This is a genomic window from Pseudomonas sp. C7.1 (assembly GCF_056312395.1).
This window is the reverse complement of record NZ_JBWDTL010000003.1, coordinates 1-57,671: the sequence shown is the minus strand read 5'-3', so window position 1 is coordinate 57,671 and position 57,671 is coordinate 1. Positions and strand designations below refer to the sequence as shown.

Annotated in this window: 50 protein-coding genes and 1 pseudogene (1 of these 51 running past the window's edge); 22 read left to right on the top strand and 29 right to left on the bottom strand. The window is 61.3% G+C overall.

Translation table 11 applies throughout. The features are described 5' to 3' along the window. From AC0T4W_RS03575 to mreB, 6 genes are all read right to left on the bottom strand, one after another. Positions 1 to 1,265 carry the 5' end (the start) of a YhdP family protein gene (locus tag AC0T4W_RS03575; RefSeq protein ID WP_476316220.1) on the bottom strand. The gene continues 2,569 nt to the left of window position 1, outside the view, so the window shows 1,265 of its 3,834 coding nt (coding positions 1-1,265); the start codon lies at positions 1,263 to 1,265; the stop codon falls past the left edge of the window. A 31-nt stretch (positions 1,266 to 1,296) separates the two neighbouring features. Further along, positions 1,297 to 2,754 carry a ribonuclease G gene (gene rng / locus AC0T4W_RS03570; RefSeq protein WP_476316217.1) on the bottom strand — a complete coding sequence of 486 codons (1,458 nt, stop codon included), beginning with the start codon at positions 2,752 to 2,754 and terminating at the stop codon, positions 1,297 to 1,299. Between the two features lie 231 nt (positions 2,755 to 2,985). Then, positions 2,986 to 3,606 (bottom strand): Maf family protein, encoded by a 621-nt coding sequence (locus tag AC0T4W_RS03565; RefSeq protein WP_476316214.1) that lies wholly within the window; start codon positions 3,604 to 3,606, stop codon positions 2,986 to 2,988. Positions 3,607 to 3,651: 45 nt separating this feature from the next. After that, entirely contained in the window at positions 3,652 to 4,137 is a 486-nt protein-coding gene (gene mreD, locus AC0T4W_RS03560; protein WP_476316211.1) for a rod shape-determining protein MreD, read from the bottom strand. Next, the gene (gene mreC / locus AC0T4W_RS03555; protein WP_476316208.1) at positions 4,137 to 5,051 is read right to left on the bottom strand and encodes a rod shape-determining protein MreC; all 915 of its coding nucleotides are present in this window, start codon (positions 5,049 to 5,051) and stop codon (positions 4,137 to 4,139) included. The genes mreD and mreC overlap by 1 nt, the downstream gene beginning before the upstream one ends. Before the next feature lie 125 nt (positions 5,052 to 5,176). Beyond that, positions 5,177 to 6,214: a rod shape-determining protein MreB gene (gene mreB, locus AC0T4W_RS03550; protein ID WP_090255536.1), complete on the bottom strand. Its 1,038-nt coding sequence runs from the start codon at positions 6,212 to 6,214 to the stop codon at positions 5,177 to 5,179. 266 nt (positions 6,215 to 6,480) lie between these two features. On the opposite strand from mreB, the gene gatC reads away from it, so the two are divergent. The 4 genes from gatC to AC0T4W_RS03530 all read left to right on the top strand — a co-directional run bounded on the left by gatC (position 6,481) and on the right by AC0T4W_RS03530 (position 11,142). Further along, complete coding sequence (gene gatC, locus AC0T4W_RS03545; protein WP_160089142.1) at positions 6,481 to 6,768, top strand: Asp-tRNA(Asn)/Glu-tRNA(Gln) amidotransferase subunit GatC; 288 nt, start codon at positions 6,481 to 6,483, stop codon at positions 6,766 to 6,768. A 15-nt stretch (positions 6,769 to 6,783) separates the two neighbouring features. Beyond that, entirely contained in the window at positions 6,784 to 8,235 is a 1,452-nt protein-coding gene (gatA, locus tag AC0T4W_RS03540; RefSeq protein ID WP_476316203.1) for an Asp-tRNA(Asn)/Glu-tRNA(Gln) amidotransferase subunit GatA, read from the top strand. 11 nt (positions 8,236 to 8,246) lie between these two features. After that, on the top strand, positions 8,247 to 9,695 hold the full coding sequence (gene gatB, locus AC0T4W_RS03535; RefSeq protein WP_476316200.1) for an Asp-tRNA(Asn)/Glu-tRNA(Gln) amidotransferase subunit GatB: 1,449 nt from the start codon (positions 8,247 to 8,249) through the stop codon (positions 9,693 to 9,695). Positions 9,696 to 10,044: 349 nt separating this feature from the next. After that, the gene (locus AC0T4W_RS03530) at positions 10,045 to 11,142 is read left to right on the top strand and encodes a calcium/sodium antiporter (protein WP_476316197.1); all 1,098 of its coding nucleotides are present in this window, start codon (positions 10,045 to 10,047) and stop codon (positions 11,140 to 11,142) included. A gap of 162 nt (positions 11,143 to 11,304) precedes the next feature. On the opposite strand, the gene AC0T4W_RS03525 is transcribed toward AC0T4W_RS03530, so the two are convergent. From AC0T4W_RS03525 to AC0T4W_RS03515, 3 genes are all read right to left on the bottom strand, one after another. Further along, entirely contained in the window at positions 11,305 to 12,246 is a 942-nt protein-coding gene (locus AC0T4W_RS03525; RefSeq protein ID WP_476316194.1) for an AEC family transporter, read from the bottom strand. Between the two features lie 154 nt (positions 12,247 to 12,400). Further along, positions 12,401 to 12,961, bottom strand: coding sequence for a response regulator transcription factor (locus AC0T4W_RS03520; protein ID WP_476316191.1), 561 nt, complete (start codon positions 12,959 to 12,961; stop codon positions 12,401 to 12,403). A 104-nt stretch (positions 12,962 to 13,065) separates the two neighbouring features. Further along, a complete protein-coding gene (locus AC0T4W_RS03515) occupies positions 13,066 to 14,319 on the bottom strand; it encodes an ATP-binding protein (protein WP_476316188.1) in 1,254 nt (417 codons plus the stop codon). A 393-nt stretch (positions 14,320 to 14,712) separates the two neighbouring features. On the opposite strand from AC0T4W_RS03515, the gene AC0T4W_RS03510 reads away from it, so the two are divergent. Both AC0T4W_RS03510 and AC0T4W_RS03505 read left to right on the top strand, forming a co-directional pair. Next, complete coding sequence (locus tag AC0T4W_RS03510) at positions 14,713 to 15,426, top strand: SIMPL domain-containing protein (RefSeq protein WP_476316185.1); 714 nt, start codon at positions 14,713 to 14,715, stop codon at positions 15,424 to 15,426. A 222-nt stretch (positions 15,427 to 15,648) separates the two neighbouring features. Then, on the top strand, positions 15,649 to 17,247 hold the full coding sequence (locus tag AC0T4W_RS03505; RefSeq protein WP_476316182.1) for an ABC transporter substrate-binding protein: 1,599 nt from the start codon (positions 15,649 to 15,651) through the stop codon (positions 17,245 to 17,247). A gap of 231 nt (positions 17,248 to 17,478) precedes the next feature. Here the strand turns inward: AC0T4W_RS03505 and glyA are convergent, their stop codons facing one another. From glyA to AC0T4W_RS03480, 5 genes are all read right to left on the bottom strand, one after another. Further along, positions 17,479 to 18,717, bottom strand: coding sequence for a serine hydroxymethyltransferase (gene glyA, locus AC0T4W_RS03500; protein ID WP_476316179.1), 1,239 nt, complete (start codon positions 18,715 to 18,717; stop codon positions 17,479 to 17,481). A gap of 11 nt (positions 18,718 to 18,728) precedes the next feature. Further along, the gene (gene thrC, locus AC0T4W_RS03495) at positions 18,729 to 20,000 is read right to left on the bottom strand and encodes a threonine synthase (protein WP_476316176.1); all 1,272 of its coding nucleotides are present in this window, start codon (positions 19,998 to 20,000) and stop codon (positions 18,729 to 18,731) included. A gap of 108 nt (positions 20,001 to 20,108) precedes the next feature. Then, a complete protein-coding gene (locus AC0T4W_RS03490; RefSeq protein ID WP_476316173.1) occupies positions 20,109 to 20,540 on the bottom strand; it encodes a Rid family detoxifying hydrolase in 432 nt (143 codons plus the stop codon). 28 nt (positions 20,541 to 20,568) lie between these two features. Beyond that, positions 20,569 to 21,741 carry an NAD(P)/FAD-dependent oxidoreductase gene (locus tag AC0T4W_RS03485; protein ID WP_476316171.1) on the bottom strand — a complete coding sequence of 391 codons (1,173 nt, stop codon included), beginning with the start codon at positions 21,739 to 21,741 and terminating at the stop codon, positions 20,569 to 20,571. Continuing rightward, on the bottom strand, positions 21,738 to 22,943 hold the full coding sequence (locus tag AC0T4W_RS03480) for a benzoate/H(+) symporter BenE family transporter (RefSeq protein ID WP_476316168.1): 1,206 nt from the start codon (positions 22,941 to 22,943) through the stop codon (positions 21,738 to 21,740). Before AC0T4W_RS03480 ends, AC0T4W_RS03485 begins: the two co-directional genes overlap by 4 nt. Before the next feature lie 348 nt (positions 22,944 to 23,291). Between AC0T4W_RS03480 and AC0T4W_RS03475 the strand changes: the two genes are divergently transcribed. Beyond that, on the top strand, positions 23,292 to 24,683 hold the full coding sequence (locus AC0T4W_RS03475; protein ID WP_476316165.1) for an aminotransferase-like domain-containing protein: 1,392 nt from the start codon (positions 23,292 to 23,294) through the stop codon (positions 24,681 to 24,683). Between the two features lie 173 nt (positions 24,684 to 24,856). On the opposite strand, the gene AC0T4W_RS03470 is transcribed toward AC0T4W_RS03475, so the two are convergent. Beyond that, a complete protein-coding gene (locus tag AC0T4W_RS03470) occupies positions 24,857 to 26,083 on the bottom strand; it encodes a M24 family metallopeptidase (RefSeq protein WP_476316162.1) in 1,227 nt (408 codons plus the stop codon). Between the two features lie 168 nt (positions 26,084 to 26,251). Between AC0T4W_RS03470 and AC0T4W_RS03465 the strand changes: the two genes are divergently transcribed. The 7 genes from AC0T4W_RS03465 to AC0T4W_RS03435 all read left to right on the top strand — a co-directional run bounded on the left by AC0T4W_RS03465 (position 26,252) and on the right by AC0T4W_RS03435 (position 34,591). Continuing rightward, complete coding sequence (locus tag AC0T4W_RS03465; protein ID WP_476316160.1) at positions 26,252 to 26,815, top strand: helix-turn-helix domain-containing protein; 564 nt, start codon at positions 26,252 to 26,254, stop codon at positions 26,813 to 26,815. A gap of 243 nt (positions 26,816 to 27,058) precedes the next feature. Then, positions 27,059 to 28,657, top strand: coding sequence for an ABC transporter substrate-binding protein (locus tag AC0T4W_RS03460; protein WP_476316157.1), 1,599 nt, complete (start codon positions 27,059 to 27,061; stop codon positions 28,655 to 28,657). Positions 28,658 to 28,872: 215 nt separating this feature from the next. Beyond that, entirely contained in the window at positions 28,873 to 30,465 is a 1,593-nt protein-coding gene (locus AC0T4W_RS03455) for an ABC transporter substrate-binding protein (protein ID WP_476316154.1), read from the top strand. A 130-nt stretch (positions 30,466 to 30,595) separates the two neighbouring features. After that, positions 30,596 to 31,606: an ABC transporter permease subunit gene (locus AC0T4W_RS03450; protein ID WP_476316151.1), complete on the top strand. Its 1,011-nt coding sequence runs from the start codon at positions 30,596 to 30,598 to the stop codon at positions 31,604 to 31,606. Positions 31,607 to 31,616: 10 nt separating this feature from the next. Further along, a complete protein-coding gene (locus AC0T4W_RS03445; protein ID WP_476316148.1) occupies positions 31,617 to 32,519 on the top strand; it encodes an ABC transporter permease subunit in 903 nt (300 codons plus the stop codon). A gap of 126 nt (positions 32,520 to 32,645) precedes the next feature. Beyond that, positions 32,646 to 33,620: an ABC transporter ATP-binding protein gene (locus AC0T4W_RS03440; protein ID WP_476316145.1), complete on the top strand. Its 975-nt coding sequence runs from the start codon at positions 32,646 to 32,648 to the stop codon at positions 33,618 to 33,620. Next, on the top strand, positions 33,620 to 34,591 hold the full coding sequence (locus AC0T4W_RS03435) for a peptide ABC transporter ATP-binding protein (RefSeq protein WP_476316142.1): 972 nt from the start codon (positions 33,620 to 33,622) through the stop codon (positions 34,589 to 34,591). Before AC0T4W_RS03440 ends, AC0T4W_RS03435 begins: the two co-directional genes overlap by 1 nt. 27 nt (positions 34,592 to 34,618) lie before the next feature. Here AC0T4W_RS03435 and AC0T4W_RS03430 read toward each other — a convergent pair whose 3' ends face one another. Both AC0T4W_RS03430 and AC0T4W_RS03425 read right to left on the bottom strand, forming a co-directional pair. Next, positions 34,619 to 35,395 (bottom strand): YdcF family protein, encoded by a 777-nt coding sequence (locus tag AC0T4W_RS03430; protein WP_476316140.1) that lies wholly within the window; start codon positions 35,393 to 35,395, stop codon positions 34,619 to 34,621. Between the two features lie 79 nt (positions 35,396 to 35,474). After that, on the bottom strand, positions 35,475 to 35,918 hold the full coding sequence (locus tag AC0T4W_RS03425) for a hypothetical protein (RefSeq protein ID WP_476316137.1): 444 nt from the start codon (positions 35,916 to 35,918) through the stop codon (positions 35,475 to 35,477). A gap of 188 nt (positions 35,919 to 36,106) precedes the next feature. On the opposite strand from AC0T4W_RS03425, the gene leuS reads away from it, so the two are divergent. From leuS to lipA, 6 genes are all read left to right on the top strand, one after another. After that, a complete protein-coding gene (gene leuS / locus AC0T4W_RS03420; protein WP_476316134.1) occupies positions 36,107 to 38,821 on the top strand; it encodes a leucine--tRNA ligase in 2,715 nt (904 codons plus the stop codon). A gap of 87 nt (positions 38,822 to 38,908) precedes the next feature. Further along, on the top strand, positions 38,909 to 39,520 hold the full coding sequence (locus tag AC0T4W_RS03415; protein ID WP_476316131.1) for an LPS-assembly lipoprotein LptE: 612 nt from the start codon (positions 38,909 to 38,911) through the stop codon (positions 39,518 to 39,520). Between the two features lie 56 nt (positions 39,521 to 39,576). After that, complete coding sequence (holA, locus tag AC0T4W_RS03410) at positions 39,577 to 40,611, top strand: DNA polymerase III subunit delta (RefSeq protein ID WP_476316128.1); 1,035 nt, start codon at positions 39,577 to 39,579, stop codon at positions 40,609 to 40,611. An 82-nt stretch (positions 40,612 to 40,693) separates the two neighbouring features. Then, entirely contained in the window at positions 40,694 to 40,852 is a 159-nt protein-coding gene (gene arfA / locus AC0T4W_RS03405) for an alternative ribosome rescue factor ArfA (RefSeq protein WP_304868255.1), read from the top strand. Between the two features lie 82 nt (positions 40,853 to 40,934). Beyond that, positions 40,935 to 42,218, top strand: coding sequence for a lytic murein transglycosylase (locus tag AC0T4W_RS03400; RefSeq protein ID WP_476316125.1), 1,284 nt, complete (start codon positions 40,935 to 40,937; stop codon positions 42,216 to 42,218). Positions 42,219 to 42,366: 148 nt separating this feature from the next. Then, positions 42,367 to 43,419, top strand: a complete 1,053-nt coding sequence (gene lipA / locus AC0T4W_RS03395; RefSeq protein ID WP_476316122.1) for a lipoyl synthase — start codon at positions 42,367 to 42,369, stop codon at positions 43,417 to 43,419. Positions 43,420 to 43,479: 60 nt separating this feature from the next. Here lipA and lipB read toward each other — a convergent pair. From lipB to AC0T4W_RS03340, 11 genes and pseudogenes are all read right to left on the bottom strand, one after another. Then, positions 43,480 to 44,132, bottom strand: a pseudogene (gene lipB / locus AC0T4W_RS03390) (lipoyl(octanoyl) transferase LipB). Then, entirely contained in the window at positions 44,132 to 44,407 is a 276-nt protein-coding gene (locus tag AC0T4W_RS03385) for a DUF493 domain-containing protein (RefSeq protein ID WP_476316119.1), read from the bottom strand. The pseudogene lipB and the gene AC0T4W_RS03385 overlap by 1 nt, the downstream one beginning before the upstream one ends. A gap of 73 nt (positions 44,408 to 44,480) precedes the next feature. Further along, positions 44,481 to 45,656: a D-alanyl-D-alanine carboxypeptidase family protein gene (locus AC0T4W_RS03380; RefSeq protein ID WP_476316116.1), complete on the bottom strand. Its 1,176-nt coding sequence runs from the start codon at positions 45,654 to 45,656 to the stop codon at positions 44,481 to 44,483. A 121-nt stretch (positions 45,657 to 45,777) separates the two neighbouring features. Continuing rightward, a complete protein-coding gene (locus AC0T4W_RS03375; RefSeq protein ID WP_476316113.1) occupies positions 45,778 to 46,782 on the bottom strand; it encodes a septal ring lytic transglycosylase RlpA family protein in 1,005 nt (334 codons plus the stop codon). Beyond that, a complete protein-coding gene (gene mltB / locus AC0T4W_RS03370) occupies positions 46,782 to 47,807 on the bottom strand; it encodes a lytic murein transglycosylase B (RefSeq protein ID WP_476323435.1) in 1,026 nt (341 codons plus the stop codon). Before mltB ends, AC0T4W_RS03375 begins: the two co-directional genes overlap by 1 nt. A gap of 17 nt (positions 47,808 to 47,824) precedes the next feature. Further along, the gene (gene rodA / locus AC0T4W_RS03365; protein WP_476323432.1) at positions 47,825 to 48,928 is read right to left on the bottom strand and encodes a rod shape-determining protein RodA; all 1,104 of its coding nucleotides are present in this window, start codon (positions 48,926 to 48,928) and stop codon (positions 47,825 to 47,827) included. Between the two features lie 38 nt (positions 48,929 to 48,966). Next, entirely contained in the window at positions 48,967 to 50,856 is a 1,890-nt protein-coding gene (gene mrdA, locus AC0T4W_RS03360; protein WP_476316110.1) for a penicillin-binding protein 2, read from the bottom strand. Positions 50,857 to 50,883: 27 nt separating this feature from the next. Then, positions 50,884 to 51,351, bottom strand: coding sequence for a 23S rRNA (pseudouridine(1915)-N(3))-methyltransferase RlmH (gene rlmH / locus AC0T4W_RS03355; protein ID WP_476316107.1), 468 nt, complete (start codon positions 51,349 to 51,351; stop codon positions 50,884 to 50,886). Between the two features lie 12 nt (positions 51,352 to 51,363). Next, positions 51,364 to 51,735 (bottom strand): ribosome silencing factor, encoded by a 372-nt coding sequence (rsfS, locus tag AC0T4W_RS03350; protein WP_160090215.1) that lies wholly within the window; start codon positions 51,733 to 51,735, stop codon positions 51,364 to 51,366. Positions 51,736 to 51,787: 52 nt separating this feature from the next. Continuing rightward, positions 51,788 to 52,432 carry a nicotinate-nucleotide adenylyltransferase gene (nadD, locus tag AC0T4W_RS03345; protein ID WP_476316104.1) on the bottom strand — a complete coding sequence of 215 codons (645 nt, stop codon included), beginning with the start codon at positions 52,430 to 52,432 and terminating at the stop codon, positions 51,788 to 51,790. Continuing rightward, positions 52,432 to 53,691 carry a glutamate-5-semialdehyde dehydrogenase gene (locus AC0T4W_RS03340; protein ID WP_476316101.1) on the bottom strand — a complete coding sequence of 420 codons (1,260 nt, stop codon included), beginning with the start codon at positions 53,689 to 53,691 and terminating at the stop codon, positions 52,432 to 52,434. Before AC0T4W_RS03340 ends, nadD begins: the two co-directional genes overlap by 1 nt. A 264-nt stretch (positions 53,692 to 53,955) precedes the next feature. Here AC0T4W_RS03340 and AC0T4W_RS03335 point away from each other — a divergent pair, with 264 nt between their 5' ends. After that, complete coding sequence (locus tag AC0T4W_RS03335) at positions 53,956 to 55,185, top strand: alpha/beta fold hydrolase (RefSeq protein WP_476316098.1); 1,230 nt, start codon at positions 53,956 to 53,958, stop codon at positions 55,183 to 55,185. Between the two features lie 135 nt (positions 55,186 to 55,320). On the opposite strand, the gene AC0T4W_RS03330 is transcribed toward AC0T4W_RS03335, so the two are convergent. Further along, on the bottom strand, positions 55,321 to 56,175 hold the full coding sequence (locus AC0T4W_RS03330) for a class I SAM-dependent methyltransferase (protein ID WP_476316095.1): 855 nt from the start codon (positions 56,173 to 56,175) through the stop codon (positions 55,321 to 55,323). A gap of 191 nt (positions 56,176 to 56,366) precedes the next feature. Here AC0T4W_RS03330 and AC0T4W_RS03325 point away from each other — a divergent pair. After that, the coding region (locus AC0T4W_RS03325; RefSeq protein WP_476316092.1) for a bifunctional DedA family/phosphatase PAP2 family protein at positions 56,367 to 57,671 on the top strand (1,305 nt) is incomplete at its 3' end.

Sequence of the window (57,671 nt, the reverse complement as noted above, 5' to 3'; positions counted from 1 at the left end):
TTTTCCGCAGCCGGTGAGCCGAGGTACGCGGCAAAGCCGACACGCTCCAGATTGGCCGAGAACTGCAGGCGTTTGCTGTCGGTCAGTTGCGGGCGGTAATCAAGCTGAATATTGCGCAACGCGCCATGGGGTTTGAGCTGCTCAAGCAGCGCCATGCCTTTGTCCGGTAATGGCGCAAGCCCCGCCACCAGCGGCTGCAGCGGCGCCAGGTCGAGTCGGTCGCTACTCAGTAACCACTGCTCCTCGACCTCTGCGCTTTCCGCCTGCTGGGTCAGCGCCAGGCGCACTTCGCCCCAACGCTTGTCATCACGACTGAAGGCCAGGTCATCGAGCAACAGCTTGAAGCCCTGCGCAGTGCGGGTGAAATAGGCGTTCAGCGCCAGGTTGTTCAGCGCCACCGACTCGCGCTTGGCGTAACCGGCCTTGAACTGCGGCACATGCAGACGACTAACAGCGCGCTGCACGCCGCCTTTGGCCCAGCTCAGCCAGACTTCACCGCCCAGTTGCAACTGCTCAAGCCGCCACTCGGCCAACATGTTGGCTGGCACCCAGGCCGCCCAATCGCTCTGCGGCAGACTCAGGTACAGCTCGGCTTCGGCGTCTTTCCAGTGTTTGGCGTTTATGCGCGTGCGCAACTGCAGGGCCAGCGGCTGGCCATCGGGCAACAGCAGGCGGCCCTCCAGACGCTGGCGCGCACTGCCGTTGCGCAAGGTGAGGTTTACATAAGTCAGGGTGCGGGTCGGCTGATCGAAGGCCTGCACGGTGACCTGACTGTTGAACAATGACAGGCGCTTGACCATCTGCGCTTGCGTCAGCAACTGGGTCAGGTCCAGCGGCGCCGGATCGCGGCGTTGCGCCAAGCCCTTGATCGACCAGGCGCCGTCTTCCCCCTGTTGCACCATCAGGTGCACGCCATCGAGCTCAAGCCGGGCGATGCGCAGCTGACGCGCCAACAGGCTGGCCAGCACATCCGGCACCACGCGCACCTGATCCAGCTGCAAGGCCCCAGTGCCCTCACCCACTACCACGTCATGAGCGGTCAACACTGGCGAGAAGCCTTGCCAGAGACCTTCCAGCGCACCGATCTGCACCGGCATGGCCAGCGCTTCACGGGCTTTGTCTTCTGCTTCCAGGCGGTACTCAGCGACCAGCGGCACCAGCTCGCGGCCAAGGCTGACGTACAGCGCCGCCAATACCAGCGCCAAGGCGCACAGCCCCAGCGCCGTTCGCAGCAGCAGGGCGGTCCAACGCGTCAACGCCGCCATTCAGTTCACGCCCAGGTGGTAAACGCGCATATCAGAGCAGCACCACATCGTATTGCTCCTGGGAATACATGGTCTCGACCTGAAACTTGATGGTGCGACCGATAAAGGCTTCAAGATCGGCGACATTGCCCGACTCTTCATCAAGCAAGCGGTCGACGACTTTCTGATTGGCCAGCACGCGATAGCCTTCCGGCTGATAAGCCCGTGCCTCACGCAGGATCTCGCGGAAGATTTCGTAGCAGGTGGTTTCCGCCGTCTTCAGCTTGCCGCGCCCCTGGCAGCAACTGCAGGGCTCGCACAGCACCTGCTCAAGGCTTTCGCGGGTGCGTTTGCGGGTCATCTGCACCAGGCCCAGTTCGGTGATGCCGATAATGTTGGTCTTGGCGTGGTCACGCTCCAGCTGCTTCTCCAGGGTGCGCAGCACCTGACGCTGGTGTTCTTCGTCTTCCATGTCGATAAAGTCGATGATGATGATCCCGCCCAAATTGCGCAGGCGCAGCTGGCGGGCAATCGCCGTGGCCGCTTCCAGATTGGTCTTGAAGATGGTTTCTTCCAGCGTGCGGTGGCCGACGAAGGCGCCGGTATTCACATCGATGGTGCTCATCGCCTCGGCCGGATCAATGATCAGATAGCCGCCGGACTTGAGCGGGACCTTGCGCTCCAGCGCCTTCTGGATTTCATCTTCGACGCCATACAGGTCAAAGATCGGCCGCTCACCGGGATAGTGCTCCAGGCGGTCGGCGATTTCCGGCATCAGCTCATCGACGAACTGGGTGATCTTGCCGAAGGTCTCGCGCGAGTCGACGCGGATCTTCTCGATCTTCGGGTTAACCAGATCACGCAGGGTGCGCAACGCCAGGGATAGATCCTCATAGATCACCAGCGGCGTGGGGCCGACCTTCATCTGTGTGGCGATCTGCTCCCACAGGCGGCGCAGGTAACGGATGTCGGCGAGAATTTCATCGGCGCCAGCGCCATCGGCGGCGGTGCGCAGGATAAAACCACCGGCTTCTTCGATGCCTTCGGCGGCCACGCAATCGGCCACCACCTGCTTGAGGCGTTCGCGCTCGGCTTCGTCTTCGATCTTCAACGAGATGCCGACGTGAGCCGTGCGCGGCATATACACCAGGTAACGCGAGGGGATCGACAGCTGGGTGGTCAGACGCGCACCTTTGCTGCCAATCGGGTCCTTGGTGACCTGCACCACCAGGCTCTGGCCTTCATGCACCAAGGCGCTGATGCTTTCCACGGCTGGGCCTTCGCGACTGGAGATTTCTGCGGCATGAATAAACGCCGCACGCTCCAGGCCAATATCAATAAAGGCCGCCTGCATGCCGGGCAGCACGCGCACCACCTTGCCTTTGTAGATATTGCCGACGATGCCACGCTTCTGCGTGCGCTCGACGTGCACTTCCTGCAGTACGCCGTTTTCCACCACCGCCACGCGCGATTCCATCGGCGTGATATTAATCAGGATCTCTTCACTCATGCGCTTATCTCTTCTGAGAACCTGTTCATGATCTGCTGCGCGTCGGCCCTGCGGCGTTAAAAACAGGCTCGGAATGCTCATGTACAACAGTACACTCCGCTTCCTCGCCCGCTTTGACCAGCCGGAGGCTGTTACTAACGTAGCGCCTTGCAGGACTCTAGCTCGCGAAATCGTGAACTGGTTCTGCGGCAAGGCTTAAAGCCCAGGGACTGCGCCGATAAAGGCCGTCACTCACCCGCGACCCGCAACCTCTTGACTGTGAGCTGGCAGCGACTGCCAGCACGGAATAGCAAATTCTGCGAGCAACGCGGCAGTCTCACACAACGGTAACCCCACCACCGCCGAATAACTGCCGTGCAACTGGCTGACAAACACCGCCGCCAGGCCCTGGATACCGTAACACCCGGCCTTGTCCTGCGGTTCGCCGCTGGCCCAGTAGGCCTCGATTTCTGTCTGCGTTAAGGCGCGGAAGGTGACCTGACTTGTGACCACTCGCGACTCCAGCCGTTCACGGCTGACCAGCGCCACTGCCGTCAGCACTTGGTGGGTGCGCCCGGACAGAGCATTCAGGGTCGCCAACGCATCGTCACGGTCTACAGGCTTACCGAGAATCCGCCCATCGAGCACCACAGCGGTATCGGCGCCAAGCACCACGGCACCCGCAGTATCGGCTAATGCGGCCAACCCAGCCTGCGCTTTGGCGCGAGCCAGGCGCTCTACATAGGCGATTGGCGACTCGCCTGGCAATGCATTTTCATCAATTGGGGCGATTTGCGTGAGGAAAGGCACAGCAATTTGCGTCAGCAGTTCGCGGCGACGCGGCGACCCGGAGGCAAGATAGAGGGTGGCCATGCTGACTTCTCCCTGTCGGATAAACGCAAGGCCGAGCGGCCTTGCTTAATTGACGCCTAAGCGCTGATGCAGCCCGCGCAGCAGGGTGCAGACCCAAGGCCAGAGCAAGGCACTGACCAGCGCCGGCAAGACAAAGGTCAGGGTTGGCGGGCGGCTGCCGGTCAGGGCGTTCAGCCACAGCTGCACCAGCTGCGCCAAACCAAACACCACCAGCAGCACCGTGCTTTGCTGCCACATGGGAAACATGCGTAAACGCTGATGCAGGGTCAGCACCAGAAAGGTGATCAGGGTCAGGATCAGCGCATTCTGGCCGAGTAAGGTGCCATTCAGCACATCGGCCAACAAGCCGATGGCCCAGGCCGTGGTCATGCCCACGCGATGCGGCAAGGCCAGCACCCAGTAGGTCAGAAACAGCGCCAGCCATAGCGGCCGGCCCAGCTCCATAAACTTGGGCATGCTCGACACGCTGAGCAGCAACGCCAGAGCGAACGTCAGCCAAACTACCCAGATATTGTTTGAACGTGCGGCCATTATTGCGCTGCCTCCGGCGGATTGGCGGACGCTGCTGGGGCGTCGGCCGCAGGTTGCGCCTGCTGCTGAATTTCACGGTCCAGGGCTTCCTGCGCCTGCGCCGACTCGGTGGCGCGCTGCTCTGGCGTACGCGGGTCGGTAAACACCAGCAGCATATAGCGGCTGCGGTTCAGCGTGGCGGTGGGTACCGCACGGACAATCGCGAAGGGTTGACCGGAGTCATGGATCACTTCACTGACCATGGCCACTGGATAACCGGCCGGGAAACGCTGACCAAGACCGGAGCTAACCAACAAATCGCCTTCCTTGATATCCGCCGTGTCGGCGACATGGCGCAACTCCAAGCGCTCCGGGTTACCGGTGCCGCTGGCGATGGCGCGCAGGCCATTGCGATTGACCTGCACGGGAATGCTGTGGGTGGTGTCCGTCAACAGCAACACGCGCGAGGTGTAGGGCATAACCTCGACTACCTGGCCCATCAGGCCGCGCGCATCGAGCACCGGCTGACCCAGGACCACGCCATCCTTCTCACCTTTATCGATCAGAATGCGATGAGTAAAGGGATTGGGGTCGATACCAATCAGCTCGGTGGCCAGCACCTCATCGTCGACCAGGGCAGACGAGTTGAGCAACTCGCGCAGGCGCACGTTCTGCTCGGTGAGGGCGGCGAGCTTCTGCAGGCGGCGCTGCATCATTAACTGCTCAGCCTTGAGCTTTTCGTTCTCGGCGGTCAGCTCATTGCGCGAGCTCAGCTCCTGAGTCGCGCTCTCCCATACCCGCACCGGCAAACGGCCGGCCCAAAAGACTGGCTCAACAATCAGGCCCAGCTGGGCGCGCAGCGGCTTCAACAGGGTGAGGCGCGCATCGACCACCATCAACGCAGCCGACAGCACGGTGAACACCAGCAGGCGCACACCCAGCGAAGGACCTTTGGCAAATAGCGGTTTGATCGGCAGCTCCTCACAGCGTCAGGCAGCAAAAACAAAAGCTGCAAGCGGGCTTAACCCGGCTTGCAGCTCAAGACTTGGAGCGGTGGCGCTTATTCCGAGGACAGCAGGTCCATGGTGTGGCGATCCATCATCTCCAGAGCCTTGCCACCACCGCGTGCAACGCAGGTCAGCGGGTCTTCGGCGACGATCACCGGCAGGCCGGTTTCCTGCGACAGCAGTTTGTCCAGATCACGCAGCAGTGCGCCACCACCGGTGAGCACCAGGCCACGCTCGGCAATGTCGGAAGCCAGTTCTGGCGGCGATTGTTCCAGCGCGCTTTTCACCGCCTGGACGATGGTCGCCAGGGATTCCTGCAGCGCTTCGAGCACTTCATTGGAATTCAGGGTGAAGCTGCGCGGTACGCCTTCGGCCAGATTGCGGCCACGTACGTCGACTTCACGCAGTTCGCCACCGGCGTAGGCGGTGCCGATTTCCTGCTTGATGCGCTCAGCGGTGGATTCACCGATCAGCGAACCGTAGTTACGCCGCACGTAGGTAATGATCGCTTCATCAAAACGGTCGCCGCCGACGCGCACAGACTCTGCGTAAACCACACCATTAAGGGAGATCAGGGCGATTTCAGTGGTCCCCCCCCCGATATCGACGACCATCGAACCGCGGGCTTCTTCAACCGGCAGGCCGGCGCCGATGGCAGCGGCCATGGGTTCTTCGATCAGGAACACTTCGCGGGCACCGGCACCGAGGGCCGATTCACGGATGGCGCGGCGCTCTACCTGAGTCGACTTGCACGGTACGCAGATCAGTACGCGGGGCGAGGGCTGCAGGAAGCTGTTTTCGTGAACTTTGTTGATGAAGTACTGCAGCATCTTCTCGCAGACGCTGAAGTCGGCGATCACGCCGTCTTTCATCGGACGGATAGCAGCAATGTTACCGGGGGTACGGCCGAGCATGCGCTTGGCTTCAGTTCCGACCGCCACCACGCTCTTCTGGTTGCCATGGGTGCGAATAGCGACGACCGACGGCTCGTTCAGGACGATGCCGCGTTCGCGAACATAAATCAGGGTATTGGCAGTGCCCAGGTCAATCGACAGATCGCTGGAAAACATGCCACGCAGTTTTTTGAACATGGGATAGGGACCCTAGGCAACGCGTGGGTAAAGACGAAGCGCGGTAAAGGCGCTGCTAAAAAGTGCGGCAAACTCTAACAACGGCAGGGATTTTGAGCAAGGCACCAATATGTTAGATTGCCGGCTTTTCCGGGCTTTAAGGCCCATCATCGCGGCCTTTGCCCGCCACCTGTCACGATCTGCTCCCTGCGCACCTGTGCATGGCGACCCGTTTACATTTCCAAAGGCGGCCAACAAATGCGCTGCTTTATATAGGGAGAAACCTGATGGCGCTTGAACGCTCCGACGTGGAGAAAATCGCTCACCTGGCCCGACTGGGCCTGAATGAAGCCGATATTCCGGGTACCACCGAAACCCTTAACAACATTCTCGGCCTGATTGACCAGATGCAGGCGGTCAATACCGACGGCATCGAGCCGCTGGCCCACCCGCTGGAAGCCACTCAACGCCTGCGCGCCGACCAGGTTACCGAACGCAACCAGCGCGAGGCCTACCAGGCCATCGCCCCGGCCGTGGAAAACGGCCTGTATCTGGTTCCGAAAGTCATCGAGTAAGGGAAAAGCCACCTCATGCATCAATTGACTCTGGCCGAGATCGCCCGCGGACTCGCCGACAAAAAGTTTTCCGCTGAAGAGCTGACCCGCAACCTGTTGGCGCGCATCGCCCAACTCGGCCCGCAGCTCAACAGCTTTATCACCGTCACCGAGGAACTTGCGCTGGAGCAAGCCAAAGCGGCAGACGCCCGCCGCGCCGCTGGCGAGAGCGGCGCCCTGCTCGGGGCGCCGATTGGCCATAAGGACCTGTTCTGCACCCAGGATGTGCTGACTAGTTGCGGCTCGAAGATTCTCACCGGTTTCAAAGCGCCGTATAACGCCACTGTGGTCGAGAAACTCACCAGCGCTGGCGCCGTGACCCTGGGCAAGCTGAATATGGACGAATTCGCCATGGGTTCGGCCAACGAATCCAGCCATTACGGCGCGGTGAAAAACCCCTGGGACCTGACCCGCGTACCCGGCGGTTCTTCCGGTGGTTCCGCTGCTGCTGTGGCCGCACGCCTGCTGCCTGCCGCTACCGGCACCGACACTGGCGGCTCGATTCGCCAGCCGGCGGCGCTGACCAACCTTACCGGGATCAAGCCGACCTACGGCCGAGTCTCGCGCTGGGGCATGATCGCCTATGCCTCCAGCCTCGATCAGGGCGGCCCCCTGGCGCGTACTGCAGAAGACTGCGCGCTGATGCTGCAGGCCATGGCTGGTTTCGATACCAAGGACTCGACCAGCGTCGATCAGCCGGTGGACGACTACCTCGCCGCCCTGAGCCAGCCGCTGAGCGGCCTGCGTATCGGCCTGCCGAAGGAATACTTCGGCGCCGGCCTGGATGCACGTATCGGCGAGAAGGTCATGGCCGTGGTCGATGAGCTGAAAAAGCTCGGCGCCAGCGTCAAGGACATCAGCCTGCCCAATATGCAGCACGCGATTCCCGCCTACTACGTGATCGCTCCGGCAGAAGCCAGCAGCAACCTGTCGCGCTTCGACGGCGTGCGCTTCGGCTATCGCTGCGAAAACCCGGTGAATCTGGAAGACCTGTACAAGCGCTCCCGTGGCGAAGGCTTTGGCGCGGAAGTGAAGCGCCGCATTATGGTCGGCACCTACGCGCTGTCCGCCGGCTACTACGACGCTTACTACCTCAAGGCACAAAAGATCCGCCGGCTGATCAAGAACGACTTTGTCGCTGCGTTCAATGACGTCGACGTGATCCTCGGCCCCACCACGCCGAACCTGGCCTGGAAACTCGGCGAGAAGAACAACGATCCGGTCGCCGCCTACCTGGAAGACATCTACACCATCACCGCTAACCTCGCCGGCATCCCCGGCCTGTCGATGCCTGCCGGCTTCGTCGATGGTTTGCCGGTAGGTGTGCAACTGCTTGGCAACTATTTCCAGGAAGGCCGCCTGCTCAACGTCGCCCACCAGTACCAACAGGTTACTGACTGGCATAAACAAGCACCGAGCGGATTCTGAGGACGACTGATATGCAATGGGAAACCGTAATCGGGCTGGAGATTCATGCCCAGCTCAGCACCCAATCGAAGATTTTTTCCGCCAGCGCCATCGCCTTTGGTGCCGAGCCCAACACCCAGGCCAGCCTGGTTGACCTCGGCATGCCTGGCACATTACCGGTACTGAACGCCGAAGCCGTGCGCATGGCCTGCAAGTTCGGCCTGGCGATTGACGCCGAAATCGCCGGCAAGAACATCTTTGCCCGCAAGAACTACTTCTACCCGGACCTGCCGAAGGGTTACCAGACCAGCCAGATGGACCACCCCATCGTTGGCAAGGGCTTCCTCGACATCACCCTGGAAGACGGCACGCAGAAGCGCATCGGTATCACCCGCGCCCACCTGGAAGAAGACGCCGGCAAAAGCCTGCACGAAGACTTCCAGGGTATGAGCGGCATCGACCTCAACCGCGCTGGCACCCCGCTGCTGGAGATCGTGTCCGAGCCGGACATTCGCTCGGCCAAGGAAGCGGTGGCCTACGTCAAAGCCATCCATGCTCTGGTGCGCTATCTGGGCATCTGCGACGGCAATATGGCCGAAGGCTCGCTGCGCTGCGACTGCAACGTCTCGGTACGCCCGAAAGGCCAGGCCGAGTTCGGCACCCGCGCCGAGATCAAGAACGTCAACTCGTTCCGCTTTATCGAAAAAGCCATCAACCATGAAGTGCAGCGGCAGATCGAGCTGATCGAAGACGGCGGCAAGGTGGTGCAGGAAACTCGCCTGTACGACCCCAACAAGGACCAAACGCGCTCCATGCGCAGCAAGGAAGAAGCCAACGACTACCGTTACTTCCCCTGCCCGGACCTGTTGCCGGTGGTGATCGAGCAGAGCTTCCTCGATGAAATCCGCGCCAGTCTGCCGGAGTTGCCGGTCGAGAAACGCGCGCGCTTTGAGGCCGAATTTGGCCTGAGCGCCTACGACGCCGACGTGCTGGCCGCCAGCCGCGAACTGGCCAACTACTTCGAAGCAGTCAACGCCGTATGTGGCGACGCCAAGCTGGCGGCCAACTGGGTGATGGGCGAGCTGTCCAGCCTGCTCAACAAGGACAACCTGGAAATCGAGCAGTCGCCGGTTAGCGCCGAGCAGTTGGGCGGGATGATCCTGCGCATCAAGGACAACACCATCAGCGGCAAGATCGCCAAGATGGTCTTTGAAGCCCTGGCCGCTGGCGAAGGCGCGACGGCCGATGAAGTGATCGAGAAGAAAGGCCTTAAGCAGGTCACCGACTCCGGCGCTATCGAAGCCATGCTCGATGAAGTGCTGGCCGCCAACGCCGAGCAGGTCGAGCAGTACCGCGCCAGCGATGAAGCCAAGCGCGGTAAGATGTTCGGCTTCTTTGTCGGTCAGGCCATGAAGGCTTCGAAAGGCAAGGCCAACCCCGGCCAAGTGAACGAACTGCTGAAGAAAAAGCTCGAAGGCTGAACCTTCAAATAGCAGCTATTCGACGCCGGGCTTGCCCGGCGTTCGTCTATTCAGGAAGAACTACGAATACCTACTCGTAGCCCAGACAGGTAACCGACCTACGCAACGATAAGGCTGTAGCAGTGTGTATCAACGCCCGCGCCCCACGCCAGAAAGCACATCATCGACCGCTCGCGAAAAGCCGTCGGGCAACTGGATATGCTGTGCAACGGCGTGACGCCGGCGCGCGAGCAACAACTGACGGACTGAACACAGCTGTTTACAAAGAAGTCCTAGACAACCCGGCTCAGCCTCTGGCGTAACGCACACCGATGATTAAACTAGCGCCACTTTTATGGAGCCCCATGCAATGACCATGATGACTTACGTTTACCTGATCGCCGGCCTAGTGCTGCTGGTTGCCGGCGCCGAAGTGCTGGTACGCGGCGCAGCCAAACTGGCGGCGCAATTCGGTATTCCGCCGCTGATCATCGGCCTGACCGTGGTGGCATTCGGCACCAGCGCACCGGAAACGGCCGTCAGCGTGCAAGCAGCCTTCAATAACAGCGGCGACCTGGCGATTGGCAACGTGATCGGCAGCAATATCGCCAACGTGCTGCTGATTCTGGGCCTGACCGCAGTGGTTGCACCGCTGATAGTCTCGCGCCAGCTGATCCGCCTCGATGTACCGATCATGATCGGCGCCAGCCTGGTGGTCTACGCCCTGGCCTGGGATGGCAGCCTCAGCCGTCTCGACGGCGCACTGCTGTTTGCCGGCGTGCTTGCCTACACCAGCTTCCTGATCATCAGCTCGCGCCGCGACAAGGCCGCCAACGAGGATGACGAGTTTGCCAAGGAGTTCGGTCTCAATGAGCCCGCCAAACCCTACGCATGGGCGATCAATCTGGGGTTGATCATTGTCGGCCTGGTATTGCTGGTCAGCGGTTCCAACTTCCTCGTCGAAGGTGCCACTACCCTGGCCCGTGCGCTTGGCTTGTCGGAGCTGGTAATTGGCCTGACGGTCGTCGCCATCGGCACCTCGCTGCCGGAGCTGGCTACCTCGATCATGGCCGCCATCAAGGGCGAGCGCGATATCGCCGTGGGCAATATCGTCGGCAGCAACATCTTCAACCTGCTCTGCGTACTGGGTCTGGCCTCAATGGTCTCGCCGCAAGCCATCAATGTGGCCGCCAACGCCCTGGCCTTCGACTTCCCGGTGATGATCGCCGTGGCCGTGGCCTGCCTGCCGATCTTCTTCGCCGGTTACCGCATCAACCGCTGGGAAGGCCTGCTGTTCCTCGCCTACTACGTGGCCTACACGGTCTACCTGGTACTGTCGTCGACCGGCCGTCCGTTCGCTGAAGTCTTTGGTGACGCCATGCTCGGCTACGCCCTGCCACTGACCGCCGTGACCCTGGTGATCATCGCCGGCCGCGCCTGGCACAAGCAGCGTGGCCAAGAGGTTTAGCCATAAGCGATAGCCACGAGCCGGGCCTGAAAGTACGCCGCGAAGTGATGGGCGCTATCTTTGTCGACCGCGCCCTGGGGCGGCGCATGGACCCGCAAAGGGCTGGATCGCAGTAAAATCAACAGCCGGGCACTGCTCGGCTTTTTTATGCGCGCTGCATATCTAAATCCAACCGCCCCACTGCAACAGCAGCAAGCCGAGGTTGGTGGTGATCACCGCCGCCAGGGTGGTGATCACGATGATTGCCGCCGCCAGCTCGTGGTTGGCGCCCACCGCGCGGGCCATCACGAAGCTGGCCGCCGCCGTGGGGCTGGCGAAATACAGGAAGAGGATTGCCAAATCGGCATCGCGAAAGCCCCACCACCAGGCGCCGAGGGTGGCCAGTAGTGGCAACCAGAACACCTTGAGCAGACTGGAGCTCAGGGCCGCCCCGCTGCTCGCGCGCAGTGAGGCCAGGGTCAAGGTGCCGCCGATACAAATCAGCGCCAACGGCAGGCTCATCTTGGCAAAGTATTCACCGGAGACCAGCAGCCACTCGGGCAGAGGTATCTGCCACCAGGCAAAGGGAATGGCCACCAGCACGCCGATAATTAGCGGGTTGCTGAGGATGTTCTTGGTCAGACTCCAGACATCGGTCTTGGCTTGTGGGCTGTAGATCGCCAGAACAATCGCCGACAGGGTGTTGTAACTCAGAATCACCACGCCACCCAGGACCGCACCGACCGACAGGCCATAGTCGCCATACATACTGGTGGCCAGGGCCAGGCCGATAATGCCGTTATTGCCACGAAAGGCACCCTGGGTATAGACCCCGCGATCCTCCTGCGGGCAGCGCCACAGCGACCAAGCCCAGGCCAACAGAAAGCAGGCGATGGTGGCCAGCAGAAAATATAGCAACATCTCCGGCTGCAGAGCGCGGCTCAGGTCAGCCTTGATAATGCCGAGAAACAGCAGAGTGGGCAGCGTGCCGCGAAACACCAGCGCCGACGCGGTATTGATAAAGGCCGCATCAATCAGCCCCAGGCGCTTGAGCGCCACGCCGAGAAACAGCATGGAGAACACCGGGGCGGTAACGCTGATGGTTTGCTGAACAACGGCGAGCATGACAACCCCTGATCACTTAGATAGGGGGCTAATGATAGCAAGGCTGCACAGCGGAAAGCTTTCAGCAGCCTTTCACTCGGAAAAAACGCCGGGAGCGCTTTTTAAGACGGCCCGCAGGGTGGCCGCCATGGATGGCAGGCCATAAAATCAGCCGCTAGCGGCGTACAGGGCGCTTCTGCAATTTGCGCTGCAAGGTGCGCCGGTGCATACCCAGAGCGCGGGCGGTGGCGGAGATATTGCCTTCATGCTCGCTGAGCACGCGCTGGATATGCTCCCACTGCAGGCGGTCCACCGACATTGGGTTTTCCGGCACCAGGGTTTCCAGGTCGGCATGCTGGGTCAGCAGCGCCGCCAGCACATCGTCTGCATCGGCCGGTTTGCACAGGTAGTTGCAGGCGCCGCGTTTGATCGCCTCCACCGCAGTGGCAATGCTCGAATAACCGGTGAGGATCACCACACGCATTTCGGCATCCAGTTCCAGCAGTTTGGGCAGCAGCACCAGACCGGAGTCGCCTTCCATCTTCAGATCAACCACGGCGTAATCCGGCAAATCCTGCTCGGCCAGGGCCAAACCTTCCTCGGCGGAACCGGCGGTGGACACGCGCAGGCCCCGGCGGCTCATGGCGCGGGCCATAACGCGGGTAAAGGTCGGATCATCATCGACCAACAGCAGGTGCGGTTGTTCTTCACCTTCGAACAGCAGTTCGTCACTCATACTCAATTGCTCCTAACGGGCATGTCGCCCTCATCCGCCGCTGCGCGCCACCTTCTCCCGTAGGGAGAAGGACATAAGGATGGTGTCGCCATGCGACATTCACATCAAGCCCGGCCATAGGCACGCGGCAACTTCAGCTCGGTGAGCGTGCCGCCTTCTTCGTGGTTATACAGCTTAACCGTGCCGCCGGCACGGGTGACGCTGGCCTGACTGAGGAATAACCCCAGACCGAAACCCTTGCCCTTGGTGGTGAAAAATGGCCGCCCCAGTTGCTCGGCAATCGCCAGCGGCACACCCGCACCAAAGTCGCGGATGCTCAGGCGCAGCCACTGGTGATCCCAATCCAGGCGAATATCCAGCTTGTCCGGGCAGGCATCGGCGGCGTTGTTCAGCAGGTTGAGCAGGGCCTGGGTCAGGTCGGCCGGCGGCATCATCCGCGGCGGGGCGCCACGGCCCAGGCATTGATAGCGATAGCTCGCCTCCGGGCGCATCAGGTGCCAGCGATTAAGCGTGGTTTCCAGCCACTCGACTGACGACAGCTCGATCACCGCCTGACGGCGATCCGCCTCGGCAGCGCGTACCAGATGTTGCAGAGTTTCCTTGCACAGCTTGACCTGCTCCTGCAGCACCGCTAGGTCTTCCTGCAGGGTCGGCTCCTGGTGCTCGCGGCGCAACTCCTTGATCAGCACACTCATGGTCGCCAGCGGCGTGCCCAACTCATGTGCAGCACCCGCCGCCTGGGTCGCTACGGCGAGCAGTTGCTGATCGCGCAGACCTTCCTCACGGCGCTCAGCGCGCAGCTCTTCCTGATGACGCAGCTCTTCGGCCATCTTCGCCACGAAGAAGGTAATCAGCCCAGCGGCCAGGGCGAAACTCAGCCACATACCGTAGATCAGCAGGCTTTCCCGTGGCCCCGTAGGCAGCTCCAGCGGGTGCGACCAGACCAGCAGAAAGGTGTAACCGCCCAGCGCCAGGCCAGACAGGGTGATGGTGTAGAGCCAGGGCAAGATGGCCGCCGCGATGGTCAGCGGTACCAGGTAATAGGAGACGAAGGGGTTGGTCGAACCGCCCGAGTAGTACAACAGCAAGCTGTGGATGATCAGGTCGCAACCCAGCTGCACCGCATATTCCTGCTCGGTCACCGGCCACGGCCCGCGCAGGCGCAACGCGGTAAGCAGGCACAGCACCAGGGAAATACCGAGGGTGATGCTCAGTTCCAGCCAAGGCAGCGGCAGCGCGCCCGACTTGTAGGCCAGGCCCACAGAACCGGCCTGCGCGGCCAGCACCAGAATGCGGATCAGGGTCAGGCGCCAGAGGTTTTGCCGGCTCGCCGACAGTAGCTGCACAGGTGCGAGCATGGCTTCTCCAAAATGCTCCAAGATGCTCAATTAGCGAGCCGCAGGAGTATAACCAAGCCTCTGCGCGCCTCACTGCGGCAACACGCCGCAGCCGCTGGAACTCCGCCCACAAAGGCTATGCATCCATCGCGTGTTGTATGCAATCGGTAGGTTGGTGCTGAGCGCAGCGAAGCCCAACAGCCGTTGGCATATGGTATAGATCGTTGGGCTTCGTCGCTGCGCTCCTCAACCCAACCTACGGTTAATCGCCTTGCGACATGTAATAAAGGACAAAGTCATTCACAAACCAGATAAAAAATCTGGAACCGGATTTAACCCGTTTAGTCTGATCACTACGTCTACCCTCTGGAAAGCCGCGCATAGCCCATGCGCCCATCACAAAAAGGAATCGTCATGCTGCCATTGTCCCGCCTCGCCGCCGCCCTGCTGCTGAGCACCACCACCCTGTTGAGCGCCACGGCCATGGCCGAAGAAGCGCGCTACAACCAAGTCGCGCTACGCGCCGAGGTCAATCAGGAAATCGCCCACGACCTGATGCACGTCACCCTCTACAGCGAAGCCCAGGACAGCGACCCGGCCGCCCTCGCCGCGCAGATCAGCAAGACCCTCAACGCCAGCATCGCCCAGGCGCGCAAGGTCGAGGGCGTCAGCGTCGCCTCCGGCAGCCGTAACAGCTACCCGGTGTACGATGAAAAGGGCCAGAAAATCACCGCCTGGCGCGAGCGCGCTGAACTGCGCCTGGAAAGCGCCGACTTCAGCGCGCTGTCCAAGCTCACCGGGGAAATGCTGCAAACCCTGAAAATGGGTGGGATGAACTTCAGCATCGCCTCAGACACCCGCAAGACCCACGAAGACGCCCTGCTCAAGGACGCCGTGGCAGCCTTCAAGGCCCGCGCGCAACTGGCCACCGAAGCTCTCGGCGGCAATGGTTACAAGCTGGTCAGCCTGAGCCTCAACACCGGCGGCTTCCAGCCACCGATGCCGATGCGCATGGAGGCCATGAAAGGCGCGGCGATGATGGATGCGGCAGTGACTCCGGAGATCGAGGCCGGCACCAGCCAGGTCAATATCAATGCCGATGGTGTGATCGAAGTGCAGATGCCGTAAAAACTGCTACAAACAGAAGCAGCGCCGTTATCCGACGATAGCGGCGCTTTGCCATGTTTTATCCGCGCTTTTATAGAAATGCGACACCACGTACAGCTGCGTCGTCATTCCTGTTCTCTGCGCGACATGCCACTTGTCTACGGCATACGCCCTGCATAGTTTCGCCTAAGGTCTCCACAAGAGGCCCCTCAGGATCACAACCACAATAAACATGAGGTCACTATGCGTAAGAACGCCGTCATCCAGGCTTTACTCGCCGCTGGGCTGATCGCCAGCACGCCACTTGCCAGCGCCGCCGGCAACCTGGTGTTCTGCTCAGAAGGCAGCCCCGCCGGGTTCGACCCTGGCCTGTACACCACCGGCACCGATTTCGATGCCGCTGCGGAAACCGTCTTCAACCGCCTGAGCCAGTTCGAGCGTGGCGGCACCGCCGTAATCCCCGGTTTGGCCGAGAAATGGGACATCAGCGAAGACGGTCTGAGCTACACCTTTCACCTGCGGCCCAAGGTGAAATTCCACACCACCGAATACTTCACACCGAGCCGCGACTTCAACGCCGATGATGTGCTGTTCACCTTCCAGCGCATGCTCAACAAGGACCACCCGTTCCGCAAAGCCTACCCGACGGAGTTCCCCTACTTCACCGACATGGGCATGGACGCGAATATCGCCAAAATTGAAAAACTCGACGACATGACCGTCAAGTTCACCCTCAACGAAGTCGACGCCGCCTTTATCCAGAACCTGGCGATGAGCTTTGCCTCGATCCAGTCTGCCGAATACGCGGGTAATCTGCTCAAGACCGGCAAGGCCGCCGACATCAACCAGAAGCCCATCGGCACCGGCCCGTTCGTGTTCAGCCGCTATCAGAAGGATGCGCAGATCCGCTTCAAGGGCAACAAGGAGTACTGGCAACCGGATGAAGTGAAGATCGACAACCTGATCTTCGCCATCAACACCGATGCCTCAGTGCGCATGCAGAAGCTCAAGGCCGGCGAATGCCAGGTATCGGTCTACCCACGCCCGGCTGACCTGGAATCGCTCAAGCAGGAAGCCAAACTGCAGATGCCCGACCAGGCCGGTTTCAACGTCGGCTACATCGCCTACAACACCGAGCACAAACCCTTCGACAAACTTGAAGTGCGTCAGGCCATGGACATGGCAGTGAACAAGCAGGCCATCATCAAGGCGGTCTACCAGGGCGCCGGCCAGCTGGCGGTCAATGGCATGCCACCGACCCAGTGGTCCTATAACGAAAGCATCAAGGATGCCGACTACAACCCGGAAAAAGCCAAGGCGCTGCTCAAGGCTGCCGGCATCAAAGAAGGGACCGAGGTAACCCTGTGGGCCATGCCGGTACAGCGCCCTTACAACCCCAACGCCAAGCTGATGGCCGAAATGCTGCAAAACGACTGGGCCAAGATCGGTATCAAGGCCAAGATCGTCAGCTACGAATGGGGCGAGTACAACAAGCGTGCTAAGGCCGGCGAGCACGACATCCTGCTGATCGGCTGGACCGGCGACAACGGCGACCCCGACAACTGGCTGGGCGTGCTCTATGGCTGCGACTCGATCGGCGGCAATAACTACGGTCGCTGGTGCGACGCGCAATACGACAAGCTGATCAAACAGGCCAAAACCATCAACGATAAGGATCAACGCAGCGCCCTGTACCAGCAGGCGCAGCAGATCCTCAAGGCGCAGGTGCCGATCACCCCGGTCGCCCACTCCACGGTCTACCAACCGATGAGCAAGGCGGTGAAGGACTTCAAGATCAGCCCCTTCGGCCTCAACTCCTTCTATGGCGTTAGCGTCGAGTAACCGGTAACTGGGCATTAAGACGAAAAACGGCGGCCGCATGGCCGCCGTTTTATTTACTGCAACTACCCGCTTGCGTAATTGCATTGCACTTGACTACCCATTTGCATTGCCGATGACCAGTCAATTGCATTCGTGCTGACCAAACGTTTGCATTCGACTGGACCAGCGCACGGCGTATTGACGACAGACACAGATCGGTCAAAGCAGACGGATAAGCTATTTCTCCAGTAATTACGCCAGCAGATACACCGGAAAACATTCACACAAATGCATTACCCGGCACCGGGTGTTGTCCAGCAGCGCTGCGTTGTTCGGCTGTTCCAGCAGGTCGGCGATCAGGTTCGCCACTTCGGCGCATTCCGCTTCAGCAAAACCGCGAGTGGTCAGGGCCGGGGTGCCGATGCGGATGCCACTGGTGATCGCAGGTTTCTGCGGGTCATCCGGGATCGCGTTTTTGTTCAGGGTGATGTGGGCGCTTTCCAGCAGCGCTTCGGCGTCTTTGCCGGTGATGTTCATCGAGCGCAGATCCAACAGGAACATGTGGCAATCGGTGCCGCCGGACACCACGCGCAAACCACGGCGGGTGAGGATGTCGGCCATGGTCCGGGCGTTGTTGATCACTCGTTGTTGGTAATGCTTGAAGCCATCGCTTAAGGCTTCGTTGAACGCCACGGCTTTGGCGGCGATGACGTGCATCAGCGGCCCGCCCTGGTACACCGGGAAAATTGTCTTGTCGAGTAACGCCGCGTATTGCGCCTTGGCCAGGATCAGCCCGCCGCGAGGGCCGCGCAAGGTTTTGTGGGTGGTCGACGTGATGAAGTCCGCGATACCAACGGGCGACGGGTACACACCCGCAGCGATCAGTCCGGCGTAATGCGCCATGTCGACCATCAGGTACGCGCCGATTTCGTCGCAGATGCTGCGAAAGCGCTGGAAGTCGATGGTCCGCGAGTACGCCGAAGCGCCGGCAATGATCATCTTCGGCCGGTGTTCCCGGGCCAGGACTTCCATTTCGGCGTAGTCGAGGGTCTCGGTTTCTTTCTCCAGCCCGTAGGAAAGCGCCTTGTAGAACTTGCCGGAAAAATTCACCGAGGCACCGTGGGTCAAGTGACCGCCGTGGGCCAGGGACATCCCCAGAATCGTATCTCCGGGTTCCAGCACCGCTAAGAACACCGCTTGGTTGGCCTGGGAACCGGAGTGCGGCTGGACGTTGACGTATTCACAGTTGAACAGTTTGCGTGCGCGTTCGATGGCCAGGTTTTCGATCTCGTCGACGACCTTGCAACCGCCGTAGTAACGCTTACCCGGATAACCTTCGGCGTACTTGTTAGTGAGCACCGAGCCCTGGGCCTGGAGCACTTCCTCGCTGACATAGTTTTCTGAAGCAATCAGCTCCAGGTGGGTTTCCTGGCGATTGCGTTCGCGGTCGATCAGGCGGGCAATGGCGGGGTCGGAATTTTGCAGGCTCATGGGGTGATTCCTCAGGTAAGCGCTTCGGCCAGCGCTGCCGGTACGTGATGCGGCTGCACCCGTGGCTGGCTTCTGCTCGAGTCGGATAGAAAAATGGAAGTGTCTTTCAGGCCGCTGCCGGTGATCAGGATCACGGCGGTCTGGGCGGTATCGGGGTGCTCTTCGGCGTACTTGAGCAGGCCGGCGAACGCGCTGGCGGCACCGGCTTCGGGAAACACTCCGGTGCTGGCGGCCAAGCGCGAGGCGGCGGTGACGATGCTCGGGTCGCTGACGCAGATGAATTCGCCACCGCTGGCGGTCACGGCGCGCATGGCTTTGAGGCGATCGCGGGGCAATGCCACATTGATGCTGCTGGCCAGGCTGGTGGCCACAATGCGTTCGATCTGCTGCATCGGCCGATCACTGCGCCAGGCCCGGTACATGAAGTTACTGTGCTCGGCCTGCACGCCGATCAAGCGTGGAATGCGCTCGATCCAGCCCAATTGCAACAGGTCGAAAAAGCCCTTGTACACCGAGCCAAGAATGCAGCCATTGCCGACCGGAACGAACACTAGGTCCGGCACCTGCCAGTTGAGTTGTTCGCACATTTCGAAGGCCACGGTTTTTTTGCCTTCGCTCATGTACGAATTGATCCCGGTGGTTCGGTTGTACCAGCCGTGGGTTTCGCAGGCGTTCAGGCATTGCTCGAACGCCTCGTCGTATTGCCCGTCGACCAGCACGATCTCGGCGCCGTAGCCCTGCATCTGCGCGAGCTTCTCCCGGGACGCGCTTTGGGGCAGGTAAATCACGTTGTGCAGACCCAGGCTGGCGCTCATCCCGGCCAGGGCCGAGGCGGCGTTGCCGGTGCTGGCCACCGCCACGGTGCGCGCCCCGGACTGCATCGCATGGGCCACCGCCAGCGCGCTGGCACGATCCTTCAATGACCCGGTGGGCTGGCGGGATTCATCCTTGATAAAGACTTTGATCCGCGCGCCCTTGCCGAGCAGTTCGGGGCGCGAATACAGCGGCGTATTGCCCACCAGCAACGGCGGAATAAACTGCGTCGAACGCAACGGCATCAGTCGGCCATAGCGCCACATGCCAAGGGCGTGGTCGTGGTCGTGGTCGTGGTCGTGGGCCAGGCTGTCTCGGGACCATTCGCGCTTGAGCGTCGGGTAATCGTAAAGTGCATCGAGGGCACCATCGATTTTGCAATGAGGGCAGAAATAGCTGACCTCATGCGGTGGGTAGTTGCGATCGCAGACCAGGCACTGCAACACATACTCGTTGTACGAATTATTCATGGCCAATCCCTGAAAGTGCGTTGTGCGGGTGCTTCCCTGCCGACATCGGTACAGTGCATTACAAGGAATGGCACCGGACCGACGGGCACTGCGCTGACAGAAGGGGGTTCAGACCACCATGATCGCGTCGATGGCCACTAGGGTATTACGCGCCAGGGCGCTGGCACCGGCGGTGGTACGGGCCGGATACGGCTTGGTGAAGTACTCCTCCATGACACGGTTGAGGGTCGGGAACTCGCTCAAGTCCGTAATAAACGCGGTGACCTTGACCACGTTCGCCAGGGTACCGCCCGCCGCTTCGGCCATTTGCTGCAGGTTGTCGAGGGTCTGGCGCAACTGGCCTTCGAAATCCTTAGCCAACACTTCGTTGTTCAGCGCCGACACCGGGGTCTGCGCCGACAGGTAGATGGTCTGCCCGTGGCTGACCTTGATCCCCTGGGAATACGTGCCCAGTGGCAGTGGCGCCTTGTCGGTAAAGATCACGTTTTCTTCGCCAAGGAAAGGTTTGGCGGCAGTCTGGAGTTGAGCGTTAGTTTGCATGGTGACGTTCCTTGTTACGTGGGTGGGGTTAATGCAAATCGGCAACCTGTTTGACGGCCAGGCACGAAAACGCCGCGCTGCGGCAACGGCCTGGGGAAAAGTGCTGGTAATTGAGTTGCAGGGCGGCGAGGTCCGCCGGCATGGCGATGCCCAGCGCCGCGTGGCTACACAACCGGGCTATGGCGGGCGCGGCTTGAATGCCATAGCCTCCGAGGGCGGCGAGCCAGATAAAGCTTTCTTGCTGCGGATCCTGGCCGAGCACCGGCGAGCGGTCGGCGACGAAGGTGCGCAGGCCCGCCCATTTGTTGATGATCGAACGTGGACGCAAGCCCGTGGTGCTTTGCAAGCGATCCATGGTGATGGCCAGGTCGAGCTCTTCCGGGAGCGCATCGCAGGGCAGCGAAGGGCTTTCATCGCAGGGTGAAACGATCAGACGCCCGGCTTCCGGCTTGATGAAAATGTCTTCGTCGACCGTGCCCAGGTACGGCGTGTGGTGCACGTCACATTGCGGATCGACCGCCAGCACGGTGCGGCGCAACGGTCGCACGCCAACCTTCGGCACACCGCAACGCTCGGCGAATTCATCGGCCCAGGCCCCGGCGGCATTGACCACAATCGCGGCCTCCAGCCGTTGACCGTCGCGGGTGTGCAACGTCCAGTGATCGGCACGGTGTTCGCCACGTAGCACTTCTGCTTCACGCTTGATCACACCGCCGCGCGCCCGCAGACCGCCGAGGTACGCGCCGTGAATCCCGTGCACATCCAGATCGAAAGCGCTGGGCTCGTAGATGCCGGCGCTCCAGGCACCTTCGGCCAGGTACGGCACCAGTTCCAGCACCTGTTTGTCGTCGAGGAATTTCGCCGAGGGCACCTGCGCGAGCACTGCGTTGAAACGGGTGGTGAGTTTGTCCACGCGCGCCGCCTGGGCCACGACCAACGCACCCCGTGGCGACCACAGCGGATGCTCGGCCAGGCCTGCGGGCGGGTTCTCGAAAAAACGTCGGGAGGCACAGGTCAGCGAGCGGATCTGCTGGTTGCCGTAGCTTTCCATCGAGATCGCCGCCGAACGGCCGGTGGTGTGGTAAGCCAGTTGCTGCTCCTGTTCGAGTAGGCAGACGCTGCCGTGGGCCGCAAGTTCATACGCCGCCGACACACCTGCAATGCCGCCACCGACCACAATGAAATCGTAACGATCGGTCATGGTCGGCTACCCTCGCCGAGTGCAGCGGCTTTGCTTTCACGGGTGTAGGTCAGCACGAAGTGGGCAACGAGACCGAAGATCAGGCCCCAGAACGCCGCCGCCAGACCGAGGAAGCTCATACCCGAAGCGGTGACCAGGAACGTGATCAGCGCCGCTTCCCGTTGTTTCTCATCGGCCATCGCCCCGGTCAAGCCGGCACTGATTGCGCCAAACAAGGCCAGGCCGGCGAGGGAGGCAATCAACTCTTTCGGCAGGGCCGAGAACACCGAGGCCAGGGTCGCACCGAAGGTGCCCATCAGGATGTAGAACACCCCGCAGGCGATCCCGGCGATGTAGCGTTTGTCGCGGTCTTCGTGGGCTTCGCGGCCGGTGCAGATGGCGGCGGTAATGGCCGCCAGGTTAAAGCCGTGGGAGCCGAACGGGGCCATCAGGATCGAGCCAATCGCGGTGACCGAAATGATCGAGCGCGCCGGGGTGTTGTAGCCCGAGGTGCGCAACACCGCCATGCCCGGCACGTACTGACCGGTCAGGGTCACCAGCGCCAACGGCAGGCCGATGTTGATGATCGCGTGCCAGCTCCATTCCGGCGCGATGAACACCGGGTGGGCCACGGCGAGGGTAATTGCACCGCTGTTCAATTCACCGAACGAGGCAGCAACGGCGCAGCCAATAATCAGCACCGAGAGAATCGCGTAGCGCGGCGAAAAGCGTTTGAAAATCAGGTAGGCGGCGATCATCGACAGCACCAGCGCCGGTTGCAGCTTGATCGAGGTAAACAGCTCAGCGCCGAAGCGGAACAGAATGCCCGCGAGCATGGCGGCGGCGATGGCTTTGGGCAGGCGACTCATCAGTTTGTCGAACGCGCCGGACAAGCCGACCACGGCAATGATCACGGACGCGACTACATAAGCGCCGATCGCCTGGGGCAGGGTGACAGTGGGCAGCATTGACACCAGCAATGCCGCACCCGGCGTCGACCACGCGGTGATTACCGGCACCCGCAGGCGCCAGCTCAGGAACAGGCCGGTGATCCCGCTACCGATGGAAATCGCCCAGATCCACGAAGACACCGCGTCGTTGGGCAGGTGTGCTTCCTTGGCGGCCTGAAAGACGATGATCAACGGGCCGGCGTAGGAAATGATCACCGCGATAAAACCGGCAATGACCGCTGACAGGGATAGGTCTTTTCTGAGTGTGTCCATGATGTCTCGGCTTGGCGCGGCAGAGTTGCGCAGTAATCAGGGAAATATTGAGTCGATTGACTTGATTCGAGACGAGTGTAATCGAACGAATTGAATTGATTCAATAGGCCGAGCTGATGTTACGAGATGTTTTTCTCCCATCGATACCCGTATTTTCATTATTAATCGCTTAATTATGTGATTTATAAACTTATTTTTTATTTTAAAATATCCATTCTTAATGTTACATATCGATTCAATCGCCAAAACAATCGACTCAATCTGTCGACTAGGTCGATTTATTAGTTGCCTAACCTCCATGTGATATGCTCGGATATTCATCATTTCTACGATGGGCAGTGATCATTCATGTGGGTTCCCCAGCTAAGCGAGTTCAGTCAGCCGATGTATTTGTCGATTGCCGATGCGTTGGCGCGCGATATCAGCAACGGCGTATTGAACGAAGGTGATCGCCTGCCTACCCTGCGGGAGCTGGCCACGACCTTGAATGTCACGCCGGGCACCATCAGCCGCGCGTACAGCGAAGCCCATCGTCGGCGTCTGGTGCAGGGGGAAGTGGGGCGCGGTACGTATGTGCTTAATCAGAAGCAACTGGAACGGCCCGAGAACAACAGCGCCACCGCGCCATTGAATCTGGGACAGTCCGAACTGCTCGACCTGTCGATCATCAAGCCTTACAGCGAAACCCTGGAATACTGGTTGCGCAGCGCACTGGTGGGAATGGCCAAGAGCACCGATTTCGCCCGCACCCTGGATTACGCGCCAGACGGCGGTCACCCGGCGCATCGCGAGGCGGGCGCGCAGTGGTTGCGTCATTCATTACCCGATGCGCAATGGCAGCAAGTGGTGATTACTGCCGGTGCCCAGCACGGCTTGATGGTGGCGATGAGTGCGTTGACCAACGCCGGCGACCTGGTGCTCTGCGAAGAGCTTTGCTACCCCGGCATTATTTCCCTGGCCCATGGCCTTGAGCGCCGTTTGCGTGGTGTGCCGATGGATGACGAAGGGATCATTCCCGAAGCGTTGCGCGAATTGTGCCAGCGCGAGAGACCGGCGATGCTGGTGTGTGTGGCGACTTGTCAGAACCCGACGGCGGCGATCATGTCACAAAAACGTCGGGCCCAAATCGCCGCGCTGGCTGAAGAGTTCGACTTCCTCATCCTCGACGATGACATCTATGGCTTCCTCACCACCGATCCCTCGATCAAGCCGTTGTCGGCGTTTGCGCCGAACCGTTCGGTGTACCTGACCAGCCTATCGAAGTCGGTAATGCCGGCGTTGCGCATCGGCTACATCTATAGCCCGCCCAAATTGCTTTCGCGCCTGACCTCGATGGTGCGCAGCAGCGTATGGATGCCGTCGCCGCTGACCGCGCAACTGGCCAGCAATGTGATCACCGACGGACTCGACAAAAAACTGATCCGCATCCAGCGCAACGAAGCCGCAGGGCGGCAAGCGATTGCCCAGGAAATTTTTGCCAATTTCGAGCTTAAGACCCAGCCGTATTCCTACCATGTCTGGTTGACGCTGCCCGAGCCGTGGACTGCCGACGAGTTCACCATGCTGGCCCGGGCCAACGGTGTACTGGTCCTCAGTGGCACCCAGTTCCAAGCTGAACGCTCCGGAATTATCCGTTGTGTGCGGCTGGTGTTGATGTCACCTACCAGCCAGGAAGAACTACGCTTCGCCTTGACCAAACTGGCCAGCTTGATCGATTCCGACCCGCGACGTTACTACTGAGCCGCCGCTGACTGCGAAACCTCTCGTTCCTTGCAATTAACACTTCCCTGGCAAAGATCGACAGCTGCGTCGCTAACAGACTGCTACGGCTCTACTCTGCCGGTCATGGCCACGAAATGAGCTGGTCAAATCCGATGCAAATGGATGGTCAACCCAATGCAACTACCCACCCTCTACCCCAAACCAAACGGATCGTCCAGCGAATGGCTCGGCTCGGTGAACCAGTGCGGCCCTTCGGCGCTCATGTAGAAGTGATCCTCCAGACGCACGCCGAACTCACCCGGCACGCAGATCATCGGTTCATTGCTGAAGCACATGCCCTCGGCCAGCGGCGTCAGATCGCCGCGCACCAGATACGGCCCCTCGTGGATATCCAGGCCGATACCGTGCCCGGTACGGTGCGGCAGACCCGGCAACTTGTAATCCGGCCCCAGGCCCGCCGCTTCAAGGGAGCGCCGCGCCGCAGCATCCACCGCCTGGCAGGGCTGGCCGAGTTGCGCGGCCTCAAATGCTGCCAACTGTGCGGCCTTCTCGATGTTCCAGAAATCACGCTGGCGCTGGCTGGGCTCGCCGAAGACATAGCTGCGGGTAATGTCCGACAGGTAGCCATGCACCTGGCAACCGGTGTCGATCAACACCATGTCACCCTGTTTGAGTATCTGTGCGTGTTTAACGCCATGGGGAAAAGCGCTAGCCGGACCAAACAGCACGATGCAGAACGTCGAGCCCGCTGCGCCGACGGCGCGATGGGCCTGCTGGATAAACTCGGCAACCTCTGTAGTGCTGATGCCCTCATGCAGCACACTGGCCACGGCCTTGTGTACCTCAATGGTCATGTCCTTGGCGCGCTGCATCAGGGCCAGTTCCGCCGCTGACTTGCGCTGCCGGCAGTAGGCGCTGACCACCGCAGCATCGACAAATTCGTAGCCCCTGGCCAGGCGACGTATGCCATCGACCATAAAGAACGCCAGCGTCGGACAGAGGCCGATTTTCACGGGCTGCTCTTGATCCGCCGCGATGCCCATCCGCTGCAGGGTATCGAGCAGCAACTGATAGGGGCTTTCGTGCTCCTGCCAGGTATTGATGGTGCCTGCGAGCACCTGGAAATCGCGAATCGTACCGACCTCAAATGCCGGGGCCAGGTATTCCAGCGGCCCCTCGGCCGGGAGAATGGCCCCCACCATGCGCTCGCTGGGGTGCCAGCGCACACCGGTGAAGTACTGCAGGTTGCTGCCGGCATTGATAAATATCGCGGCAATACCTTCTACCTGCATTCGCGCCTGGGCGCGACTTATCCGCGCCTGATACTCGGCGAGTTCGATAGGCTGTGCGCCATCCGTCATGTTGTGCAGCCCGGCCAGCGCCTGTTGCGGCGTACAACCTCCGACACCGAGGGTCATCTCGCGCTCCTTTATATAATTTGTAAGTTGGCCCGATGAAATTTAAGCCCGACTTAAATAGAGCACAATGATTATTTTAGTGCTACTTAAATTCACAGGTATTGTCCGACGACTTTTATGCGCGGCGCCGAACGGTATACTGGCGCTCTTTCAGCACGAGCCAGGGTTATGACCACAGACCGCATCGGAGAACGCTTGCGCCGCTATCGGCGGGCTGCGAAGAAGACCCTGAATGAAGTCGCGAGCGCGTCGGGGCTCACCGCCAGCTTTCTCTCCCAGGCCGAGCGCAACCTGACTGGCATCTCGATTTCCTCATTGGCCAGCATCGCCAAGTCACTCGACATTCCGCTCAACGTGCTGTTTGATCAACCGCCGCAGCCTGAGCCCGACTCGCACCAGGGCGAGCGGGTGCGCTACACCATCGAGGGCCAGCCCCTGGCCTATGAGCGGCTCTCCAGCAGCTTCCCGGGCAACCAGCTGAACGCGGTGAAGATGAGCATGCCGGTCGGCTACCAATCCGAACTGATTGCCCATGAGGGGGCCGAGTTCGCCTTCGTGTTATCCGGCAAAATTCTCTACACCATCGACGGCCGCAAGTACCCATTAAGCGCGGGCGACTCGGTGCACTTCGATGCCGGCAAAGCCCATCGCCTGGCCAATGTCGGCAGCGACGTGGCGGAAATGTTGGCCATCACCACCCTCAGCCTGTTCGACGACCACAGCACGCCCTAAGCCCACACACCGATACCGCTCTAGCACAATGTGACGACTAACAAATGTTAGTCGCGCTTAATTTTTGTTGACCTCAATTTCAGCATGACTTAATTTCGAGCACGACAGGTTGCTGAGCGATTTCGCTCCACCGCAGCTCTGGGCCGGCCTATCCACCCGACAGGCCGGAACGCAGCGGTGCTGATCACAGCCCACGAGGCTGATCCTCAATGACACCCAAAAAAAAGAATAAATGAGGTACTCATGCACACTCACACCTCCATCCCGGCCCTGCTCGTTGCCGGGCTGTTTCTCGGCTCCGCTTATGCATCCGCCAGCAACCTGGTGTACTGCTCCGAAGGCAGCCCCGGCGGTTTCGACCCAGGCCAGTACACCACCGGCACCGACTTCGACGCGGCCTCGGAAACCCTGTTCAACCGCCTCGCCCAGTTCGAGCGCGGCAGCACCCTGGCCATACCGGCCCTGGCCACCGCATGGCAGGTCAGTGAAGACGGCCTCAGCTACACCTTCACGCTGCGCCCCGGGGTGAAATTCCACAGCACCGAATACTTCACCCCGAGCCGCACCTTCAACGCTGATGACGTGGTTTTCACCTTCCAGCGCATGCTCGACAAGGAGCATCCGTTCCGTAAGGCCTACCCGACCGAATTCCCCTACTTCACCGACATGGGGCTGGACAAGAACATCGCCACGGTCGAAAAAGTCGACGACCTCAGCGTGCGCTTCACCCTCAATAGCGTCGACGCGGCCTTTATCCAGAACCTGGCAATGGACTTCGCGTCCATCCACTCCGCCGAATACGCAGACCAGTTGCTCAAGGCCGACAAGGCCGCCGACATCAACCAGAAGCCTATCGGCACCGGTCCGTTTGTGTTCAACCGTTACCAGAAAGATGCGCAGATCCGCTTCAAGGGCAACAAGGACTACTGGCTGCCAGAAGACGTGAAGATCGACAACCTGATCTTCGCCATCAACACCGACGCCTCGGTACGCGTGCAGAAGCTCAAGGCTGGCGAATGCCAGGTCACCCTCAACCCGCGCCCGGCTGACCTCGCCGCGCTGCAAAAGGACCCGAATCTGCAGGTGCCGAACCAGCCTGGCTTCAACCTGGGTTATATCGCCTACAACGTGACCCGCGCGCCATTCGACAAAGTCGAAGTGCGCCAGGCGCTGGACATGGCCATCGATAAACCGGCGATCATCAGCGCGGTCTACCAGGGGGCCGGGCAACTGGCGGTAAACGCTATGCCGCCGACCCAGTGGTCCTATGACGAAAGCATCACCGGCACGCCACAAAACATTGAGAAAGCCAAGGCACTGCTTAAGCAAGCCGGCGTGGCCGAAGGCACCAAAATCACCCTGTGGGCCATGCCCGTGCAGCGCCCGTACAACCCCAACGCCAAACTGATGGCCGAAATGCTCCAGGCCGACTGGGCCAAAGTGGGCATCCAGGCACAGATCGTCAGCTACGAGTGGGGCGAGTACATCAAGCGCGCCCATGCCGGCGAGCACGACGCCATGCTGATCGGCTGGACCGGCGACAACGGTGACCCGGACAACTGGCTGGGCACCCTGTACGGCTGTGATTCGGTCAATGGCAACAACTTCTCCAAATGGTGCGATGCCGGCTACGACAAGATCGTCAAGCAGGCCAAGGCCATCACCGACCGCGACGCTCGCACCGAGCTGTATCAGCAAGCGCAGCAGATCATTCAACAGCAACTGCCGATCTCCCCGATCGCGCATTCAACGGTCTACCAGCCCATGCGCAGCAGCGTAGAAGGCTTCAAGATCAGCCCCTTCGGGCGCAACAGCTTCTACGGCGTCAGCAACAAACGCTGAGAGCGTGCACCAACGGCGGGCCGCGTGCCCGCCGAACACCTAATAAAAACGACTGTATTCCTCGTCCGGCCACCACCGGCTGAGTGTTTCGTAGCTGCCAAAACGTTCGCAAGAATGCGCTTTCCGAGCGTTGCCGAGGCTGTTTCGCCCCGGTGACAGGTAGTCCGCATGAGCACTCCTTGCCTAATAAAAAAGCCGTTACAGGAGCCCAACAGATGACATTCGCCCTTCGCGCCAGCATTGTTTTGAGCCTCGCTCTCGGCTGCACAGCCATCCAGGCAAAGCCGCTGGTGGTGTGCACCGAAGCCGCGCCGGAAGGCTTCGATATCGTCCAATACACCACGGCGGTGACCGCCGATGCGGCGTCTGAAGCGCTGTTTGATCGCCTGGTGCGCTTCAAGCCCGGCACCACCGAAATTGAGCCGGCCCTGGCCGAGCGCTGGGACATCAGCGCGGATGGGCTGAGTTACACCTTTCACCTGCGCAAAGGGGTGAAATTCCACAGCACGCCCTGGTTTACCCCCAGCCGCGAGATGAACGCCGATGATGTGCTCTGGAGCATCCAGCGCCAGCATGACCCCAAGCACCCTTGGCATGCTCAGGCCAACCGAGGTTTTCCGTACTTCGAAGCCATGGAGTTCGGCAAGCTGATTGCCCGCATCGAAAAACTCGACGAGCACAGCGTGCGCTTCGTGCTCAATAAGCCCCAGGCGCCCTTCCTCGCCGATATGGCCATGGGCTTTACCTCGATCTACTCCGCCGAGTATGCCGAGCAGTTGCTCAAAGCCGGCAAGCAGGAGTTGCTCAACAGCCAGCCAATCGGCACCGGGCCGTTCGTGCTGCAGCGCTACGCCAAGGATGCTCAGGTGCGTTACACCAGCCACCCGGATTACTGGGATGGCGAGCCGGCGTCGGAAAAACTGCTGTTTGCCATCACCACCGATCCCAATGTGCGCATCCAGCAGCTGCGTGCCGGAGCCTGCAATATCGCCCTGTATCCGCGCCCTTTCGATATTCCAGCACTCAAGGCCGATGAGAAGCTAAAGGTGCTGGAACTCGACTCACTGCTGAGCGCCTATGTCGCCCTCAATGTGCGCCATAAACCGCTGGACGATGTGCGCGTGCGCCAGGCGATCAACCTGGCCTTCGACAAACAGGCCTACCTGGGTGCGCAATTTGGTGCCGATGGTGCCAGCCCCGCCATCGCGCCCTACCCGTCAACGCTGCTCGGCTACGACAATCAGCTAGAAGGCTGGCCCCATGACCCTCAGCGCGCCCGTCAGTTGCTTGCAGACGCAGGCCACGCTAACGGCATCAGCCTGTCGATCTGGACCCGTCCAGGTGGCGGCCCCACCAACCCCAACCCCTCACTCGGTGCACAAATGTTGCAAGCCGACCTTGCGGCAGTCGGCATCAAAACCGACATCCGCGTGATGGAATGGGGCGAGCTGATCAAGCGCGCGAAGAACGGCGAACATGATCTGGTGTTTATGGGCTGGGCTGGCGACAACGGCGACCCGGATAACTTCCTCACCCCCAACCTCTCCTGCGCAGCCGCGCAGAGCGGTGAGAACCAAGCCGGCTGGTGTGATGTCGCATTCGACAGGTTGATCACCCAGGCCAGAGAAACCATCGACCCGCAGCAGCGCGCCGCGCTGTACCGCCAGGCGTTGGCGATTTTTCATGAGCAGGCACCGTGGATCCCCCAGGCTCACCCCAAGCAATTCAGTGCGCTCAGCCGTGATGTCGAGGGCTTCACCCTCAGCCCCATGGGTTCTAACAATTACGCCAAGGTAAAGCGGCACTGATTCTGCAAGCAATACGCAATACAGAGCCACTGACGCGCACCAGCCGCGCGCCAGTGGCAGATCGACACACTATGCCAACAGCCCACGTAGCCGTTGGCGCGAATAAACTGATGCGGAGTAACAAAACCCCATGTTTGCTTTTATCGCACGCCGCCTGGGATTGCTGATTCCCACCTTCTTCGGCGTCACCTTGCTGACCTTCGCGCTGATCCGAATGATCCCCGGCGACCCGGTGGAAGTGATGATGGGCGAGCGCCGGGTCGACCCGGAAATGCACGCCCAGGCCATGGAACGCCTGGGCTTGAACAAACCGCTATATGCCCAGTATTTCGACTATATCGGCAATCTGGCCCAGGGCGACCTGGGGGAGTCGCTGCGCACCCGCACCAGCGTCTGGGATGAGTTCACCACGCTGTTTCCGGCCACCCTGGAACTGTCCCTCGCCGCTTTGTTGTTCGCCGGCACCTTGGGGCTGATCGCCGGGGTGATTGCTGCACTGAAACGGGGCTCACTGTTCGACCACGGGGTGATGGGCATCTCGCTGGCCGGCTACTCCATGCCGATTTTCTGGTGGGGCCTGCTGCTGATCATGTTCTTCTCGGTGTGGCTGGGCTGGACACCAGTATCCGGCCGCATCGACCTGCTCTACGACATTCCGCCGGTCACCGGTTTTATGCTGATCGACACCCTGCTCTCGGATGAAGAAGGCGCGTTTGTCGACTCCCTGCGCCACCTGATCCTGCCGGCCATCGTGCTCGGCACCATCCCGCTGGCGGTGATCGCGCGGATGACCCGCTCGGCGATGCTCGAAGTGCTGCGCGAAGACTATGTACGCACCGCCCGCGCCAAGGGCCTGTCGCCGGCGCGCGTGGTATTCGTGCACGGCCTGCGCAATGCGCTGATCCCAGTGCTCACAGTGTTCGGCCTGCAGGTCGGCGCGCTGCTGGCCGGCGCGGTGCTGACCGAAACCATCTTCTCCTGGCCGGGTATCGGCAAATGGCTGATTGAGTCAATCGGCGCGCGCGACTACCCGGTGGTACAGAACGGCATCCTGCTGATCGCCTGCCTGGTGATCCTGGTCAACTTCGTGGTGGATATCCTCTACGGATTGGCTAATCCACGCATTCGCCATCAGCGCTAAGGAGAGCCCAATGACCACTCAAGCCGTACTCGACCAATCGCTGTTCTACCCCTCGCCGCTCAAGGAATTCTGGCAGGCCTTCGCCCACAACAAGGGCGCCGTCGCCGGGCTGACGTTTATGATCCTGCTGGTGATCTGCGCGCTGTTTGCGCCGTGGATCGCCCCGCACGACCCTAGCGAGCAATACCGCGAGTTCCTACTCACACCTCCGGTCTGGCTGGAAGGCGGCCAGTGGCAGTTTCTACTGGGCACCGATGAAGTGGGGCGCGATCTGCTCTCTCGGCTGATCCATGGCGCACGATTGTCGCTGCTGATCGGCCTGGCCTCGGTACTGCTGTCGCTGATCCCCGGCATTCTTCTGGGGCTGATCGCCGGTTTCTTCCCGCGCCTGCTCGGGCCATCGATCATGCGTCTGATGGACATCATGCTGGCCCTGCCTTCGCTGCTGCTGGCGGTGGCTATCGTCGCCATCCTCGGCCCTGGGTTGATCAACACCATCTTCGCCATCGCCATCGTCTCGCTGCCATCCTATGTGCGCCTGACCCGCGCCGCAGTGATGGGCGAACTGAACCGCGACTACGTCACCGCTGCACGCCTGGCTGGTGCAAGCCTACCAAGGTTGATGTTTATCACCGTGCTGCCCAACTGCATGGCGCCGCTGATCGTGCAGGCCACCCTGAGCTTTTCTTCGGCGATTCTCGACGCCGCTGCCCTGGGTTTTCTCGGCCTCGGCGTACAACCGCCAACCCCTGAGTGGGGGACCATGCTGGCCTCGGCGCGCGACTATATCGAGCGCGCCTGGTGGGTGGTCAGCCTGCCGGGCCTGACCATTCTGCTCAGCGTGCTGGCAATCAATTTGATGGGCGACGGGCTGCGCGATGCACTCGACCCCAAACTCAAGAATGCGCAGTGAGGATGCCCAAATGAACATGATTGCCTTTGTAGGATGGGTCGAGCGCAGCGATACCCATCATTGCCGCGCGGCACTCTCGACGGGTATCGCACGGCTCAACCCATCCTACGGATCGGAGCGGCGCTAATGAGCCTGTTAGATATCAAAAACCTTAGCGTGCGCTTCGGCGACACCACTGCCATCCCGGTGGTCGACGGCCTCGACCTGCGCGTGGAAAAGGGCGAAGTGTTGGCGATTGTCGGCGAGTCCGGCTCCGGCAAATCGGTGACCATGATGGCGCTGATGGGCCTGATTGATGCCCCCGGCATCGTCACGGCCGACAGCCTACAGTTCGACGGCATCGACATGCTGCGCCTCAAGGGCCGCCAGCGTCGGCACATCATCGGCAAGGACCTGTCGATGGTCTTTCAAGACCCGATGACCGCGCTCAACCCCAGCTTTACCGTGGGCTACCAGATTGAGGAAGTGCTGCACCAGCACATGAATCTCAAGGGCCAGGCCGCCCGCCAGCGCGCGCTGCAACTGCTCGACAAGGTGGAAATTCCCGCCGCCGCCAGCCGCCTGAATGCCTACCCGCACCAGCTGTCCGGCGGCATGAGCCAACGGGTGGCGATTGCCATGGCGATTGCCGCCGAACCCAAATTGCTGATCGCCGACGAGCCGACCACAGCGCTGGATGTGACCATTCAGGCGCAGATCATGGACCTGCTGGTTAACCTGCAACGCGAACAGAACATGGGCCTGGTGCTGATCACCCACGACCTGGCCGTGGTCGCCGAAACCGCGCAGCGGGTCTGCGTGATGTATGCCGGGCAAGCGGTGGAAATCGGCAGCGTGCCGCAGCTGTTCAGCGCCCCCAGCCACCCCTACACCGAGGCACTGCTCAAGGCGATTCCCGAGCACAGCCAGGGCCAGCGCCGCCTGACCACCCTGCCCGGCATCGTCCCTGGCCGCTATGACCGTCCAGTGGGCTGCCTGCTGTCGCCGCGCTGCCCCTACGCCCAGCCCCACTGCCGTGAACAACGGCCGAGCCTGGATGCCCATGAACGTGGCGCGGCGCGCTGCTTCTACCCGCTCAACCTGACTGCGGAGGTGGCCTGATGAGCGCCGTCCTAACTGCTCGCGACCTCACCCGCCACTACGCAATATCCCGTGGCCTGTTCCAACCCAACGCTCAGGTGCAAGCGCTGAATGGTGTGTCCTTTGACTTGGCCGCTGGCAAGACCCTGGCGGTGGTCGGCGAGTCCGGCTGCGGCAAATCCACCCTGGCCCGCGCGCTGACGTTGATCGAGGAGCCCAGTTCCGGCTCATTGCAGATCGCCGGGCAAGAAGTCACCGGCGCCAACAAGGCCCAGCGCAAACAGCTGCGCCGCGATGTGCAGATGGTTTTTCAGAACCCCTACGCCTCGCTCAACCCACGGCAGAAGGTCGGCGACCAGCTGGGCGAGCCACTGCTGATCAATACCCAGCTGTCGCGCCTGGAACGGCGCGAACGGGTGCAGGCGATGATGCAGCAGGTCGGCCTGCGCCCCGAGCATTACCAGCGCTACCCGCATATGTTCTCCGGCGGCCAGCGCCAGCGCATCGCCCTGGCCCGCGCGATGATGCTGCAACCCAAGGTACTGGTGGCGGACGAGCCGACTTCGGCGCTGGACGTGTCAATCCAGGCCCAGGTGCTCAACCTGTTTATGGACCTGCAGGAGCAGTTCAACACCGGCTACGTATTTATCTCGCACAACCTCTCGGTGGTGCGCCATGTTGCCGACGATGTGCTGGTGATGTACCTCGGCCGCCCCGTGGAAATGGGCCCCAGCGAGCTGATCTACAACCGTCCGCTGCACCCTTACACCCAAGCGCTGCTGTCGGCGACGCCGACCATTCACCCTGACCCGAGCAAACCGAAGATCAAGATCAGTGGCGAGCTACCCAACCCGCTGTCACCGCCCAGCGGCTGCGCCTTCCACCAACGCTGCCCGCATGCCAACGAACGCTGCCAGGTTGAACAGCCGGTGCTGCGCCTGCTGGATGCACGACAAGTGGCTTGTCACCATGCCGAACAGATCAATAGCTAAATGATGTGAGCCCCGGCCAGCCGGGGCTTATTCTGGCGTCGGCGCCCGGTAGAAAAACCGATAAGCCAACAACCCCACGGCCTCGTTAAGCAGCAGACCGTTCTGCCACACCGCCTTGCTTTCCGGCAGCCAGCCGCCAGCTGGGCGACCATTGGGCGTACCGAGAAAGCCCATCGGTGCGCTGATCACCTGCAAACCCGCCTGCTCGAAACTCCAGCGCGACCTGGGCATATGCCAGGCCTGGGTCACCAGCACCACGCGGTTAATTCCCGCCTGTTTCAGCAGCTCCGCGCTGTGAGTCGCATTCTCCCAGGTGGTGCGGCTCACGCCCTCCTGCCAACGCACCGGCACGGCGTAATCACGCACCAACACCTCAGCCATCAACGCCGCCTCACTCGGCGGTACGCCGTAGTGCAAGCCGCCAGTGGTTAACAGCGGCAAACCCGAGGCCTTGGCCAGACGCGCGGCGAAACGCACGCGCTCCAACGCCATCAGACTGGGCTGATCTGCACCCCAACCCGGGTCAGCCAGCTCGCGCCCACCACCCAACACCACAATCACCTCAGCCTGCCGAGCCAAATCAGCCCATTGCCGCTCATGCAATGCCGGCTCGCTTTCCAGCACGCGCGCCGAATACTCGACCACCACCGGCAGACTAAACAGCCACATACCGCCCAGGCCCGCCACAAAACACCCCCGCGCCAGCCGTGGGAAACGCCGACGCAGCCACCAGGCGGCGAGAAGCAAAAGCAGGAACAGGCCTGGCGGAAGGAAGAACTGTTTGAGGATGTAGCGAATCGGCATTGGGCACCTCCGTGGGTGCGCGCAAGCCTAGGGTCTGTTGTCGTTTCAGCACAAGCCGCGAACGAAACGGCAACAGACCCTATCGATGATTACTGGCCCGAAACAACTGCGAACCACAGACCTTGCAAGCTTGTACGCCATTACCGGACTGCCAACCGGCCAACGTGCCACACAGGGCACAGCACAGCTGTAATCGGCGTTTAAGCAGGGGCTTGATCTTGCCGGGCAGCGCCGCAGTGGGTTTGTGGCCGGTGCGGCCGACCTTGCGCACGCTGGGCAGCTGCTCGATCTGCGCCATTTCCTGCGCTGCAGCATGCCAGCCGCGTAGCCAATCAAGGTCGCGATCCAAATAAGCGCGAATCAGCTCCATTTCCGCCGCCGTCAGGCCGCGCAGCTCCAACTCCAGAGGCGGTTGCACGGACAGCGCGCTCAAGTTTTCCGCCTCATCCAATGCCATGGCAAGGCGTTGCAGCAGCCGCTCATAGAGCCCACCATTCGCTGCACCACGCCGAAACTCCGCCATCCTTCACCTCGTCCCGGAGCAGGCTGCTGCTCCATATAGCAAGCTTAGCGTTCGCGCTTTAACCGGCAGAGCCTCGCGACAAACGGCGCGACCAGTTAGGCGCGGCGCAATCAGGGTTTCCCTGAGTAAGCGGGGCTCATGTATGCTACGGCGTTTCCCGCAAGCCCTTATCCCCAGCGCCGGTAGCCATGCAAGAACAGTACTCGCCCCGTGAAATCGAAGCCGCCGCGCAGTCCCATTGGGACGCGCAGAAATCCTTTGTAGTGAGCGAACAGCCAGGCAAGGAGACCTTCTACTGCCTGTCGATGTTCCCCTACCCGAGCGGCAAGCTGCACATGGGCCATGTGCGCAACTACACCATCGGTGACGTGATCACCCGCTACCAGCGCATGCAGGGCAAAAACGTGCTGCAGCCCATGGGCTGGGACGCATTCGGCATGCCGGCGGAAAACGCCGCGATGAAGAACAAGGTCGCACCCGCCAAGTGGACCTACGAAAACATCGAATACATGAAGACCCAGCTCAAGTCGCTGGGCCTGGCCGTGGACTGGACCCGCGAAGTCACCACCTGCAAGCCGGATTACTACCGCTGGGAACAGTGGCTGTTCACCCGCCTGTTCGAAAAGGGCGTGATCTACCGCAAAAACGGCAGCGTCAACTGGGACCCGGTGGACCAGACCGTACTGGCCAACGAGCAGGTTATCGACGGACGTGGCTGGCGTTCCGGCGCGGTGATCGAAAAGCGCGAAATCCCCATGTACTACTTCAAGATCACCGCCTACGCGGAAGAGCTGCTGAGTAGCCTGGACGAACTGGATGGCTGGCCGGAACAGGTCAAGACCATGCAGCGCAACTGGATCGGCAAGAGCTTCGGCGCCGACGTGGTGTTCGACTATGACCAAGCCAGCGTCGGCATCGACGGCCAGCTCAAGGTCTACACCACCCGCCCCGACACCCTGATGGGCGCTACCTACGTCGCCGTAGCGGCTGAGCATCCGCTGGCGCAGCGCGCTGCCGAAAGCAACCCGGCCATCGCCGCGTTTATCGCCGAATGCAAAGCCGGCTCCGTGGCCGAGGCCGACATGGCCACCATGGAGAAGAAAGGCGTTGCAACCGGCCAGTTTGTTATTCACCCACTCTCCGGCGACAAGCTGCCGGTGTTCGTCGCCAACTACGTACTGTGGGGCTATGGCGAAGGCGCGGTGATGGCCGTGCCGGCACACGATGAGCGCGATTTCGAATTCGCCAATAAGTACAGCCTGCCGATCATTCAGGTACTCCAACGCAAAACAATTAACCTATCGCCCGAGCAAGAAGAACATCTCGGCTATGGCGGAGGCCAAGGAGGAGGGGCTGGGTACGGTGATGGCTCTGGCGGAGATATGCCAGATTCATATTTTGACCGCAGTAGCTGGCAGCCTTGGTATGCAGCCAAAGATGAGTGGATGGTTGCAATCAACAGCGGCAAATACAACGGTTTGAACTGCGCCTCCGCCTTCGACGCCATAGTCGCCGACCTGGAAGCCAACGCCCACGGCGCGCGCAAAACCCAGTTCCGCCTGCGCGACTGGGGCATCAGCCGCCAGCGCTACTGGGGCTGCCCAATTCCAATCATCCACTGCGATACCTGCGGCGACGTACCGGTACCGGAAGACCAGCTGCCCGTCGTACTGCCGGAAGACGTAGTGCCGGATGGCGCCGGCAGCCCGCTGGCGCGCATGCCTGAATTCTACGAATGCAGCTGCCCGAAATGCGGCGCGCCGGCCAAGCGTGAAACCGACACCATGGACACCTTCGTTGAGTCGTCCTGGTACTACGCCCGTTACGCCTCGCCGCATTACACCGGCGGCATGGTTGACCCTGAAGCGGCCAACCACTGGCTGCCGGTGGATCAGTACATCGGTGGTATCGAACACGCCATCCTGCACCTGCTCTACGCGCGCTTCTTCCACAAACTGATGCGTGACGAAGGCCTGGTGTCATCGAATGAGCCGTTCAAGAACCTGCTGACCCAGGGCATGGTGGTCGCCGAGACCTACTACCGCACCCTGGAAAACGGCGGCAAAGACTGGTTCAACCCGGCCGATGTCGAGCTCGAGCGTGACAGCAAAGCCAAGGTCATCAGCGCCAAGCTTAAAAGTGACGGCTTGCCGGTGGAAATCGGCGGCACCGAGAAGATGTCCAAGTCGAAGAACAACGGCGTCGACCCACAGTCGATGATCGACCAGTTTGGCGCTGACACCTGCCGCCTGTTTATGATGTTTGCCTCGCCGCCCGACATGAGCTGCGAATGGTCCGACTCCGGCGTTGAAGGCGCTAACCGCTTCCTGCGCCGCGTCTGGCGCCTGGCGCAAAACCACGTCAACCAGGGCATCGCCGGTGCACTCGACCTGAGTAGCCTGAATGACGAGCAGAAGGCCGTGCGCCGTGCGATTCACCTGGCGATCAAACAGTCGAGCTTCGATATTGGCCAACACCACAAATTCAACACTGCCATCGCCCAGGTGATGACGCTGATGAACGTGCTGGAGAAAGCCGCACAAGCCACCGCTCAGGACCGCGCCCTGCTGCAGGAAGGCCTGGAAGCGGTAGCGCTGCTGCTGGCACCGATCACGCCGCATATCAGCCATCAGCTGTGGCAGGAACTGGGCCATGACGAGGCCATCATCGACGCCGCCTGGCCGCAGGTGGATGAGTCCGCCCTGGTGCAGGACAGCCTGACCCTGGTGATCCAGGTCAACGGCAAACTGCGCGGACAGATTGAAGTGCCTGCCAGCGCCAGCCGCGAAGATGTCGAAGCCACGGCCCGCAGCAACGAGAACGTACTGCGCTTTACCGAAGGCCTGAGCATTCGCAAGGTCATCGTGGTGCCAGGCAAACTGGTCAACATTGTTGCCAACTAACTAGTTGCCAACTGACCAGTCACCAACTGATTAAGCTCGGCGCGACCGCACAACGGCGCGCCGCAAGACACGCCAAGGGGATAAAAGATGATCAAACGGAATCTGTTGGTAATTGGCCTGGCTACCCTGCTCAGCGCTTGCGGCTTCCAGCTGCGCGGCACCGGTGACGTGCAGTTCGCCCTCAAGGAGCTGGATGTCAGCGCGCGCAACGCCTATGGCGAAACCGTCAACCAAGTGCGCGATGTGCTGCAGAACAACGGCGTCAAGGTCTACGCGGGTGCACCCTATAACCTGGTGCTGAGCAACGAACAGGAAAACCGCCGCGCAGCCAGCTTCACCAGCTCGGCACGCACCGCCGAGTATGAACTGAGCAAAACGCTGGAATACGAGATTCGTGGTAGCAAAGGTCTGCTACTGATGAGCGACCAGCTCGAAGCCCAGAGCTTCTACACCCAGGACGGCAACAACCTGATTGGTGGTGACCAGGAAGCTGCGCAGATCCGCCAGGAAATGAACCGCGAACTGATCCAGCAACTGGTTCAGCGCCTGCAGCAGATCAGCCCAGCGCAACTGGACCAACTGCAGCAAACCGCAGAAGCCAAGGCTCAAGCCGAAGCCGAAGCACTGGAAGCCGCTCGCCAGCAACAGGCCGCGCAACCGCAGCAGTCGCCGATCCAGCTGCCGATTCCAGCCCAGTAAGCTCGCCGGGCCGCGCCAGCGGCCCCGCACTGCGCCCCCATGAAACTTAGCTATCCATGAAACTCAATGGCGCCCAACTCGGCAAACACCTGCAGGGCAACCTGAGCCCGGTGTATGTGGTTAGTGGCGATGAGCCGCTGCTCTGCCAGGAAGCCGCCGACGCCATTCGCGCCGCAACCCGCCAGCAGGGTTTTAGCGAGCGCCAGGTGTTCAACGCCGACAATAATTTCGACTGGGGCAACCTGCTGCAAGCCGGCGCCAGCCTGTCGCTGTTTGCCGATAAACGCCTGCTGGAGTTACGCTTGCCCAACGGCAAGCCTGGCGACAAAGGCGCTGCAGCGCTGCTCGAATACCTCGCCCGCCCCGCCGAAGACACCGTACTGCTGATCAGCCTGCCAAAACTCGACGGCAGCGCGCAGAAAACCAAATGGGCCAAGGCGCTGATCGACGGCGCACAAACGCAGTTCGTGCAGATCTGGCCAGTAGATGCCAATCAACTGCCGCAATGGATTCGCCAGCGCCTGGCGCAAGCGGGCCTCAGCGCCAGTGCCGAAGCGGTGGACATGATTGCCGTGCGCGTCGAAGGCAACCTGCTCGCCGCCGCCCAGGAAATAGAAAAACTCAAGTTGCTCGCCGAAGGCACGCAGATCGATGTCGACACCGTGCATGCCTCGGTCGCCGATAGCGCACGCTTTGATGTGTTCGGCCTGATCGATGCTGCCCTCAATGGCGAAGCCGCCCACGCCCTGCGAATGCTCGAAGGCTTGCGCGGTGAAGGCGTCGAGCCGCCAGTAATTCTCTGGGCCCTGGCCCGAGAAATCCGCCTGCTGGCCAGCATCGCCCAGCAGTACAGCCAGGGCATTCCACTGGAAAAAGCCTTCAGCTCGGCGCGCCCGCCGGTCTGGGACAAACGTCGCCCGCTGGTCAGCAAAGCCCTGCAACGCCTGTCCGCCCCCCGCTGGGCCGCGCTGCTGCAAGATGCTCAGCAGATCGACGCACAAATCAAAGGCCAGGCGGCCGGCGATCCATGGAGTGGCCTGGGCCTGCTGACCCTAAGTATTTGCGGTCAACGCCTGGGACTGGGTCGCTAGAAGCCGAACTCTGGACTTTTTACCCAGAGCGGCTCATGCTTCACGCATCTGCGACGTGCAGGTCATTTACCGAGGAACCGTCATGGCGAAGAAAGCCAAACGCGGCCCCAACAAGGCCAAATCCCTGATCGCCCAACCGCTGTTTCGCTCACGCCAGGAAACGCCAAGCAAAGGCAAAGGCAGCTACCGCCGCGAAGCCTCCCAGCAAAACTGGGAGGCTTCATCCGTTCTGGCTGCCTGAAAAGCCCGCCACAGCCCGCCAGCCCCCGCACACCAGCTCAATCATGCTAAGGTTACGGCCTGCAAAATGTGCCGAGACCACCATGCCTTACCTGCTTCTTCGTGGCCTGTCCCACACTGCCACCGCCTGCCTTCTACTGTTTCTGACTGCTTGTGCCGAAGCGCCGGCACAGTCGCTTGCTGCCGCTCCAGTCACGGCTACCACAGCCCCTGCCAGCCCAGCCGCTAGCGTTGTCAGCAGCCCAACCCCGTTACTCAGTTTCGATGAATGGCGCATGCTGCTGCGCAGCGATGCCATCGCAGCCGGTATCGACGCCGCATTGTTCGACCGCACATTCGCCGGCATCACCCTGGACCCTAGAGTTGTTACCTCCGATAACAGCCAGCCGGAGTTCACCCGCCCGGTGTGGGACTACATTGACGGCGCCGTTTCCGTCTCACGCATCGCCCAGGGCCGCCTACTCAAGGCGCAGCACCGACCAACCCTGAAGGCTATCCGCAGCACCTACGCCGTCGACCATGAAGTGCTGATCGCGATCTGGGGCATGGAAAGCAATTACGGCGGCAATATCGGCAGCCATAACGTCATCCGCTCCCTCGCCACCCTGGCCTATGACGGCCGCCGCCAGGTGTTCTGGCGCAGCCAGCTGCTGGCCGCGCTGCAAATCCTGCAAGCCGGCGATGGTCCGGCGCAGGGGCTGATCGGCTCATGGGCGGGCGCCATGGGGCAAACCCAATTTATGCCGACCACGTTCAACCAGCATGCCGTGGATTTTGATGGCGATGGCAAGCGCGACCTGTGGAATTCAACCCCTGACGCCCTCGCTTCTGCCGCGCATTACCTGCACGCCTCGGGCTGGGAAAACGGCCAACCCTGGGGCTTTGAAGTGAATCTGCCGCAGGGCTTCGATTACGCCCTGGCCGACCCGGAAGTACGTCGCAGCCTGGCGCAGTGGCGCATCCTCGGCATCCACCCGGCCAGAGCCATCGATACCAACGAGCAAAGCCAGGCCACGCTGTTTCTGCCTGCCGGCCATCGTGGCCCAGCCTTCCTGCTGCTGAACAACTTTCGCAGCATCCTCAAGTACAACAACTCCACCGCTTACGCCCTGGCCATCGGCCTGCTCAGCGATGCACTGGATGGCAACCCCGGCGTGCAGGCCGCATGGCCGCGCGGCGATCGCCAACTGGGCCGCAGCGAACGCATTGAGTTGCAGGAACTGCTGACCAGCAAAGGCTATGAGCCAGGCCCAGCGGACGGCATCATCGGCGCCAACACGCGCAAAGCGGTACGTGCCTTTCAGCAATCCCTGGGGCAACCTGCCGACGGCTACCCCAGCCATAAGCTGCTAGAACAACTCAGATAAGCACCCGCGAGCCGTGCGCTCCGCCCTCCCCCGTGGACGGCAGAACCGCGCGGCGCTCGCCGGACTGAACGGTCAGCTTCTGTGATAAGCTGCGCGGCGGCCACAAGCCGCCTCGTCCACGGAGCCTCTAGCGGAGCCCAGATTGCCGATGTCCGATTCCTCCCTGCCTAAAACCGTCGCCAGTGGCGAAAAATTCCGCACCACCCAAGGCATCACTGCGATCAAGGACGGACAAAAGCGCCGCGCCTCCAGTGAGCCTCAGGTGTTCGAGCCCAAACCCAAGTGGCTACGGGTCAAGGCACCCGGCGGCAGCCGCTTCGAGGCGGTCAAGCGCAATGTCAGCGAACACCGCCTGAGCACCGTGTGCCAGGAATCCCACTGCCCGAACATGGGCGAATGCTGGTCCAACGGCACCGCCACTATCATGCTGATGGGCTCGGTGTGCACCCGCGCCTGCCGCTTCTGCGCAGTGGACACCGGCAACCCCAACGGCTGGCTGGACCTGGAAGAGCCGCATAACACCGCTAAATCGGTGGAGCTGATGGCCCTGCGCTATATCGTGCTGACCTCAGTGGATCGCGACGACCTGGACGACGGCGGTGCCAGCCACTACGCCGCCTGCGTACGAGCGATCAAGGACAACACCCCACACGTGGTGGTGGAAGCTCTGACCCCGGACTTCGACGGCGACCTGCAGGCCATTGAGCGCGTGGTGGATTCGGGCCTTGAGGTGTTCGCGCAGAACGTCGAGACGGTCAAGCGCCTGACCTACGAGGTGCGCGACCCGCGCGCCGGTTACGAGAAGACCCTGCGCGCACTGGAGCACGCCAAGCGCCATCGCCCGGCCGTGCTGACCAAAACCAGCCTGATGCTCGGCCTGGGTGAGACCGACGAGGAAATCATCGAGACCATGGATGACCTGCGTGCCATCGGCGTGGACATCCTCACCCTCGGCCAGTACCTGCAGCCGACGCGCAATCACCTGACGGTCAAGCGCTGGGTCAGCCCGGAAGAGTTCAATCGTTTCCGCGAGATCGGGTTGCAGAAGGGCTTTATGGAAGTCGCCGCCGGCCCGCTGGTGCGCTCCAGCTACCGCGCCGACAAGGTGTTCGAGAAGAACAACCTGGGCCTGGCCGCTCCGGTGCCCGTGCCGGGCCAACAGCTCGACAGCAGCCTGATTCCGGCCCTCAACCTGAACTGATCGGGCCGTACAACGCCTGCCCTGGGCTATGCCTGGGTCAGGCGTTTGTTTACCCGAGTTCTAGCAGTCGATTACGCCCGCCAGGGTCTGTTGCTGCGGGTAATTGAGCTGCTTAACCAGTTGTTCACGCAGTCGCGCACTGACTTCGCAAATATCTATCGAACCTGCGACCTGATCGGCCAGCTGAGTCATGGCCATGCCGGCATAACCGCAGGGGTTGATGCGCTGGAAGGGCTGCAAGTCCATATCCACATTCAGCGCCAGACCATGGAAGCTGCGGCCGTTGCGGATACGCAGGCCTAGTGAGGCGATCTTCGCGCCCTCCACATACACGCCCGGCGCATCCGGCTTGGCGTTGGCGCTGACGCCATAACTGGCGAGCAGATCAATCAGGCTGCGCTCAATGCGGTTGACCAGCTCACGCACGCCAATGCCGCTGCGGCGCACGTCAAGTAGCAGGTAAGCCACCAACTGGCCTGGGCCGTGATAGGTCACCTGACCGCCACGATCCACTTGCACTACCGGAATATCGCCCGGAAACAGCACATGCTCGGCTTTGCCGGCCTGGCCTTGGGTGAATACGGGGAGTGTTCGAGCAACCAGATCTCGTCAGGCGTATCCACGCCGCGCGTATCGGTAAAGCGCTGCATAGCATGCCAGGTGGGCTCGTAATCAACCTGGCCCAGCTCGCGAAAGCCGAGCGGCAGGCTCATCAGAGCACCATATGGACGATACCGGTCGCGCGCAGGGCGCTGTTGATATCGCGCAACTGGTCTTCACTCGTGGCGATGATGTGCAACTGCACAGTGGTGTATTTGCCATTGCTGCTTTGGCGCTCGGCCAGGCTATTAAGATCGACCTCGGCGTGCTTGCTCAGGACCTCTATTACAGCGTCCTTGTAGCCGGGACCGCTGTCGCCCACCACCTTGATCGGGTAGTCGGGGCAAGGGAATTCGATTATGTGCGATTTGACGTCAGGTTGAGTCATGGCAGTAACGGCCTCGTAAGCCGTGGCAACAACAACGCCCCTGCGGGTCAGCAGAAGCGTGCTGGGCACGCTATCAGTTGAACAATCCAAAAAAGAACAGGCTGATGCTATCCCACAGGCGACGCAAGAAACTACCTTCCTCAACGGCCTCAAGGGCAATCAGATCCGCGCTGTGCACCACGTCCTCGCCCAGTTTCACTTCAACCTTGCCGATCACCTCACCCTGGGCAATCGGGGCGGTGAGCTGCGGGTTGAGGATCATGCCGGCTTGCAGTTTTTCCAGCTGACCCTTCGGCAGGGTCAGGCTCAGGTCAGCGCCAAGGCCGGCTTTAACCTGGCGCACGGTGCCTTTCCACACCTGGGCCTGGGCCAGTTCCTGGCCTTGCTTGTAGAAGGTGCGGGTTTCAAAGAAGCGGAAACCATAGGTCAGCAGCTTCTGGGTTTCTGCTGCGCGAGCCGACTCACTATCGGTACCAAATACCGAGGTGATCATCCGCGCGCCATCACGTACGGCCGAGGCCACCAGGCAGTAACCTGCTTCTTGAGTGTGCCCGGTTTTCAGACCGTCAACGGTCTTGTCACGCCACAGCAGCAGGTTGCGGTTGCCCTGCTTGATGTTGTTCCAGAGAAACTCCTTCTGCGCATAGATCGCATAGTGCTCCTGGTCTTCATTGATGATCGCGCGAGCCAGCACCGCCATATCGTGAGCACTGGAGTAATGCTCCGGATGCGGCAGGCCAGTGGCGTTCATAAAGTGGCTGTTGCTCATGCCCAGACGTGCAGCGGCTTCATTCATCATGTCGGCAAAAGCATCTTCGCTGCCGGCGATGTACTCGGCCAGAGCAATGCTGGCGTCGTTGCCAGACTGGATGATCACGCCGTGCAGCAGGTCATCCACGCTGGCCTGACTGTTCACCGGCAGGAACATGGTGGAGCCACCGGATGCGGCACCACCGGTACGCCAGGCGTGCTCGCTGATCGGTACCATATCCTGCTCGCCGATCTTGCCCTTACGGATTTCCAGGGTGGCGATGTAGGCGGTCATCAGTTTAGTCAGGCTGGCCGGCGGCAGACGCTGATCACCATTGTTTTCCACCAGCACCTTGCCGCTGGCGGCATCCAGCAGCACATAGGACTTTGCAGACAGCTGCGGAGCCGAAGGAATTGCGGGCTGATTGGCCCAGGCGGTCGATGCGCTGAGCAGGCAAAGTGATAGGAAAACGCGTTGCGTAAAGCTGGTGATATTCATCCGTCTCTCTAGATTGCTGATGGTGAACAGGCCCAGTGGGCATAAGGTGCTGGTCCCCCCGGCCTGCCGTGGCTGGCCGGAGTTGTTTGTTTAGTCCCGCAGAAGAACCATAAGTGCCCTGTCAGTCTGACTTGACCAGGGTTGGCTCACCGAGCTTGGCCAGGCGCACGCTGCTCTGCAGCTGCTCAACCTCGCTCTGGCTGCTCACCGGCCCCAGACGCACGCGGTGCAATATCTGCTGGTTGCGCACCACTGAGCTGACGAACACTGGCGCAGCCACTGTCTCGCTCAACTTGGCCTTGAGAAGCTCCGCAGCGTCCGGATTGGCGAAGGCGGCCACTTGGAGATACAGGCCAGAGGCTGCGAGTGAAGCGTTTTTTTTTGCGTCAATCTGCACGGGGAGCACCGCGGCGGCATGCTGCTGCGGAGGCGGTGAGTACTGCTCAACGGGCTGCGCGAAAGGCTGCGCAACCGGCTCGGCCTGAGCGACTTGCTGCGGTGCAGCCAATACCATCGGCACCGGGCGGCCCTGCTGAGCCCACCACTCGTGCGGATCGATACCTTCAACCTTGACCCGTGCGGTACCGCTTTCGGCATAGCCGAGCTTCTTCGCTGCGGCGAAGGACAAATCGATAATCCGGTCGGAATAGAACGGCCCACGGTCGTTGACCCGCAGAATTGCGCTCTTGCCGTTTTCCAGGTTGGTTACACGCACGTAGCTGGGCAGCGGCAGGGTCTTGTGTGCGGCGGTCATGCCGTAGAGGTCGTAGGTTTCACCGTTAGCAGTGGCCTGACCGTGGAACTTGGTGCCATACCAGGAGGCCGGGCCGACGGCCTGATAGCGACGGGCATCGGGGATTGGGTAGTACTGCTTGCCGAACACGGTGTAGGGGCTGGCCTTGACCCGACCGTAATGCGGCATCGGCACGGCATCGGGAATCCGCGACACATCGACATCCCACCAGGGCGCGCCATCCTTATGCGGCCGGTTGAATTCACCTGGCCCGGAAATAGAGCCACCTGGCTGCGCCGGCGCAATCGGTTGCGGCGCACGGGTGGACGAGCAGCTGGCCAGCAGCAGCGCCAGGCTGCCATAGGCCGCCAATTTAAACGGCAAACGCGACATCAGTTCTTACCCCGTGCCTGATTGGCTCTTGCATCAGTCAGCAACTCGGCCAGCTGATTGACCGCCATGGCATACATCACACTGCGATTGTAGCGGGTGATCACAAAGAAGTTAGGCAGGCCCAGCCAGTGCTCGGCGCCATCAGCACCTTCCAGGCGGAAGGCGGTTACCGGTAAGTCGTCCGCCAGCGGGTCGGCACTGGTCCAGCCCAGCGCACGCAGCTCAGCGACATTCTTCACCGGGTCCAGGCCCACGGTCAGGCCTTGCTCGGCCTGCCCACCCTTTACGGTGGCGGCGCTGACCACCGGCTGCCCCGGCTGCCAGTGGTGACGTTTGAAGTAACTGGCCACGCTGCCAATGGCATCGGTCGGGTTGTTCCAGATATTGATATGGCCGTCGCCATCGAAGTCCACGGCATACGCGCGGAAGCTGCTCGGCATAAATTGCGGCAGGCCCATGGCGCCGGCGTAGGAGCCAGTCATGCTCAGCGGCTCGACCTGTTCTTCACGGGCCAGCAGGAGGAACTCGCGCAGCTCCTTGCGGAAGAACGGCGCGCGCGGAGGATAGTCGAAGGCCAGGGTCGACAGTGCATCCATCACCCGCCAGCTGCCGGTATTGCCGCCGTAGAAGGTTTCCACACCAATGATCGCCACGATCACTTGCGCCGGCACACCGTATTCGGCTTCGGCACGGGCCAGAGTCGCTTCGTGCTGCTTCCAGAACTCAACGCCCTTGCTGATGCGCTTGTCGGTGATAAAAATCGGCCGATAGTCCTTCCACGGCTTGGCTTTTTCTGCCGGCCGCGAGATGGCATCGAGGATCGCCTGTTTGCGCTCGACCTGGGCGAACAGCTCGACCAGTTGTTCACCGGCAAAGCCATAATCGCGGGTCATTTCGCCGACGAACTCAGTCACCTGCGCAGACTGCTGATAATCTCCGGCCAGCACGGGCTGAGCCACTGCGCAGACCCCGGTCAACGCCAACCAAGGTGCAGTACGTACCATCCAACCACGCGCGTTTTGCATTGAATTCATAATCCCAATCAAGCCTGTGTCATCCACTTACGGTGAGTGTGGATCGACATCAAAATTCCAAACCCTGCCAACAGGGTGATCAGCGAAGTGCCGCCATAGCTGATAAACGGCAGCGGTACACCCACCACCGGCAGCAGGCCGCTGACCATGCCGATATTGACGAAGACATAAACGAAGAAGGTCATGGTCAGCGCGCCGGCGAGAAGCTTACCGAACAGCGTCTGCGCTTGCACGGTAATCACCAGACCGCGTGCGATCAACAGCATGTACACCAGCAGTAACAAACACACGCCAACCAGCCCGAATTCCTCGGCCAATACGGCGATGATAAAGTCGGTGTGGCTCTCCGGTAGAAAATCCAGGTGCGACTGGGTGCCTTGCAGCCAGCCCTTGCCGAGCACCCCGCCCGAGCCAATCGCCGCCTTGGACTGGATAATGTTCCAGCCACTGCCCAGCGGATCGCTTTCCGGGTTGAGGAAGGTCAGCACGCGCTGCTTCTGGTATTCACGCAGCACAAACAACCACATGCCAATGGCCAGCGGAATCACGGCCACCACCGCACTGACAATCCAGCGCCATTGCAGCCCGCCAATAAACAACACAAAAAAGCCCGAGGTAATGATCAGCAGTGAGGTGCCCAGGTCCGGCTGCAGCAGAATCAGCACAAAGGGCACGATGATCATCGCCAGGCTGATGCAGATATGTTTGAGCCGGGGCGGCAAGCTGCGGCTGGACAGGTACCAGGCGATGGTCGCTGGCATGATGATCTTCATAAACTCCGAAGGCTGAAAGCGAATCACCCCAGGGATATTGATCCAGCGTGTGGCGCCCATGGCGTTATGTCCCATGACATCCACTACCACCAGCAAGGCCACCCCGCCGACATAGGCCAACGGTACCCAGCGCGCCATAAAGCGTGGTTCGAACTGGGCGATGATAAACATGCCAACCAGGCCGATACCGAAGGAGCTGGCCTGTTTCATCAGCATATCGACGTTCTTGCCACTGGCCGAATACAGGATAAACAGGCTACCAGCGGCCAGAATCAGTAACAGCACCAGCAAAATGCCGTCGACATGCAGGCGCTGCAGCAAGGTTGCGCGGCGGCGCAGCAGGTCTTCGGAGGACAGGTTGCGGTCAAAGTTATTGCTCATGGCGCAGCGACCTCAGCCGCCACAGGCGGAGCAAATTCGGCTTTCAACTGACCGTTTTCATCCAGTAGCCAGGCATCCATCACTTGCTTGACCACTGGCGCGGCCACCCCGGAACCCGACTCGCCATTCTCGACCATCACCGATACGGCGATCTGCGGGTTATCCGCCGGCGCGAAAGCAACAAACAGGGCGTGGTCGCGGTGGCGTTCAGCAACCTTGCTGCGGTCGTATTTCTCACCCTGCTTGATCGCCACTACCTGGGCGGTGCCGCTTTTGCCGGCAATCCGGTAGACCGAGGCATCACCCACTTTGCGCGCTGTGCCACGCGGACCATGCATCACCTGCTCCATGCCATGGCGACCGCTATCCCAGAACTTCGGGTCACGCAGCACGATATCCGGCAGTGGGTTGGAGTCTACGGGCGCACGCCCCTGAACAGTTTTCGCAAGGTGCGGACGAATCCATTTACCGCGCGTGGCCATCAACGCCGTGGCCTGAGCCAGTTGCAGCGGGGTGGTCTGCATATAGCCCTGACCGATGCCAAGAATCAGCGTCTCGCCCGGATACCAGGCCTGGCGGTAACGCGCCCGTTTCCAGTCACGCGACGGCATCAGCCCGGCAGTTTCCTCGAACATGTCCAGTGACACACGTTGACCCAGCCCGAAACGGGTCATGTAGTCATGCATACGGTCGATGCCCATCTTGTGCGCCAGCGAGTAGAAGTAGGTGTCATTGGAGCGGGCAATCGCCAAATCCATCTCCACCCAACCATCGCCACTGCGGTTCCAGTTACGGTATTTGTGGCTGTGATTGGGCAACTGGTAGAAGCCGGGATCGAATACTCGGGTCTGCGGCGTCACCACGCCAGCATCCAGGCCCGCCACCGCGACCATCGGCTTGATGGTCGAGCCCGGTGGATAAAGGCCGCGCAATACACGGTTGTACAACGGCCGGTCGATGGAGTCGCGCAAATCGGCATAGGCCTTGAAGCCAATCCCGGTGACGAAGGGGTTGGGGTCGAAGCTCGGCTGGCTGACCATCGCCAGCACTTCACCGGTTTGCGGCTGAATCGCCACAATCGCCCCACGTCGGCCGGCCAGCGCTTTTTCGGCGGCCTCCTGTAAACGTATATCGAGGCTCAGCACAATGTCCTTGCCGGGCGTCGGGTCGGTGCGTTTGAGCACCCGTAGTACGCGGCCACGGGCATTGGTTTCGACTTCCTCGTATCCCACCTGGCCGTGCAGATCATCTTCATAGAAGCGCTCGATACCGGTCTTGCCAATATGGTGCGTGCCGCTGTAGGCCACCGGATCGAGTTCTTTCAGCTCTTTCTCGTTGATCCGCCCGACATAACCCACCGAATGGGCAAAATGCTCGCCTAGCGGGTAATGCCGCACCAACTGCGCGGCGACCTCTACCCCTGGCAAACGGAACTGGTTGATCGCCACACGGGCAATCTGCTCCTCGCTCAACTCGAACAGCACCGGCACCGGCTCAAACGGCCGCCGCCCCTGACGCACGCGACGCTCGAACAGCGCACGCTCATCGGGGCCCAATTCCAGCACCTCAACAATCGCATCGAGCACCTGCGGCCAGTCACCGGCGCGTTCGCGGGTCAGGGTCAGGCTAAAGCTGGGGCGGTTATCGGCGATGATCACCCCGTTGCGATCAAAGATCAGCCCACGGCTCGGCGGGATCGGCTGTACGTGGATGCGGTTGTTTTCCGCCAGGGTGGTGTGGTGCTCGAACTGCACCACCTGCAGGTAATACATGCGCGCCACAAGCACCGAGGTCAGCAACAAAAACACCACGGCACCGACCACCGCGCGCTTGCGGATCAGGCGGCCGTCTTTCTCGTGGTCTTTGAGGCGTATAGGTTGCGGCATCGGTGGCTGCTGGTTACTTATGAAAAATCATTTGTGATAAGGGTGCCCGGACAACACAGTCCAGGCACGGTACATCTGTTCGCCGATCAGAATCCGCACCAGCGGGTGGGGCAAGGTCAGCGGCGACAACGACCAGCGCTGCTCACTGCGGGCTTGCACCTCAGGTGCCAGCCCTTCCGGGCCACCGACCATCAGGTTGACGGTGCGTGCATCCAGACGCCATTTGTCCAGCTCGACCGCCAGTTGCTCGGTGCTCCAGGGTCGCCCTTCGACTTCCAGGGTCACTATGCGTTCCCCTGGCTGCACCTTGGTCAGCATGGCCTCGCCTTCCTGGCGGATCATCCGCGCCACATCGGCATTTTTGCCGCGCGTGGTCAGCGGAATTTCTACCAGCTCCAGGGACAACTCGCTGGGCATGCGCTTGGCATATTCCTGCCAGCCTTCTTCCACCCAGCGTGGCATCCGCGAGCCGACGGCGATCAGTTTGATCCGCACCGCTGCGCGTCCTTATTCTTGCTCTGGACCTGGCTCGGCGCTGAACTGCGCACGGCTCTGCTCGGCACCCTGCCACAGACGCTCAAGGTCATAAAACTGACGAGCAGTGGGCAGCATCACGTGAACCACGATGTCGCCGAGGTCGAGCAGTGCCCACTCGCCGGTGTCCATGCCCTCAGTACCGATCGGGCGCACGCCCTGCTCCTTGACCTTCTCCAGCACGTTGTCGACCAGCGACTTGACGTGACGGCTGGAGGTGCCGCTGGCGATCAGCATGAAATCGGTGATGCTGGTCTTGCCGCGCACATCGATGGTGGTGATGTCCTGTGCCTTGATCTCTTCCAGCGCGCTGATAGCCAATTTGACCAGTTCTTCGCTCTGCATTTTTGCCTTTGTCATGTTTGCCTTTGTCATAAGTCAGTCATTTGCCTCGTGTTCAATTCGCGCCACGGTACAGTCCGTGGGCATGGATATAGGCCAGTACCGCGTCAGGCACCAGAAAACGTGCCGACCTTCCGCTCGCCAGTAGCGAACGGATCTGGGTAGCCGACACCGCCAGGGGTGTCTGCCAGATAAAAGCAATTTGCCCGCCCGGCCCGCTCAGGGCCGAAGGGTCACTCACACTGCGTGCCGCCAACAGATTACGCAGCGCCTCGGGCGCTTCACTGTCGGCATCCGGGCGCTGCAACACCAGAATATGGCAGTGCTGCAGTAATTCATCCCAGCGCTGCCAGCTAGGTAAACCGCAGAAGGCATCCCAGCCCAGCAGCAGAAACAGCTGATCATCCGCTGCCAACTCGCCGCGCAACGACTCCAGGGTGTCGATGCTGTAGGACGGTTTGTCGCGTTGCAGCTCGCGATCATCCACCCTCAACAAGGGTTCCCCATCCACCGCCAGCCCCACCATGGTCAAGCGATCCGCCGCACTGACCCGAGGCGCACCACGATGGGGCGGGCGGGCGCTGGGGATCAAGCGCAACTCATCCAGGGCCATAAACTCGGCCACTTCCAGGGCACTGCGCAGATGACCGATATGCACCGGGTCGAAGGTGCCGCCAAGGATACCCAAGCGCCTGGCCATCAGCCGCGCAACTGCCCGTCGCCGATCACCACATACTTCTCACAGGTCAACCCTTCCAGGCCTACTGGCCCACGGGCATGCAGCTTGTCGGTGGAAATACCGATCTCCGCGCCCAGCCCGTATTCAAAACCGTCAGCAAAACAGGTCGGGGTATTGAGCATCACCGAGCTGGAATCCACCTCAGCGATAAAACGCCGGGCATGGCCCTGGTGCTCAGTGACAATCGAATCGGTGTGGTGCGAACCATACTGGTTGATATGCTCGATGGCCTGCTCCAGCCCATCGACCACACGGATCGACAGGATCGCGTCCAGGTACTCGGTGTTCCAGTCTTCGTCCGTGGCCGGCAACGCCTCGATCAACGCCCGAGTGCGCTCACAGCCACGCAGCTCGACACCCTTTTCGCGAAAGCGCTCGGCCATGGCCGGCAGAAAGACGGCTGCCACCGCTTGATCCACTAGCAGGGTCTCCATGGCGCCGCAGATGCCATAGCGGTAGGTCTTGGCGTTGAAGGCGATATCGCGGGCCTTGACCAGGTCGGCCAGGGCATCAACATAGACGTGGCAGATGCCATCCAGGTGCTTGATTACCGGCACCCGGGCATCCTTACTGATGCGCTCGATCAGACCCTTGCCGCCGCGCGGCACGATCACATCGACGAACTCAGGCATGCTGATCAGCGCACCCACTGCGGCGCGGTCGGTAGTTTCCACCACCTGGACCGCCGCCGCCGGTAGCCCGGCCTCGGCCAGACCGCGCTGAATGCAGACGGCAATCGCGCGATTGGAGTGGATGGCCTCGGAGCCGCCGCGCAGGATGGTGGCATTACCCGACTTCAGGCACAAGCTGGCGGCGTCGATGGTCACGTTGGGCCGCGACTCGTAGATGATGCCGATCACACCTAGGGGCACGCGCATCTTGCCCACCTGAATTCCCGACGGACGATAGCTCATATCACGGACTGCACCCACCGGGTCGGGCAGAGCGGCGACCTGACGCAGGCCTTCGATCATACCGTCGATACGCGCCGGGGTCAGGGCCAGACGATCCAGCAGCGCCGGCTCCAGACCACCCGCTCGACCGGCGGCCAGATCCAGCTCATTGGCGGCGGTGAGTTCACTGCGGGCACCGTCCAACGCGCTAGCGGCGGCCTGCAGGGCACGGTTCTTCTGCGCGGTACTGGCCAGCGCCAGCACGCGGGAAGCCTTGCGGGCGGCCTGTCCCAGGCGGGTCATATAGTCGAGCACGGACTCAGTCATGGTCTTGGCAGGCCTGGCGGTTGAAAAAAGTCGCTGAGTATAACGGTCGCGCCGCTCCACGCCCAGCGCTGCGCGGCGGACGGTATACAGCGCGTTCGTCAGCACGTGCGGTAACGCCGCCAGCCCACAACCGGCTGGCCGGCCAGAGAAACAGTGACACCAGCACCACTTTGCCGCCCGAAGGTTAGGTAAACAAAAACCGCCCGAATGTTTACCTTGCCATCAAAAGCAAGATAGGCGGCCGACCGCCGGGGTGGGATCAGCATGCATTACCGTACCGACTACTGCGCCGCACAACTCAACGAAGCCCCGCAGGTGCTGCATCTCGGCGACCTGCGCCTGCACTACCAGGCGCATGCCTACCGCAGCCAAGACCCACGCCCACCCGTATTGCTGCTCGGTGGCGCATTCCAGAGCTTTCGCTCGTTTGCCGCCGAGGTCAGCGAGCTGCTCGTCGACCACCCAGTGATTCTGCTCGACCTGCCCAGCCAGGGTGGCAACCTGCAACTGGTGCCCGACCTGAGCCTGGAACAGCTGGCCGATCTGATCGCCGCCTTCGCCGACGAACTCGACCTGCCGCCGTTGATGCCCATCGGCCTGTCCTATGGCTCGGCCCTGGCGGCGCTGTTTGCCGCCCGTCACCCGGCGCGCTGCGCCCGTGTGCTGCTGGCCGGCATCACCGCTTTCGGCCGCCCCGGCGCGCGTTTGCTGCTGCAGGAAGGCCTGGCGTTATTGGCCGAAGGTCGTTGCGAGGCCTTTGCCCACGGCGCGCTGACGGGCCTGCTCAACCCCCTGCGCCTGGAGCAGACCGGCGTAGCTCCAGTATTTCGCAAGGCGCTGCTGCGGCAGATCCAGCGCTTATCTCCAGCGGATATCGAGCGCTATCGGCAGAACAGCCAGCGCCTGCTGGAGTTCCACGGTTTTCGTACGCACCCCAGCTGCCCGACCCTAGTACTGGCCGGCGAATACGATCACTTCACCCAGCCTTGGGAGCACGCGCACTTTGCCGCCGCCTGCGCCCAGGCCAGTTGCGCGCTGATCCACAACGCCGACCACCTGGCGCAATTCGAACAACGCGATGCCTGCGCCAGACTGTACAGCCCGTTTCTGCGCGGCGAAGTCCTACCAAACTGCAGCCCAGGCAGCAGCCTGCTGACCGGCCCGCAACTGCTGCAATTGGAAAAACGCCACGAACCACGCCTACCACCCAGCCAGCGCCACGCTCGCCTGCAACATGTCGAAGGCGGCGAATGGGCAGTGGATATCCGCGAGCTGGGCTTTTTTGGCGGGCTGTTGCAGGGCGATCTGCCCGCGATTTGCGGTATGCGGGGCTGGCAACTGCTGTGCAAGGACCTGCCCGCCCAACCCCTACTACCGCTGCGTGAGGATCACAACGGCCTGGCCTTTGTCTTCCCACACAGCGACCAGCAGGCCAGCCAGGCGCTGGCGAGGCAGTTTCAGTTACAACCTTTGCCTGCAGCTGCCTGCGCCTAGAGCCTGTCTCGGATCTGCTGCGCGTCGGCGATACTGCGTTAACAGGCTCAGAATGCTCATTTACAGCAGTAAACTCCGCTTCCTCGCCTGTTTTTGCCTTGCCTCGCTCTAGCTCGCGAGATCCGAAACAGACTCTTAGACTCGCGCTTCAATCACCCGCACCAACCCGTCAGTTCGCGACGGCACCAGCCCAAGCGCCTGGCTGGTGCGGCTCGGGTCGAACACCGCGACCTGACTGAAGCCGCATTTCTCAAAGCCTTGCACAATCGCCTGATCATTGCGGTAATGCAGCGGATAGCTGCCACGGGTCAGCCGACCAACCAGGCCAACCCCCCAGCGCAGCTGGCGATAGCGCGGGTGCTCACGTAGATCGGGGTACAGCTCTGTCAGGTAGGTGGCCTGGGGAAATGCGTGCAGCTGCTCGACCAAACGCGTCCAGAACGACTCGATCAGCGCCAGTTCGAAGTAATTCACCAGGCCCTCGGTAATCACCACCACCGGCTTGCTGTGATCCAGCTCGGCGAACAGCGCCGCCAGGCTTTGGCTGCCCTCCTCGGCGAGGATATCCACCGCACGCACCTGATGCTGAGTACCCAGCCACCCCTCGGCATTCAGCAGCAAGCGCTTGCGCGATGCCATCACCGGTAGATCGGCCTCGATATAGCGCAGCTGCGGATAACGTGCAGTAAAGCGCCGGCCACGCGGCGACAGACCGCAGGCAATCTCCACCACCTGGCACACTTCGCCCTGCTCAATCGCCGCAGTCAGCTGCGCATCAATCTGCAAATGCCGCTGCAACAGAAACTGCTCGATATCCAGGCCGAAGCCGACCCGAGCCCCCCAGGTAATCGGGCTGAGCAAACCATGCACAAGACGCCCGAAGCCGGTGGCAAAAGCCACATCCGCCAGTTGATGGCGATACCAGACATAACCTGTGTAATGGGCACTGGGGCTGATATGAGCGCTGCTAACGCGGGCACGTTCAGACATGGTTAAGACTCTTATTGTTATGATCACAGGCCTTTAAAGGCGCCCTACTGAGCGCCAAAAACGGCAACAGCCCCAGCCTATGCCCTGCCGAGTGACCGTGACACCGCATGCCCAACGATCCCAACCTTAGTTTGCCCTGGCCCAAAGGCCGGCCAGGACTATCACCTGCTAACCCCCTTGGATAACCACCGATGAGCCAATGGTTCGACACCCTAACCCTCTGGCTGAGCGCCAACCCCGAATGGCTGGGCCTGGCGATATTCTTGCTGGCCTGCGGCGAGTGCCTGGCGATTGTCGGTCTTCTTGTGCCTGGCACGGTACTGCTGTTTGCCATCGCAGCCCTGGCCGGTAATGGCGCGCTGGGTCTGGGTGAAACCCTGCTGCTGGCGTTTTGTGGCGGCCTGCTGGGCGATTGCCTGTCCTATGCGCTGGGGCGCTATTTTCATCAGGACATCGGCCGCCTGCCGGTGCTACGCCACCACCCACAATGGCTGAACAGCGCCCATGGTTACTTCGTGCGTTATGGCGTTGCCAGCCTCTTGGTCGGGCGCTTTATCGGCCCGCTGCGGCCCATGCTGCCGATGGTCGCCGGCATGTTCGATATGCCCTTCGTGCGCTTTTTTCTCGTCAGCCTGCTGGCGGGTATCGGTTGGTCCATCGTCTATATGCTGCCCGGCTGGGCCACCGGCGCGGCCATGCGTCTGCCGCTGCCGGTGGGTTTCTGGCCGCAGGCCGGGGCCATTGCTGCCGGCGTAGCGCTGGTGGTGGGCATCGGTGTGCAAGGCAGCTTGCGTGGGCAACGCCACACCAGCCCACTGACGGCGGCGGCAAGCCTGGCCCTGCTGGTGGTGCTGATGCTCAGCTGGCCACACCTGAACCAGCTCGATCAAGGCCTGCTGACGTTGGCGCAGGAGCATCGCGCTCCGGCGCTGGATACGCTGATGGTGCTGATTACTCGCCTCGGCGATATGCACACGCAGCTGGCCGCCGCCATTGTGCTGTGCCTGATTCTGCTAGCGACCCGGCAATGGCGCACATTCAGCCTGGCGTTTGGCACCCTGCTCGGCACCGCCCTGGCCAACACAGCGTTAAAAGCGTTTTTCGCCCGCAGCCGCCCCGATGTACTGCTTGAGCCGTTGAACAGCTTCAGCTTCCCCAGCGGGCACAGCTCGGCGGCATTCGCCTTTTGTCTGCTGCTTGGGGTCATGGCCGGACGCGGTCAACCGACCCGCATGCGCCTGACCTGGCTGCTGCTGGCCAGCCTTCCGGCCGTAGCAATTGCAATCTCTCGGGTCTACCTGGGAGTGCATTGGCCCAGCGACATTATCGCCGGCGCCGTGCTGGCTGCCTGTTTCTGCGCGCTAAGTCTGGCCCTGGTGCAATGGCGCACGCCACTACCGGCCTTGCCAGGGAAAGTCTGGTGGCTATTGCTGCCAGCGGTTATCGCGCTGCTCGGTGGCATCACCACCTGGCAGCTGTCCTCCGGGGTGCTGCTT

Bases quoted from the DNA above. Each gene is read 5' to 3' on its own strand.
- rng (WP_476316217.1), bottom strand. From the start codon at position 2,754: ATGAGTGAAGAGATCCTGATTAATATCACGCCGATGGAATCGCGCGTG.
- AC0T4W_RS03565 (WP_476316214.1), bottom strand. From the start codon at position 3,606: ATGGCCACCCTCTATCTTGCCTCCGGGTCGCCGCGTCGCCGCGAACTG.
- mreD (WP_476316211.1), bottom strand. From the start codon at position 4,137: ATGGCCGCACGTTCAAACAATATCTGGGTAGTTTGGCTGACGTTCGCT.
- mreB (WP_090255536.1), bottom strand. From the start codon at position 6,214: ATGTTCAAAAAACTGCGTGGCATGTTTTCCAGCGATCTGTCGATTGAC.
- gatC (WP_160089142.1), top strand. From the start codon at position 6,481: ATGGCGCTTGAACGCTCCGACGTGGAGAAAATCGCTCACCTGGCCCGA.
- gatA (WP_476316203.1), top strand. From the start codon at position 6,784: ATGCATCAATTGACTCTGGCCGAGATCGCCCGCGGACTCGCCGACAAA.
- gatB (WP_476316200.1), top strand. From the start codon at position 8,247: ATGCAATGGGAAACCGTAATCGGGCTGGAGATTCATGCCCAGCTCAGC.
- AC0T4W_RS03530 (WP_476316197.1), top strand. From the start codon at position 10,045: ATGACCATGATGACTTACGTTTACCTGATCGCCGGCCTAGTGCTGCTG.
- AC0T4W_RS03525 (WP_476316194.1), bottom strand. From the start codon at position 12,246: ATGCTCGCCGTTGTTCAGCAAACCATCAGCGTTACCGCCCCGGTGTTC.
- AC0T4W_RS03520 (WP_476316191.1), bottom strand. From the start codon at position 12,961: ATGAGTGACGAACTGCTGTTCGAAGGTGAAGAACAACCGCACCTGCTG.
- AC0T4W_RS03515 (WP_476316188.1), bottom strand. From the start codon at position 14,319: ATGCTCGCACCTGTGCAGCTACTGTCGGCGAGCCGGCAAAACCTCTGG.
- AC0T4W_RS03510 (WP_476316185.1), top strand. From the start codon at position 14,713: ATGCTGCCATTGTCCCGCCTCGCCGCCGCCCTGCTGCTGAGCACCACC.
- AC0T4W_RS03505 (WP_476316182.1), top strand. From the start codon at position 15,649: ATGCGTAAGAACGCCGTCATCCAGGCTTTACTCGCCGCTGGGCTGATC.
- glyA (WP_476316179.1), bottom strand. From the start codon at position 18,717: ATGAGCCTGCAAAATTCCGACCCCGCCATTGCCCGCCTGATCGACCGC.
- thrC (WP_476316176.1), bottom strand. From the start codon at position 20,000: ATGAATAATTCGTACAACGAGTATGTGTTGCAGTGCCTGGTCTGCGAT.
- AC0T4W_RS03490 (WP_476316173.1), bottom strand. From the start codon at position 20,540: ATGCAAACTAACGCTCAACTCCAGACTGCCGCCAAACCTTTCCTTGGC.
- AC0T4W_RS03485 (WP_476316171.1), bottom strand. From the start codon at position 21,741: ATGACCGATCGTTACGATTTCATTGTGGTCGGTGGCGGCATTGCAGGT.
- AC0T4W_RS03480 (WP_476316168.1), bottom strand. From the start codon at position 22,943: ATGGACACACTCAGAAAAGACCTATCCCTGTCAGCGGTCATTGCCGGT.
- AC0T4W_RS03475 (WP_476316165.1), top strand. From the start codon at position 23,292: ATGTGGGTTCCCCAGCTAAGCGAGTTCAGTCAGCCGATGTATTTGTCG.
- AC0T4W_RS03470 (WP_476316162.1), bottom strand. From the start codon at position 26,083: ATGACCCTCGGTGTCGGAGGTTGTACGCCGCAACAGGCGCTGGCCGGG.
- AC0T4W_RS03465 (WP_476316160.1), top strand. From the start codon at position 26,252: ATGACCACAGACCGCATCGGAGAACGCTTGCGCCGCTATCGGCGGGCT.
- AC0T4W_RS03460 (WP_476316157.1), top strand. From the start codon at position 27,059: ATGCACACTCACACCTCCATCCCGGCCCTGCTCGTTGCCGGGCTGTTT.
- AC0T4W_RS03455 (WP_476316154.1), top strand. From the start codon at position 28,873: ATGACATTCGCCCTTCGCGCCAGCATTGTTTTGAGCCTCGCTCTCGGC.
- AC0T4W_RS03450 (WP_476316151.1), top strand. From the start codon at position 30,596: ATGTTTGCTTTTATCGCACGCCGCCTGGGATTGCTGATTCCCACCTTC.
- AC0T4W_RS03445 (WP_476316148.1), top strand. From the start codon at position 31,617: ATGACCACTCAAGCCGTACTCGACCAATCGCTGTTCTACCCCTCGCCG.
- AC0T4W_RS03440 (WP_476316145.1), top strand. From the start codon at position 32,646: ATGAGCCTGTTAGATATCAAAAACCTTAGCGTGCGCTTCGGCGACACC.
- AC0T4W_RS03435 (WP_476316142.1), top strand. From the start codon at position 33,620: ATGAGCGCCGTCCTAACTGCTCGCGACCTCACCCGCCACTACGCAATA.
- AC0T4W_RS03430 (WP_476316140.1), bottom strand. From the start codon at position 35,395: ATGCCGATTCGCTACATCCTCAAACAGTTCTTCCTTCCGCCAGGCCTG.
- AC0T4W_RS03425 (WP_476316137.1), bottom strand. From the start codon at position 35,918: ATGGCGGAGTTTCGGCGTGGTGCAGCGAATGGTGGGCTCTATGAGCGG.
- leuS (WP_476316134.1), top strand. From the start codon at position 36,107: ATGCAAGAACAGTACTCGCCCCGTGAAATCGAAGCCGCCGCGCAGTCC.
- AC0T4W_RS03415 (WP_476316131.1), top strand. From the start codon at position 38,909: ATGATCAAACGGAATCTGTTGGTAATTGGCCTGGCTACCCTGCTCAGC.
- holA (WP_476316128.1), top strand. From the start codon at position 39,577: ATGAAACTCAATGGCGCCCAACTCGGCAAACACCTGCAGGGCAACCTG.
- arfA (WP_304868255.1), top strand. From the start codon at position 40,694: ATGGCGAAGAAAGCCAAACGCGGCCCCAACAAGGCCAAATCCCTGATC.
- AC0T4W_RS03400 (WP_476316125.1), top strand. From the start codon at position 40,935: ATGCCTTACCTGCTTCTTCGTGGCCTGTCCCACACTGCCACCGCCTGC.
- lipA (WP_476316122.1), top strand. From the start codon at position 42,367: ATGTCCGATTCCTCCCTGCCTAAAACCGTCGCCAGTGGCGAAAAATTC.
- AC0T4W_RS03385 (WP_476316119.1), bottom strand. From the start codon at position 44,407: ATGACTCAACCTGACGTCAAATCGCACATAATCGAATTCCCTTGCCCC.
- AC0T4W_RS03380 (WP_476316116.1), bottom strand. From the start codon at position 45,656: ATGAATATCACCAGCTTTACGCAACGCGTTTTCCTATCACTTTGCCTG.
- AC0T4W_RS03375 (WP_476316113.1), bottom strand. From the start codon at position 46,782: ATGTCGCGTTTGCCGTTTAAATTGGCGGCCTATGGCAGCCTGGCGCTG.
- mltB (WP_476323435.1), bottom strand. From the start codon at position 47,807: ATGCAAAACGCGCGTGGTTGGATGGTACGTACTGCACCTTGGTTGGCG.
- mrdA (WP_476316110.1), bottom strand. From the start codon at position 50,856: ATGCCGCAACCTATACGCCTCAAAGACCACGAGAAAGACGGCCGCCTG.
- rsfS (WP_160090215.1), bottom strand. From the start codon at position 51,735: ATGCAGAGCGAAGAACTGGTCAAATTGGCTATCAGCGCGCTGGAAGAG.
- nadD (WP_476316104.1), bottom strand. From the start codon at position 52,432: ATGGCCAGGCGCTTGGGTATCCTTGGCGGCACCTTCGACCCGGTGCAT.
- AC0T4W_RS03340 (WP_476316101.1), bottom strand. From the start codon at position 53,691: ATGACTGAGTCCGTGCTCGACTATATGACCCGCCTGGGACAGGCCGCC.
- AC0T4W_RS03335 (WP_476316098.1), top strand. From the start codon at position 53,956: ATGCATTACCGTACCGACTACTGCGCCGCACAACTCAACGAAGCCCCG.
- AC0T4W_RS03330 (WP_476316095.1), bottom strand. From the start codon at position 56,175: ATGTCTGAACGTGCCCGCGTTAGCAGCGCTCATATCAGCCCCAGTGCC.